The organism is Leptolyngbya sp. CCY15150 (genome assembly GCF_016888135.1).
GTDB lineage: Bacteria > Cyanobacteriota > Cyanobacteriia > RECH01 > RECH01 > RECH01.
In genome coordinates this window covers 230,686-288,356 of sequence record NZ_JACSWB010000207.1, presented here as the reverse complement: position 1 = coordinate 288,356, position 57,671 = coordinate 230,686, and the positions used below count along the sequence as shown (strand labels likewise).

General features: G+C 55.4%; 53 protein-coding genes, 1 tRNA gene and 1 riboswitch (2 of these 55 only partly in view). Of the genes, 29 read left to right on the top strand and 25 right to left on the bottom strand.

Annotated elements, in window-relative coordinates:
• The 4 genes from cobW to JUJ53_RS15275 all read left to right on the top strand — a co-directional run.
• A protein-coding gene (gene cobW / locus JUJ53_RS15290; RefSeq protein ID WP_204152874.1) for a cobalamin biosynthesis protein CobW crosses the window boundary here: on the top strand, positions 1-776 show its 3' portion. The gene continues 295 nt to the left of window position 1, outside the view; only the last 776 of its 1,071 coding nucleotides appear in the window; the start codon falls outside the window, past its left edge; the stop codon is at positions 774-776.
• 62 nt (positions 777-838) lie between these two features.
• A complete protein-coding gene (locus JUJ53_RS15285) occupies positions 839-2,008 on the top strand; it encodes an anhydro-N-acetylmuramic acid kinase (RefSeq protein WP_204152873.1) in 1,170 nt (389 codons plus the stop codon).
• A gap of 135 nt (positions 2,009-2,143) precedes the next feature.
• The gene (locus JUJ53_RS15280; protein WP_204152872.1) at positions 2,144-2,596 is read left to right on the top strand and encodes a hypothetical protein; all 453 of its coding nucleotides are present in this window, start codon (positions 2,144-2,146) and stop codon (positions 2,594-2,596) included.
• The gene (locus tag JUJ53_RS15275; RefSeq protein ID WP_204152871.1) at positions 2,589-3,209 is read left to right on the top strand and encodes a precorrin-8X methylmutase; all 621 of its coding nucleotides are present in this window, start codon (positions 2,589-2,591) and stop codon (positions 3,207-3,209) included. Before JUJ53_RS15280 ends, JUJ53_RS15275 begins: the two co-directional genes overlap by 8 nt.
• Here the strand turns inward: JUJ53_RS15275 and cbiD are convergent.
• The 9 genes from cbiD to JUJ53_RS15230 form a co-directional block, all read right to left on the bottom strand.
• Positions 3,206-4,306 (bottom strand): cobalt-precorrin-5B (C(1))-methyltransferase CbiD, encoded by a 1,101-nt coding sequence (gene cbiD / locus JUJ53_RS15270; protein ID WP_204152870.1) that lies wholly within the window; start codon positions 4,304-4,306, stop codon positions 3,206-3,208. The genes JUJ53_RS15275 and cbiD overlap by 4 nt on opposite strands.
• A 168-nt stretch (positions 4,307-4,474) precedes the next feature.
• On the bottom strand, positions 4,475-5,122 hold the full coding sequence (locus JUJ53_RS15265) for a retron system putative HNH endonuclease (RefSeq protein WP_204152869.1): 648 nt from the start codon (positions 5,120-5,122) through the stop codon (positions 4,475-4,477).
• A gap of 2 nt (positions 5,123-5,124) precedes the next feature.
• The gene (locus JUJ53_RS15260; protein WP_204152868.1) at positions 5,125-6,426 is read right to left on the bottom strand and encodes an AAA family ATPase; all 1,302 of its coding nucleotides are present in this window, start codon (positions 6,424-6,426) and stop codon (positions 5,125-5,127) included.
• Between the two features lie 148 nt (positions 6,427-6,574).
• On the bottom strand, positions 6,575-7,321 hold the full coding sequence (locus JUJ53_RS15255; RefSeq protein ID WP_204152867.1) for a cobalt-precorrin-6A reductase: 747 nt from the start codon (positions 7,319-7,321) through the stop codon (positions 6,575-6,577).
• Positions 7,318-8,106 carry a precorrin-4 C(11)-methyltransferase gene (gene cobM, locus JUJ53_RS15250; protein ID WP_204152866.1) on the bottom strand — a complete coding sequence of 263 codons (789 nt, stop codon included), beginning with the start codon at positions 8,104-8,106 and terminating at the stop codon, positions 7,318-7,320. The genes JUJ53_RS15255 and cobM overlap by 4 nt, the downstream gene beginning before the upstream one ends.
• Positions 8,107-8,149: 43 nt before the next feature.
• Positions 8,150-9,961, bottom strand: a complete 1,812-nt coding sequence (cobJ, locus tag JUJ53_RS15245; RefSeq protein WP_204152865.1) for a precorrin-3B C(17)-methyltransferase — start codon at positions 9,959-9,961, stop codon at positions 8,150-8,152.
• On the bottom strand, positions 9,951-10,718 hold the full coding sequence (locus JUJ53_RS15240) for a precorrin-2 C(20)-methyltransferase (RefSeq protein WP_239125084.1): 768 nt from the start codon (positions 10,716-10,718) through the stop codon (positions 9,951-9,953). Before JUJ53_RS15240 ends, cobJ begins: the two co-directional genes overlap by 11 nt.
• Positions 10,719-10,788: 70 nt before the next feature.
• Positions 10,789-12,078 carry a precorrin-6y C5,15-methyltransferase (decarboxylating) subunit CbiE gene (gene cbiE / locus JUJ53_RS15235; protein WP_239125083.1) on the bottom strand — a complete coding sequence of 430 codons (1,290 nt, stop codon included), beginning with the start codon at positions 12,076-12,078 and terminating at the stop codon, positions 10,789-10,791.
• Positions 12,063-13,073 carry a sirohydrochlorin chelatase gene (locus JUJ53_RS15230; protein ID WP_204152864.1) on the bottom strand — a complete coding sequence of 337 codons (1,011 nt, stop codon included), beginning with the start codon at positions 13,071-13,073 and terminating at the stop codon, positions 12,063-12,065. The genes cbiE and JUJ53_RS15230 overlap by 16 nt, the downstream gene beginning before the upstream one ends.
• A 37-nt stretch (positions 13,074-13,110) precedes the next feature.
• Positions 13,111-13,291, bottom strand: a riboswitch (cobalamin riboswitch).
• 160 nt (positions 13,292-13,451) lie between these two features.
• Here JUJ53_RS15230 and JUJ53_RS15225 point away from each other — a divergent pair.
• Positions 13,452-13,661: a chlorophyll a/b-binding protein gene (locus JUJ53_RS15225; RefSeq protein ID WP_204152863.1), complete on the top strand. Its 210-nt coding sequence runs from the start codon at positions 13,452-13,454 to the stop codon at positions 13,659-13,661.
• 463 nt (positions 13,662-14,124) lie between these two features.
• The gene (locus tag JUJ53_RS15220) at positions 14,125-15,660 is read left to right on the top strand and encodes a hypothetical protein (protein WP_204152862.1); all 1,536 of its coding nucleotides are present in this window, start codon (positions 14,125-14,127) and stop codon (positions 15,658-15,660) included.
• Here JUJ53_RS15220 and JUJ53_RS15215 read toward each other — a convergent pair.
• The 7 genes from JUJ53_RS15215 to nrdJ form a co-directional block, all read right to left on the bottom strand.
• On the bottom strand, positions 15,657-16,748 hold the full coding sequence (locus tag JUJ53_RS15215) for a DUF389 domain-containing protein (RefSeq protein ID WP_239125082.1): 1,092 nt from the start codon (positions 16,746-16,748) through the stop codon (positions 15,657-15,659). The two genes, JUJ53_RS15220 and JUJ53_RS15215, sit on opposite strands and share 4 nt — an antisense overlap.
• Before the next feature lie 210 nt (positions 16,749-16,958).
• On the bottom strand, positions 16,959-17,642 hold the full coding sequence (locus JUJ53_RS15210; protein ID WP_204152861.1) for a Crp/Fnr family transcriptional regulator: 684 nt from the start codon (positions 17,640-17,642) through the stop codon (positions 16,959-16,961).
• A 299-nt stretch (positions 17,643-17,941) separates the two neighbouring features.
• Entirely contained in the window at positions 17,942-18,817 is an 876-nt protein-coding gene (locus JUJ53_RS15205) for an inositol monophosphatase family protein (protein ID WP_204152860.1), read from the bottom strand.
• Positions 18,818-19,159: 342 nt separating this feature from the next.
• A complete protein-coding gene (locus tag JUJ53_RS15200) occupies positions 19,160-19,513 on the bottom strand; it encodes a DUF1257 domain-containing protein (RefSeq protein WP_204152859.1) in 354 nt (117 codons plus the stop codon).
• A gap of 159 nt (positions 19,514-19,672) precedes the next feature.
• Positions 19,673-21,181: an AAA family ATPase gene (locus JUJ53_RS15195; protein WP_204152858.1), complete on the bottom strand. Its 1,509-nt coding sequence runs from the start codon at positions 21,179-21,181 to the stop codon at positions 19,673-19,675.
• A 169-nt stretch (positions 21,182-21,350) separates the two neighbouring features.
• On the bottom strand, positions 21,351-21,701 hold the full coding sequence (locus JUJ53_RS15190; protein WP_204152857.1) for a hypothetical protein: 351 nt from the start codon (positions 21,699-21,701) through the stop codon (positions 21,351-21,353).
• A 295-nt stretch (positions 21,702-21,996) separates the two neighbouring features.
• Complete coding sequence (gene nrdJ, locus JUJ53_RS15185) at positions 21,997-25,428, bottom strand: ribonucleoside-triphosphate reductase, adenosylcobalamin-dependent (RefSeq protein ID WP_204152856.1); 3,432 nt, start codon at positions 25,426-25,428, stop codon at positions 21,997-21,999.
• 717 nt (positions 25,429-26,145) lie between these two features.
• Between nrdJ and JUJ53_RS15180 the strand changes: the two genes are divergently transcribed.
• Together JUJ53_RS15180 and JUJ53_RS15175 are read left to right on the top strand one after the other, a co-directional pair.
• Positions 26,146-27,084 (top strand): pentapeptide repeat-containing protein, encoded by a 939-nt coding sequence (locus JUJ53_RS15180; protein ID WP_204152855.1) that lies wholly within the window; start codon positions 26,146-26,148, stop codon positions 27,082-27,084.
• 119 nt (positions 27,085-27,203) lie between these two features.
• On the top strand, positions 27,204-27,893 hold the full coding sequence (locus JUJ53_RS15175) for an N-acetylmannosamine-6-phosphate 2-epimerase (protein WP_204152854.1): 690 nt from the start codon (positions 27,204-27,206) through the stop codon (positions 27,891-27,893).
• A gap of 34 nt (positions 27,894-27,927) precedes the next feature.
• On the opposite strand, the gene JUJ53_RS15170 is transcribed toward JUJ53_RS15175, so the two are convergent.
• Positions 27,928-28,365 (bottom strand): BON domain-containing protein, encoded by a 438-nt coding sequence (locus JUJ53_RS15170; RefSeq protein ID WP_239125081.1) that lies wholly within the window; start codon positions 28,363-28,365, stop codon positions 27,928-27,930.
• A 97-nt stretch (positions 28,366-28,462) separates the two neighbouring features.
• On the bottom strand, positions 28,463-29,404 hold the full coding sequence (gene rbsK, locus JUJ53_RS15165) for a ribokinase (protein ID WP_343327962.1): 942 nt from the start codon (positions 29,402-29,404) through the stop codon (positions 28,463-28,465).
• 69 nt (positions 29,405-29,473) lie between these two features.
• Here rbsK and JUJ53_RS15160 point away from each other — a divergent pair.
• The 5 genes from JUJ53_RS15160 to JUJ53_RS15140 all read left to right on the top strand — a co-directional run bounded on the left by JUJ53_RS15160 (position 29,474) and on the right by JUJ53_RS15140 (position 36,419).
• Positions 29,474-29,545 (top strand) — tRNA-Cys (locus JUJ53_RS15160).
• Positions 29,546-30,022: 477 nt separating this feature from the next.
• A complete protein-coding gene (argC, locus tag JUJ53_RS15155) occupies positions 30,023-31,081 on the top strand; it encodes an N-acetyl-gamma-glutamyl-phosphate reductase (protein ID WP_204152853.1) in 1,059 nt (352 codons plus the stop codon).
• Between the two features lie 381 nt (positions 31,082-31,462).
• The gene (locus JUJ53_RS15150) at positions 31,463-33,862 is read left to right on the top strand and encodes a GAF domain-containing hybrid sensor histidine kinase/response regulator (RefSeq protein WP_204152852.1); all 2,400 of its coding nucleotides are present in this window, start codon (positions 31,463-31,465) and stop codon (positions 33,860-33,862) included.
• A gap of 387 nt (positions 33,863-34,249) precedes the next feature.
• Positions 34,250-35,977: a lipase family protein gene (locus JUJ53_RS15145; protein WP_204152851.1), complete on the top strand. Its 1,728-nt coding sequence runs from the start codon at positions 34,250-34,252 to the stop codon at positions 35,975-35,977.
• 73 nt (positions 35,978-36,050) lie between these two features.
• Positions 36,051-36,419: a YccF domain-containing protein gene (locus JUJ53_RS15140; protein WP_204152850.1), complete on the top strand. Its 369-nt coding sequence runs from the start codon at positions 36,051-36,053 to the stop codon at positions 36,417-36,419.
• Positions 36,420-36,436: 17 nt separating this feature from the next.
• On the opposite strand, the gene JUJ53_RS15135 is transcribed toward JUJ53_RS15140, so the two are convergent.
• Positions 36,437-37,186: a PspA/IM30 family protein gene (locus tag JUJ53_RS15135; protein ID WP_204152849.1), complete on the bottom strand. Its 750-nt coding sequence runs from the start codon at positions 37,184-37,186 to the stop codon at positions 36,437-36,439.
• A 153-nt stretch (positions 37,187-37,339) separates the two neighbouring features.
• Positions 37,340-38,581 carry an SPOR domain-containing protein gene (locus JUJ53_RS15130; RefSeq protein WP_204152848.1) on the bottom strand — a complete coding sequence of 414 codons (1,242 nt, stop codon included), beginning with the start codon at positions 38,579-38,581 and terminating at the stop codon, positions 37,340-37,342.
• A gap of 236 nt (positions 38,582-38,817) precedes the next feature.
• On the opposite strand from JUJ53_RS15130, the gene JUJ53_RS15125 reads away from it, so the two are divergent.
• The 9 genes from JUJ53_RS15125 (at position 38,818) to JUJ53_RS15090 (ending at position 47,098) form a co-directional block, all read left to right on the top strand.
• Positions 38,818-39,387 carry a DUF721 domain-containing protein gene (locus tag JUJ53_RS15125; RefSeq protein WP_204152847.1) on the top strand — a complete coding sequence of 190 codons (570 nt, stop codon included), beginning with the start codon at positions 38,818-38,820 and terminating at the stop codon, positions 39,385-39,387.
• Between the two features lie 695 nt (positions 39,388-40,082).
• Complete coding sequence (locus tag JUJ53_RS15120) at positions 40,083-40,385, top strand: hypothetical protein (RefSeq protein ID WP_204152846.1); 303 nt, start codon at positions 40,083-40,085, stop codon at positions 40,383-40,385.
• A 217-nt stretch (positions 40,386-40,602) separates the two neighbouring features.
• Positions 40,603-40,692, top strand: a complete 90-nt coding sequence (gene petN / locus JUJ53_RS15115) for a cytochrome b6-f complex subunit PetN (protein ID WP_204152845.1) — start codon at positions 40,603-40,605, stop codon at positions 40,690-40,692.
• Positions 40,693-40,700: 8 nt separating this feature from the next.
• Complete coding sequence (locus tag JUJ53_RS15110; RefSeq protein WP_204152844.1) at positions 40,701-40,844, top strand: hypothetical protein; 144 nt, start codon at positions 40,701-40,703, stop codon at positions 40,842-40,844.
• A 347-nt stretch (positions 40,845-41,191) separates the two neighbouring features.
• Positions 41,192-41,323: a hypothetical protein gene (locus tag JUJ53_RS25140; protein ID WP_275415773.1), complete on the top strand. Its 132-nt coding sequence runs from the start codon at positions 41,192-41,194 to the stop codon at positions 41,321-41,323.
• Complete coding sequence (locus JUJ53_RS15105; RefSeq protein ID WP_204152991.1) at positions 41,317-42,444, top strand: glycosyltransferase family 4 protein; 1,128 nt, start codon at positions 41,317-41,319, stop codon at positions 42,442-42,444. Before JUJ53_RS25140 ends, JUJ53_RS15105 begins: the two co-directional genes overlap by 7 nt.
• 18 nt (positions 42,445-42,462) lie before the next feature.
• Positions 42,463-43,905: an undecaprenyl-phosphate galactose phosphotransferase WbaP gene (gene wbaP / locus JUJ53_RS15100; RefSeq protein WP_204152843.1), complete on the top strand. Its 1,443-nt coding sequence runs from the start codon at positions 42,463-42,465 to the stop codon at positions 43,903-43,905.
• A gap of 112 nt (positions 43,906-44,017) precedes the next feature.
• On the top strand, positions 44,018-45,310 hold the full coding sequence (locus tag JUJ53_RS15095; RefSeq protein WP_204152842.1) for an O-antigen ligase family protein: 1,293 nt from the start codon (positions 44,018-44,020) through the stop codon (positions 45,308-45,310).
• A gap of 3 nt (positions 45,311-45,313) precedes the next feature.
• Positions 45,314-47,098 carry an FAD-dependent oxidoreductase gene (locus tag JUJ53_RS15090; protein WP_204152841.1) on the top strand — a complete coding sequence of 595 codons (1,785 nt, stop codon included), beginning with the start codon at positions 45,314-45,316 and terminating at the stop codon, positions 47,096-47,098.
• Here the strand turns inward: JUJ53_RS15090 and JUJ53_RS15085 are convergent.
• Complete coding sequence (locus tag JUJ53_RS15085; protein WP_204152840.1) at positions 47,067-47,840, bottom strand: ZIP family metal transporter; 774 nt, start codon at positions 47,838-47,840, stop codon at positions 47,067-47,069. The two genes, JUJ53_RS15090 and JUJ53_RS15085, sit on opposite strands and share 32 nt — an antisense overlap.
• Positions 47,828-47,998: a hypothetical protein gene (locus tag JUJ53_RS15080; protein ID WP_204152839.1), complete on the bottom strand. Its 171-nt coding sequence runs from the start codon at positions 47,996-47,998 to the stop codon at positions 47,828-47,830. The genes JUJ53_RS15085 and JUJ53_RS15080 overlap by 13 nt, the downstream gene beginning before the upstream one ends.
• A 35-nt stretch (positions 47,999-48,033) precedes the next feature.
• On the opposite strand from JUJ53_RS15080, the gene JUJ53_RS15075 reads away from it, so the two are divergent.
• From JUJ53_RS15075 to accD, 5 genes are all read left to right on the top strand, one after another.
• Positions 48,034-48,813: a peptidylprolyl isomerase gene (locus tag JUJ53_RS15075; RefSeq protein ID WP_204152838.1), complete on the top strand. Its 780-nt coding sequence runs from the start codon at positions 48,034-48,036 to the stop codon at positions 48,811-48,813.
• A 123-nt stretch (positions 48,814-48,936) separates the two neighbouring features.
• Positions 48,937-51,507 carry a type I secretion system permease/ATPase gene (locus JUJ53_RS15070; RefSeq protein ID WP_204152837.1) on the top strand — a complete coding sequence of 857 codons (2,571 nt, stop codon included), beginning with the start codon at positions 48,937-48,939 and terminating at the stop codon, positions 51,505-51,507.
• Between the two features lie 220 nt (positions 51,508-51,727).
• On the top strand, positions 51,728-52,573 hold the full coding sequence (locus tag JUJ53_RS15065) for an A24 family peptidase (protein ID WP_204152990.1): 846 nt from the start codon (positions 51,728-51,730) through the stop codon (positions 52,571-52,573).
• Positions 52,574-52,716: 143 nt separating this feature from the next.
• Positions 52,717-52,950: a hypothetical protein gene (locus JUJ53_RS15060; protein ID WP_204152836.1), complete on the top strand. Its 234-nt coding sequence runs from the start codon at positions 52,717-52,719 to the stop codon at positions 52,948-52,950.
• A gap of 119 nt (positions 52,951-53,069) precedes the next feature.
• Positions 53,070-53,993, top strand: coding sequence for an acetyl-CoA carboxylase, carboxyltransferase subunit beta (gene accD / locus JUJ53_RS15055; RefSeq protein WP_204152835.1), 924 nt, complete (start codon positions 53,070-53,072; stop codon positions 53,991-53,993).
• Positions 53,994-54,284: 291 nt separating this feature from the next.
• Here accD and JUJ53_RS15050 read toward each other — a convergent pair whose 3' ends face one another.
• Complete coding sequence (locus tag JUJ53_RS15050; RefSeq protein ID WP_204152834.1) at positions 54,285-55,376, bottom strand: peptidylprolyl isomerase; 1,092 nt, start codon at positions 55,374-55,376, stop codon at positions 54,285-54,287.
• Positions 55,377-55,698: 322 nt separating this feature from the next.
• On the opposite strand from JUJ53_RS15050, the gene efp reads away from it, so the two are divergent.
• Both efp and accB read left to right on the top strand, forming a co-directional pair.
• Positions 55,699-56,259, top strand: a complete 561-nt coding sequence (gene efp / locus JUJ53_RS15045; RefSeq protein WP_204152833.1) for an elongation factor P — start codon at positions 55,699-55,701, stop codon at positions 56,257-56,259.
• 56 nt (positions 56,260-56,315) lie between these two features.
• Positions 56,316-56,822 (top strand): acetyl-CoA carboxylase biotin carboxyl carrier protein, encoded by a 507-nt coding sequence (gene accB, locus JUJ53_RS15040; protein WP_239125080.1) that lies wholly within the window; start codon positions 56,316-56,318, stop codon positions 56,820-56,822.
• Positions 56,823-56,878: 56 nt separating this feature from the next.
• On the opposite strand, the gene JUJ53_RS15035 is transcribed toward accB, so the two are convergent.
• Positions 56,879-57,160: a PepSY domain-containing protein gene (locus tag JUJ53_RS15035; protein ID WP_204152832.1), complete on the bottom strand. Its 282-nt coding sequence runs from the start codon at positions 57,158-57,160 to the stop codon at positions 56,879-56,881.
• A gap of 50 nt (positions 57,161-57,210) precedes the next feature.
• Positions 57,211-57,671, bottom strand: the 3' portion of a protein-coding gene (locus JUJ53_RS15030; protein WP_239125079.1) for a rhodanese-related sulfurtransferase. 415 nt of this gene lie beyond the right edge of the window; the window shows 461 of its 876 coding nt (coding positions 416-876); the start codon falls outside the window, past its right edge; it ends in the stop codon at positions 57,211-57,213.

Below are 57,671 nucleotides of genomic sequence, written 5' to 3'. Positions count from 1 at the left end.
TGATTGAAACTTCAGGATTGGCACTGCCCAAACCTTTGGTGCAGGCGTTCCGCTGGCCCGAAATTCGCACCGGTGCCACGGTAGACGGCGTGATTACCGTGGTGGACTGTGAGGCGATGTCCCGTGGACAGGTGGTGGGCGATCTGGATGCCCTGAACGCTCAGCGCCAGGCGGATGATAGCCTCGACCATGAAACCCCGATTGAAGAATTATTTGAAGATCAGTTAGCCTGCGCCGATTTGGTCTTGCTCACCAAGGGCGATCGCATTTCCCAGGGCGATCGCCAGCGGGTGGAAGCTTGGCTGCGGCAGGAGCTGCGGCCGGGCGTGAAGCTGGTGCCGTGCCACCAGGGAGCGGTGGCAGCGGAGGTGCTGCTGGGCTTCAATGCGGCGGTGGAAGACGACCTAGGTCAACGCCCCAGCCACCATGATCACGACCATGATCACAGCCATGATGACCATGACGACGATATCCAAGCGGTGCCGCTGATCGGTGGCGAATGCGATCCAGAACGCTTGGTGGAGGAGCTGCGGCAACTGGTGCAACAGCAGGAGATCTATCGCATTAAGGGCTTTGTTGCGGTGCCCCATAAGGCGATGCGCTTGGTGTTGCAGGGGGTGGGCGATCGCTTTGATCACTTCTATGATCGTCCCTGGAAACCTAGTGACCTGCGACAAACCCAACTGGTGGTCATTGGTCGGCAACTGGATGCAGCAGGTTTACAGCGTCAGTTTGCAGCGATCGCGCCGAGATTACAGGTCATCAATCCTGGTTAACCTAATCTCGGTCTACCCAATCCCGCATAAGATAGAACGGATGCGTTTCATCGGACAATACCATGCGGGTTATTGGGCTAATCAGCGGCACATCAGTGGATGGAATTGATGCAGCATGGGTCACCCTAACGGGCACGACCTTTGATTTATCCGTGGAGGTCGTCGGCAGTGCTACCTACGCCTATCCCGACGAACTGCGATCGCAGATTCTGCGGGTCTGTCATGGTGAGCCCATATCGTTGCCGGATCTGGCAGCTCTGGATGATGCTATTGCCCATCAGTTTGCCCAAGCGGCGATCGCCCTGCAAGCCGCCCATGGCCCCGTTGATCTGATCGGCTCCCATGGACAAACGGTCTTCCACCGTCCCCCCGGTCAAGGCGCAGACCTAGGCTACACCGTCCAACTGGGTCGGGGAGAGGCGATCGCCCACCAAACCCATTGCACCACAGTGAGTAATTTCCGAGCCGCCGACATGGCCGCAGGCGGTCAGGGTGCGCCCCTCGTGCCTCCCATCGATGCTTGCTTGCTCAGCCATCCCAAATATCATCGCTGCGTGCAAAATCTCGGCGGCATCGGCAACGTCGCCTACCTCCCGCCCCGGCCTCTGCAGCAAACCGACCATCCCGAAACCCTCGCCGCCTATCGTCAGCAGGTGCGCGGTTGGGATACAGGCCCCGGTAACGTGTTGATCGATTTGGCCGTCTATCACCTGTCCAACGGTCAGCAAACCTATGATCAGGACGGAGCATGGGCTGCCAGCGGCACGGTACAAGACGCCTTGGTCGAACAATGGCTCCAGCAGGACTTTTTCCACGCTCCACCGCCCAAATCCACCGGTCGAGAGTTATTTGGCCAGGCCTATTTAGAGCAATGCCTAGCCGATGCCGCCGCCTACCACCTCTCCCCAGCCGATCTCCTAGCCACCCTCACTGATCTAACCGCCGCCTCTATTGCCCACAGCTATCAAACCTTCTTGCCCTGCCTGCCAGATCAGGTCGTCCTCTGTGGTGGCGGCAGCCGCAATCGCTATCTACATCAGCGCATTCAGGCCCATCTGCCCACCTGCGAGGTCATGACCAGCGACGACATTGGGATGCCCGCCGATGCCAAAGAAGCGATCGCCTTTGCCATCTTGGCCTATTGGCGTACCCAGGGAATTCCCGGCAATCTCCCGGATGCAACCGGGGCCAGTCACGCTGTATTGTTGGGAGATCTCCACCATGCACTCTAACGCCAGCCGCTACCCCCTTGCCTTCAGTCCATCCATCCCCACAGAATTGAACCAGGAGACGGGCGGTAACCCGTGCCCGTTACCAGGGGTGGATCGAGATGCCATGTTGTGGGAGGAGCTAGGGAGAACATCACCGTGAGTCATACCTTTTTGATGGAAGCTGGACGCTGGCGGCTGCAGGGCAGTTGGCTAGAACGCGACGGTATGCCCATTCCTGTGAAGGGAAAAATTTTAGTGGCCTGGAGCAAAGACGACTGGTACACCATGGTGACCAAGCTAGAATTTCCTGGCTCAGAGCGCGAAGGCGTATCCTATCAATATCGCGGTCGGCTGAACCTTGGCGATCGCCAATATACCTTTGTGCTGCAGCATAGCCTGCTCGGCAAGGTGGAAGGCGAGGGCTGGGTGGCTCCTGAATCCATTGTTCAACGGTATTGGGTGTTGGGCGATCGCCAACGCCGCACGGGCTTTGAAACGCTCTACCAGCTCAGCGACGATGAATACTATATGTCTAGTGGCGTCATGGCGGGGCATTACCTCACCAGCGCCATGGAAGCACGGCTGGCTCGGGTCAAGCACAATGAGTAGGAACGTCTCCAGCCTCCATCCCATCACCGCCCAAAGTTTTGCCATTATTGATCAAGAAATCGGTTCTCACCCTTGGAATGCGGCAGAATACGCCATTGTCCGCCGGGCCATCCATTCCACAGCAGATTTTGACCTGAGCGCGCTTTTCCACTTCAGCTCCGGAGCGATCGCCGCCGGCATCCAAGCCATCCACACCCATGTCCCGATTGTGGTTGATGTGCGCATGGTGGCCATGGGCGTCGCTAGCACCGTAGCGCAGACCAAATCGCCCCTCTACTGTGCCCTAGATTTTGACGGCGACGGCAGCACCCGCACCGCCGCCGGCATGGCTACCGTTGCCCGCCACTATCCCCACAGTATCTTTGTGGTGGGCAACGCCCCCACGGCCCTGCTGACCCTCGTGGACTTGATCCAAGCCGGAGACATCGCTCCAGCGCTGATCATCGGTGTCCCGGTAGGATTCGTGGCCGTGGAGGACGCCAAACATGCTCTATCTCAGGTTTCCGTCCCCCAGATTCAGGTGCGAGGACGCAAAGGCGGGTCGCCCGTCGCCGCCGCCATTGTCAACGCTTTAATCCAACTGGCGATCGCCCCTGAGGAAGCCGCCCCCTAAGGCTCCACGTTGGCCCACCGTGCCAACAGATCGCTAGCCGTCGGATCCTGGGCCAACACCACTCCACCCCGGTCAAACACCAGCGTGCCAATCGTCAGGGCGCGATCGCTATATTTCAGCGCGTAGGCGATCGCCCGTTCACTGACCCTCGTGGCCATCTTTTGGAAGACCTGCTCCCCGATTCCCTGCTCCGCCAGATAGCGCTGGGCCGCATCCGCCGTCTTTGCTGCTAGCACCCTGCGGATCTGAGCCAGGCGATCGCCCTCCCCTGGCACCTGAGCCAACATTGCCGCTAGGATTTCCAGGCGTCCATCCGCCACATGGCTCGACGTATTGAAAATACCGCCCGCCAGCTTCACCAACTTGCCGTGGTAGCCCAAAAGCAACACAGACGACACCTCCAGCGCCCCCGCCTCCACCAGCATCGCCCCTAGCCAATTCCCCGTTTGCACTTGTACTGCTTCCGGAATGCCTAGGCGCTGCGCCACCTGCCGCCCATTGTTGCCAATACAAAACACTAGGTGGGGCTGGGTTGCCGCCGTCTGCCCCAGGGTCTCGCGAAACGCCTCCAGATGATCCGCCACCGAAAGCGGCTGGGCAATGCCGCTCGTCCCCAGCAGGGCCAAACCGTCCAAGATACCAAAGGCTGCATTTGAGGTGCGCTGGGCCAGTTGCGCCCCCTCCGGCATAATGATCCGTACCGTTAGGGAGCGATCGCTGGGAATCCAGGGCAGCAGGTTCGCCTCAAACAACTGTCGGGCATAGCGATAGATGGCCGCCTCCCCCTCCGCCGTCCGTCCCAGCCCCTCCCCAGCTTCGAGAATCAAGGGTTGAGCCTGGCGATCGCCCCACTGCACCCAAGCCCAAATCGGCGTATGGCGCGTCAGGTCTAGGTTATCCCCCGGATCACTACGGCAAATCGCCAAGGCTGTCCGATCATCCACCTGAGCCACCTGCTCAATGGGAATCATGGCCGATCCTGGCAACAGATGCAGCTCGATCTGGGAGGGCGATCGCTCATAGCCATTCAAATGCAGCACTGCCGCCTTCGCTGCCGCCACGGCAAACACCGGCAAGGTATATCCTGTTTTAGCCATCATGCCCCTTGAAGAAATGGTTTTTAAATATCTAAAGGTAAGTCATTTATTGTCTTGACTGATCACACCAAGAGATCATTGTTAGTATTGTGCTAAAGGTGAGACTTCTGTTCTTCATCATCTCTAGATCTCGAAGCAGAGGCAAAAATACTTCCAGAGCGGCTACCGTTAATTTTTTCTGTTCGACAAAGTTCTAATCTTTCTGTCTAGATAATAAATAATGACTTGACAAAACTCTGGAAGATCAGAACTACTGCCATCCCCACGCCATTTTTTCAATTCTTTTTCCAGCTTGGCTGAAGAGAGATTAGCGCTCAAAACCTCTTTTAGAAAGACATCTAAGACAGCCTTCCTATTTTTAATTAGGATCCCCTCATTCAGATTCAGCACCTCTATGATTTCTCGATAAAAATCTGGATCCTCGGATGCTATCGTTCCATCTCCTAGAAACTTCAACATACTCTCAACATTGTGATCTGGATTGGCAGGGTTATAGGTTAAATCCCGATCACCTTTTCTTGTATCACAATGTTGCTTGTTTGGCTCTTGGCCTTCACACCCTAAACAAGCTCCGAGAAGATTACTATAATCAAGCTGCCGCTGCGGAAAACGAGACTGACATTGCCAATGCTCGATTTTCATACCTTCAACGTTCGGACGAATTCTCTGCATACAGTAACAGCAAAGTCCTCGTTGCTCCTTCACCAAGCTGATTCTCAGCTCATCTTTCTCTGAATAATTACCATAGTCGGAATTTGTACTACAGCGATGCTTGGTCAACGACTTAGGTTCAGCTCCTTTACTAATATTTCTCATCGCTAGTCTTCTAAAAAGGCTATTAAACTTTGGGCGCGAGTAATTTCCGGATCCAGACCGATCTGTTGCTTTAGGGCATCGATCGCTTCACGGGCTTGATCAAAGTTTTCATGATCAATGAATTGAAAAAGCTTATGTAGCATCTGCGTGACATCTTTATTACGTTCTGAAGCTCCCATTAATTCATCTAATACCCTATTAGCATCGAGCCCCAATGCATTGGTTGGCGTTCTAGCACCTTGAGGTTGAAGAGACCGAATACATTCAGGCTCCACCTCCCCAATAACCATAGGTGAATGGGTTGTACAAACAAACTGCATGGCAGGAAACGTTGTTCTTAAATCATGCACAACCTGACGTTGCCATTTGGGATGAAGATGCACATCAATCTCGTCAATCAAAATGAGCCCCGTGGTTTCTTGCAAAATTTGAGGTGGATCTTTTGCATTCAAATCAACTGAGTTAGGCAAGAAGTTAGCGTTTTGGGTGACAACCTTGATGGCAATATCTGCAAGCAGAGCAACCATCATTTTTTGCCCTGCACTGAGATTGCTAAAGGGAATTGGATAGTGATCAATGGAGACTACAATTTCAGAGCGATCGCCATCAAACCAAAGATCATCTGCACCAGGAATACAGCGGAGAATGGCAAACTTCACAACTTGAAATCCAAGCCGCATGTTGCCTTGGCGTTGGAGAGCAGCTAGGGCCTCCTTTTGAAACCACGTTTGGAGATCAGCAATACGAATGCGCTCTTCAAAGCAGTCGTAAAAAGCATGCCAACGGCGGGCAATATCCTTGCCAGAAGTCGCCTTTGGATCAGTTTGGTTAGAAGGGAGCCAAGCTCGACCAGCTCCATAATAGGCTAATACTGGAAACCAAAGCTTTTCGCCTGCTTGATCACGCCGATAGAGATCGCTGATCATGTCTAGAGCTAGTTTAGCCTCAACATTTGAAGTGCGCGAGCCATGTTCTTTAATTTGTCGCAACCATTGGATCTCTTGGTTGCCAATCCAACCTAATGCTTTAATCTCGACGGGTTTACGCTCAATGAATTGGGCAATACCCTTAGCTTCAATACTATCTAGATGAATTTCACTGGTGCGAATATTGCGTTTACTATTGGCAAGAGTAGTGTCGGGAGAATTTACCAACCACACCCCGGCAGCAATAGCCAGCGCATCAAGCAGTGTAGTTTTACCCGTTCCATTATCACCCACCAGCAAGGTAAATTGAGGATGCAAATCGAGGGTATAGTCTGAGAACTTTTTGAAGTTGCGAATCTCTAAACGATCCAGTCTCATCGATTAGCCTCTTGTATCAACTTGATTACCTCAAAACCATCATGACGTTACGCTCAATCCGTATCAATATTTTTATGTCCAAGAGTTACCATGATTCAATAGTAATAGATTGACTGCTACTTTACAGTAACCCAGGTTGAAAGCCTTTTTAGCTGCCTCCTACATGCTGCTGACACCAAGGAGGGATATCTGCAACAACCGAGGTTTGCTGAGGATAGGCGATCGCGGGCCGGTCAATCACAATCAGCCGCACGCCTAGATCCTGCGCTACCTGCTGCTTCACGTCCAGTCCTCCTGCCTGCCCAGCAGATTTGGTGATCACTGTATCAATGGACAGCGATCGCCAAAGATCCCGCTCTTGATCTGCCGTCACCGGCAGGGACATGGGAATCAAGCGATCGCTAGGGAATCCTACCTGAATGGCTTGGTGCATAGATACCTCAACGGGTAAGATCCTGGCCCAAAATATGCCGCGATGGAGCCAGGGAACAAATCTCGCCAAGGCTTTAACACCCACGGTTAACAGAACTCGTCGTCCAGTTAGGTAATCCTCCTGTAAAACGGCATCCCAGGTAGGTAAGCAAATCGTGCTAGGGGCGATCGCTGGAGAAGGACGCTCTAAGCGCAGATAGGGTAACCCGGTGGCGATCGCCTGCTGGGAGATATCAACGGCAAAGGGATGGGATGCATCGACGATGCAGCGAATACTGTGGGTTTGGATCAGGTGGGCGATCGCGTCTGGGGACAAAGCGCCCACGTGAACGGCACCCGATCGTCCTTCATAGAGTTGGCGGGCGCGATCGCTGACTACGGTGACCAGCCAGGGTAAGCCTGCCGCATCAAGGGATATGGCAACGGCGCGGCTTTCGCTGGTGCCACCAATCAGCCAAATCATACCTGGCTCTTGGGGCGGAAAATATGGGCATGGTCGCCGCTATAGAGACGCGATCGGGCGGCAGCGGAACCGGCCAGAGCAGGACTGATCACGTAGAGGACGGTACGGGTGAGGTTGGCTGTGCGGGTCAGATCGGTCATTTGGTCGAGCTGTCCCACGATCACCTGTTCATCGGGCCAACCGAGGCGATAGCAGAGGGCCATGGGAGTATCCGCTGGGTAATGGTCGAGCAATTGCGCTTGGGCTTTGGCGCAGTGGTGCGCACTGAGGTATAGGCAAAGGGAGGCTTGATGGGCCGCTAGCTGAGATAAGTCTTCGCGGCTGGGCACATCGGTTTTCCCCTGGGTGCGAGTTAAGATAATGGTTTGAACTAAGTTGGGAACCGTAAGTTCTGTTTTTAGATGAGCCGCCGCCGCTTGGAAGGCGCTCACCCCAGGAACAATCTCAAACTCTAGATGTTCTGCTAGTAAATACACCATCAGTTCGTGCAGGGCACCGTATAGGCATGGATCGCCATCTTGCAGGCGCACCACTTTCTTACCGGCCCTTGCTCGTTCCACCAGTTGCGATCGCCAGGTTTCCAAAACAAGGGAGCGCGTATCAATCACCTCCACATCTGGGCGACAATGCTCTAACATCTGCTCTGGCACGAGGGAGCCGGTGTAGAAGACCACGTCTGCTTGGGTCAGAAGCCGTTGCCCCCGCACGGTGATCAGGTCTGGTGCGCCGGGGCCGGCACCGACGATGGAGATAGGATAGGGGCGATCGCTCTGGGATAAAGTCATAGGAAATAGATTACAGATAAGCTAGGATCAATTGAGAGTGAAGTTAGGTGTCGGACGATCGTACCCCATAGCCTCGGGGGGTCACGAGGCGATCGCCGTGGCGCTGGGTGCTTTGGTTGCCAATGAGCACTACGGTCAGCATATCAATCTGATCGACATCCATGTCCTCCAAGGTGGTGAGATGAATCGTTTCGCCATCGCGATAGAGGGAACGGGCGATCGCCACTGGGGTGTCCTTAGGTCGCGCTTGACGAAAAATATCCACGGCGGTTTGGATGCCCTGCAAGCGGGTGCGCGATCGCGGATTGTAGAGCGCCACGACGAAATCAGCCTGGGCAGCGGCGGTCAACCGCTGTTCAATCACCGGCCAGGGGGTGAGCAGGTCGGAGAGGGAAATGGCGCAAAAGTCATGCATCAGGGGCGCACCCACCCGCGCCGCCAGGGCCTGCAGGGCCGTGATGCCAGGGCAGACCTCCACGGCTGGCGTTTGCCCATTCCAGCCCTGGGCTACCAAACATTCCAGCACCAGCCCTGCCATGCCGTAAATGCCACAGTCGCCGGAGGACACCACTGCCACGGTTAACCCTCGCCGGGCCAGGGCGATCGCTGCTTCTGCTCTCTGTACTTCCTGGGTAATGGGACGGGCATCAATCACCTGGGTTGGGCGCAGCAGGGGACGGATCAAGTCAATATAGAGCTGGTAGCCAACGATGGCGTCGCAGTCGGCCAGGGCCGCTTGGGCAGCGGGGGTGATTTGGCTAAGGGCACCGGGGCCCGTACCAATCAGATAAAGCTTGCCAGGACGGGGAGTATACTCCTGAGCGGCCCGGGCGATCGCCACGGTGCAGGCTCCTGATGGATCACGGAAGACCTGTTTTTCCACGATTAACGTTACCCCCACGGCGATCGCCGCTGCCTCTGCCACCGAGGGCGTGCCCACCGCGTCGGCCACTACAGTTGAGGGATTGGGCACCGGCTGGGTGGCTAGCTGATCTGCCGGGAAGAATTGCATCGCCCAGTCCCATTGCCGAGCCAGCTCCAGCAGCCCCTGTTCATCCTGTTTGAGATCTAGGGACGCTACCCCAGCGATCGCCTCCCAGGCTAGCCCTTGGGCCTGCAAAACCTGACGAATGGAGGATTCTAGCAGCGCCGCCGAGACTCCCCGCTCACAGCCGACACCCACCCAGAGGGTGCGGGGATGCCAGCATACCTGGGGCGATCGCGGTGGCGGTTGGCGATCGGAAATCCACAGATGGGCAGCGGCGGTCTCGCTGGGGACAAACTGGAAGGGATGTCCCTCTGGCAAGGCCGTTTGCCACAGATCCCAGCCACAGGTTTGGGTGACGGCTACAGGATCTTGGTGGGCGATCGCTGCCGCCACGGCCAGCCAATCTCCCTGGCCCCGCCGCCAGCCGTAGGGCAATCCCAGGGTATCCACTGCTGGCAAGTCTAGGGCTGCCGATGCCGAGGTAATCACCGGCGACACGCCCAACAAGGCGGCAATGCGACGGGTCAAATCGTCCGCTCCTCCTAGATGACCGCCACAGAGGCTGAGCACCAGGGAACCGGTTTCATCCACCACCACAATGCCAGGATCCTGGCTTTTATGGGTCAAGAAAGGCGCAATTAGGCGTACCACAGCCCCCACGGCGAGGACAAACACCAGTTGATCCTGCTGTTCCCAGAGGGTAGCCACTAGGTCAGACAAGGGCCCCTCATAGGTCTGGGCAAAGGGCGAGGCGTCGGGACGCGGCTTCGTCCATAGCACGCTGTCGGTTAAACCATCCAGCAGGCGTTGGGCTAAGCGATCGCCCGCTGGCGTGGGCGCAATCACAGCAATTGAGTTAGAAACCATAGGGAGTACGACGCAGGATCAAAATAGAAAAGTAGGGCGGTTGGTAATGCTCTAGATCGTGAAGCGTGGGAAACAGAGTCTGCTGCTGCCCGCCTACCCATTCCACCAAGCTGGCCCGATCCAGCCACTGGCGCTCGGCCAGGATCGCCCATACTTTAGGAAACACTGAGGACACTTTCATCAATACCACTACCTCTGCCCAGTCCAAAGCCTGGATCAGGTCATCCACGTGATACAGGGCAGGCAAGATGGCAATGGTTTCATCAGCGATCGCCAAGGGCATGTGCAGAGCGGCGGCGGCCGCTAGGGGCGAGCAGATGCCAGGAATGGGCTGGATGGGCACCTCCGGAGCGAGCTGGTGGACGTACTTAGCCATGTAGGTGAACGTACTGTAGAAACTAATGTCTCCTTCCGCAATAAACGCTACATCTTGCCCCGTTTGCAAGACCTCAACTAGCTGCACCGCTGCCGCCTGCCAAGCCTGTTCCAAGGTGTGGGCATCCAGCACAAAGGGCAGGGATAAGGGAAGGAGGAGCTGATCCGCCGAGAGGAAGTCCTTGACAATGCCGTAGGCCATGCCCGGCTTGCCGTTGTGTCCCTGGGGCATGGCCACCACAGGCACCGATTGCAGCACCCGCAGGCCCTTCAGGGTCAGCCAATCGGCATCACCCGGGCCAACGCCAATGCCCCAGAGGGTTCCCCACGGGAGCGGATCAGAGGTGGAGGCGATCGCCTGATTATCGTCCATTTGGCTCATATCGGTTGATTATGTCGGTTCACTCAGGAAAGCCCTAGAATGATGCGTTCCGGCTACGCCTAACGGCACTCTACTGGGATGGTTTATCACTATAGACAAGGGTCACGGGATTCAACGGTAGCCAACGGGTGGCATCGGGGGCAGGGGGACGGGTTTTCAGGGTGGTCGAGCGGGCAATATTCACCTGGGTAAGCTGCACAGGCCACTGCCATTGGCTGAGGGTATGTTGAGCGATCGCACAGGCTTCGAGGGTGGCAAAGCTGGCCACTAAGCGTCCCCCTGGCTGCAGGCGATCGCCACAGACGGTCAAGATCTCGGGCAACTGGGCCCCGCCGCCACCGATAAAGATGCGATCGGGACATGGCAGGTCGTGCAATGCTGCCGGCGCACTGCCGCCCACCACCGTTACATTAGCCACACCGAAGCGATCGCAATTGGCTTGAATCAACGCCACGCCTGCAGCCGTCTTTTCAATGGCCAGCACACGAGCATCGGGCAGCAGTCGCGCCAGTTCGATGGACACGGAGCCAGTACCCGCCCCCACATCCCAGATGGTCAACCCCGGTCGGATCTGCAACAGAGCGATCGCCAACACCCGCACTTCCTGCTTGGTCAGCAGCCCCGGCTGATCCTCAAACGTGTAGAAGTCGCCATCGGCAATCCCCAGCAGCGGCGTGGTGGCCAGATCGGGACTCTTGGCCTGTCGCTCTAGCACCACCACATTGGGCATGGGAAACTCGCGCTGCATGGCTTCATCGAGGGAGCAGGTGGCGATCGCTTCATCAGGTGCCCCCAGACGACTACAGACATGCAGACGGTAGGACACGGGCAACCGCAAATCCGCAATCAACTGAGCGATCGCAGCGGGGGTATGATCACCATCGGTGAGCAGGGCGATGGGGGTTTTGCTTTGCCGCAGGGCTCGATCGAGATGATCGGCACTACGACCATGGACACTGACCACCGTTGCCGACTGCCAGGGAATGCCTAGGCGATTAAAGGCCAACTGCACCGAACTCACGTGGGGCAAAAACACCACCTGCTGGCGATCGAGGTACTCCATCAACAGCCGACCCATGCCGAAGTAGAGCGGATCGCCACTAGCCAGCAACACCAGCGATCGCTCCTGAAGTTGCTGACGCAATACCTCGACCCAATCCTGCACCGCGCCGGTGAGGGGAATCTGTTCTGCTGGGCAGTGGGCTACCAGGCTGAGATAGCTGGGATGGCCGACGATGCAGGTAGCGGTCATTAGGTGCGATCGCGCCATATCCGACAGACCAGCTACGCCATCTAGCCCCATGCCAATTACATAGAGTTGATGTAGACTCGACTCCTGCACCGCTAGGGCACCTGCCAAACGCGATCGTGGTAGTCGGCTTCTTGGGCGTAGGGATCGGGAGCGTCATGACCGTGAGCGTGTCCGTGTCCATGACCGTGTCCATGACCGTGGGCATGACCGTGATCATGGCCGTGGGCGTGATCATGCCCGTGATCGTGACTATGACCATGGCTCGGCAGATCATCCTGTCCTAGACCCACCAACTGCTGACTCACCGCCCGCCGGAATTTGCAGGTCTCGCAGTTCATCATCACCTGACCTGTCTGGGCTTCTTGGGCCCGATCGCGCACCAGGTCAAACAAGATCGGATCTAAGCCAATTTCGGCAAGGGATTGAATCTGTACATCAGGGCGATGGCGTTGCTGACGCTCGGCGGTGTCTTGAATGCGCTTCACCAACACGCCGGTGAATAAAAAGTGGGGCAGCACTACCACCCGTTTAGGATTCCATGTCCAAACGCGGTCAAAGCCTGGATCTAAGCGCGGGTGGGTGATGCCGCTAAAGCAAACTTCTAGCCCCTTAAACCCACTCCCTTCCCACAGCAAGCGTGCCAGTTTATAGACATCGCCATTGGCATCGGGGTCAGACGCGCCCCGTCCCACAAACAGCAGCACCGATTCTTCTCGGGGAATATCGCTCTGCTGATCGGCGGCAGCTAGGCGATCGCGCCATAGGTCAATCAGCAGCGGCGAGACGCCAAAATGCCGACCGTAGTGAATCTTGATGCCGGGATGGCGCTGGCGGGCAATGTCTAGCTCGTTGGTGACGTCGTATTTATTATGACGAGCAGCAAACAGCAGCACCGGCAGCGCCGTCATTTCTCGATAGCCCTTTTCAACACAGAGATCCACACCAGCCTGAATGGAGGGATCGGTTAATTCCAAGAAACAAGGAATCACCGGGCGGGACAGATCGCTGGCTTGAAAGGCGTTAGCAAAATCTAAAAACGTTTGGCGACCGTCGGCATCGCGGGTGCCGTGGCCCACCAAAAGTAACGGTTGTTGATCGGTCATGATGCTCCTTATCCCCGTGCGACGCAGGGAGGTTGTTAACTAAGCCATGACCCGAACCTGGCATTCTGGCTTAGGTGCAATGTTACCCAACCCTGGACTAGCCCATGGGCCTATCCAACTCTCGTCAGGGGGCGATCGCTGCCTTTACAGTTGCGGCACAGCGCTGGACTTACACCAGCTTTCCCAGTTCAGGTCTAGACTCATTACTCTATCACCCTCCGCCCGGAAACCTATGCCCCCCACCCGCTTAATCCGGGGACAATCCTAGGGATGAGCGATCGCCGTCGGAGAATTATTAACAGAATGTTTGCAAAATTTCATAAAACGTTACATAATAAGTTCATAGATGAAAAACCCGAGCATTAAAGGCAAAGATTCATGAGAACTGGCAATATTGTGGACGACCAAGGCAAGCTCAACAACTTCGCGGTTGAGCCTCAGATGTATGTGGATGAAGTATCACGCACCGGCTTCACTCCCTATGCTGAACTCCTCAATGGTCGGCTAGCAATGATTGGCTTTGTATCCATGCTCTTATTTGAAGCCTTCGCAGGACAAGGGTTGGTGACCTGGTTTACCGGCCTGTAGTTGCCCGCTTCTCCATCTCGCTAGACTTCTGGTTCGTGGGGTATGACGAACTAGATTCCTTCAGAAAACAAGACGACAATACGAGTGACTAGGGAGCTACGGCTCCCTTTTTTTTGTGACCTAAATCCGCTGTAGACCCCAGCGATCGCTGCTCACTGCTTCTCCACCAAGACCCCGGATTCAGATCCCTAGTCCTTGAATAGAAAAGAGGCGATCGCCAGTGGATTGTTGTCCCTCGGGTAGGCTAGTCTATCGGGATGAGTTGTGATCTCTGGGTCTGGTTGGCTGACAAACCTTGAAGACCTACCCCAAGCCCCTCTCCCGAGGTGGTGGATGAGGGGAAACGATGGGGCAGCCCATCAGCCTCTAGGATGGGATCGCGGAACCCTAGGACGTTCTAAGCAGTCCACCTCTGAGCGGCCTACCGTTACCGATGCGTCGAAATCATTTACAGAAGACACCTATGCGTTGGCTTTTGACTCCTCTAGCTTTTAGCCGCCAAGTCCGGCGCAGTCTCCTGCTTTCCCTAGCAGCGATCGCTTTGATCACCAGCAGTTTTATCGGCCTGTTCCAGCAGCCCAGCGTGGCCCAAACGAGTGCCTACTGTCAGCTATCCGACAGCGATGTAGCCCAAAAAGAACAGCTACGCCAGCTCGCCCTCCAAGGCGATCGCACGGCCCAGGATCAATACAAAACCCTGATGGGACAACATGCCCAACAGCTCCGAGACTGCCGCAGTCGTACCTGGCCCCAAGAACAGTCGCTATGGGTGCGGCTCTATCCCTGTGACGCTCAGCCGGGAGCGATGGATCTCCTGATGGATGAGGTGGTGAACAAGGGATACAACCGCGTCTATGTGGAAGCTCTATACAACGGTCAGATCTTGCTGCCGTTGGCGAGCAATACCACCGCTTGGCCGTCGGTGATTCGAACGCCAGGCTACGAAACGACGGATCTGCTGGCCGAGGCGATCGCTAAGGGGCGGGAACGAGGGCTCACGGTCTATGCCTGGGTGTTCACGATGAATTTTGGCTATACCTATGGGCAACGCAGCGATCGCCAATCGGCGTTGGCCTATAACGGTCGTGGACAAACCAGCCTCACGGCTCGCTCCCAGGCGGGGCTCAATTCCGAGGGAGGCAGTGGGGAAGAAGTCTTCATCGATCCCTACAATATGACGGCCAAGCAAGATTTCTACGCAGCCGTGGATGCGATCGCCCAGCGCCGCCCCGACGGCATTCTGTTTGACTATATCCGCTACCCTCGGGGCTCCGGCGCAGATTCTGTCGCTGATGAGGTGCAAGATTTATGGATCTATGGCTCAGCCTCGCAGCAAACCCTACTGCAGCGGGCATCGAACCAACGCGGGCAGGATCTGATCCGCCGATTTCTGGCCCAAGGCTATCTCACCAATGGCGATATCGACGCTGTCAAAAGCCTCCATCCCCAGGAAACAGAGCCCCTTTGGCAAGGGCGGGTTCCCTCGGCTAGCATCGCCACTACCCCCAGCGATCGCTTACGACCCATGCTGCAGCAAGAGCTGTGGTACCTGAGCGTTGCCCATGCCATGCAGGGCGTGATTGATTTTCTGGCCGTGGGCACCCTGGCCAGCGATCGCTACAACCTTCCCGGTGGAGCCGTTTTCTTTCCAGATGGTAACCAAACCGTTGGGCGCAGTGGCTACGATTCTCGTCTACAGCCCTGGAATCGTTTCCCAGCCAGCCTAGAATGGCATCCCATGTCCTACGCCACCTGCGGTAACAGCACCTGCATTGCCAACCAAGTTCTCCGGGTCGTCAGCCAAGCGCCAGCGGGCACTCAAGTCAAGCCAGTGCTAGCGGGGCTCTGGGGTAGTTCCATCAGCAATCGCCCGTCCCTAGAATCACAGATGCAGGCCATTCGCCAAGCCGCCCCCCGAGTGAATGCCATTAGCCACTTTGCCTACTCCTGGCAAGAGCCCAACCGCGATCGCGATCGCAAATTTTGCCAACTGCGCTAGCGGGCCGGGCGCGTAGGCTGCGGACGATTATGGTTGGCCGGCAACGGAAAGGCCCGCTGAGCAATTTGACCAAACTGCTGGATGGGGCGTCGTCGCACTTCCTGAACCTGATTAATTTCAAAGATCAGCCGGAAGGGTTGATCCATTTCCCGCTCCACAAAGTCTTCCAGCAGCTTTACCTGATTGGGGGTTAACGGTTCCGAGGCAATGACCACTAAGCGCACCTCCGGCGGCGAACTCAACCAGTTGGCATCCAGCGACAGCAACTGGGTGCGCTGAAAGGTAATGGTGCGATCGAGCAATGCCCGCTGCAGACTGTATTCTAGGTTGACTTGCTGCACGAGGCGGGCCAAGGTAATGCCTAGGGGCAACAGCAACACCCCCGTTAGCGCCATCGCCAGCCCCAGCCCCCGCCGCGCCCGCGCTAGGGGAATATAGCCGGCGATCAGAAAGGCCACCATGCAGGACAGGGTAATCCCTAATAAATTGGTCAGATACAGCAGCGATGCCCCCCAACTCAGTTGCCAGTTGCCCTGGGCTATCCCCAAACCAATCACACAAACTGGCGGCATCAAGGCCACGGCGATCGCCGTTCCAGCTAGGGCATTAGACACCTTCGGCTGTACTTTAGCAAAGCCGCTGATGCCTCCCGCTGCTACCGCAACGCCAAGATCGAGCAAGGTGGGTCGCGATCGCGCCAGCACCTCACTGTTATATTCCGGCAGGTTCACCATAAATCCTAGGATGGCCGCTAGGCTAACGCCGATGGCCGTACCCACCGCCACCGCCACCATTCCCCGACGAAACAGATCGAGGTCTCCTTCTAGGGCCGCAAAGGCTATGCCGCGAATCGGCAGCATCAACGGCGCAATGATCATCGCGCCAATAATCACCGCCGCACTGTTGGATAGCAACCCAAAGGTGGCGATCGCACAGGAACCTACGCTCAGCACTATAAAATTGAGGTCAAGCCGTGATTCGTCTAGCAAACTGGCCTGAAAGTGACGCAGTTCTTGAGGCTTAATGCGCCGCCCCCAAAGATATTTCCGCCAAAACCGTTGAACCTTGACATACCAGGACTGTGCCAAAACCTGACCTCCAGCGCCGCACTGCTATACGGGATTCAGCCTAGCATAGAGACCTGTGACCCTCAGCAGCCTAACGGTGACTCGACAAAACCTGAGCCCAGCGTGAGTTCGATGGGTTACCTCTCAAGATATAAGGCTGGCCCATGTCCACCATCCTGAGCTTTGGGGGGATGGTGAGGTTTTGGAGAGGGAGATGGCAGGGTGGCGAGGCTAGATTTTGCTCGCTAGATGGGTGAGCTGCTTGATGTTGTTCAAGTGAATCACTTGGTTAGCGTCATCAATGGTCAACCAAGACTTATCGGTGAGTTTTTCCATGATCTTGGTGGTTTCATCGACGTTGATATCCGAGACATCCGCCAAATCCTGTAGCGGGATGTTGAAGATATCGGTGCCATCATCCGACGGTACCCCGTAGTTTTCACCTAAATACACCAGCGTGTGGGCCAGCTTGATGGCGGATGGCTGGTGGCGCAGTTGGAAGCGCACATTGGTTTGCCGCAGACGGCTGACCATCAGTTGCAGCATCCGGTGATGAAGCTGAGGATCTTTGAACAACGTTTGGATGAATCGCTGGGCAGAAACGCTCAGCAATTTGACCGGTGAGAGCGCAACCACATCGGTGGAACGAGGAGACTCATCTAAAATCGCCATCTCCCCAAAAAAGTCGCCCTGTCCCAAGATTGCTAGGGTGACGACCTCTTCTCCCGCGTGGCGGCGAACCTTCACCCACCCGGATTCAACAAAGTACACCGCGTTACCCCAAGCATCCTCCATCAAAACGGCACGTCCCGATGGATAGTCGTGCTCAACCGCAATGGATAATAACCATTCCAGGGTTTCTGGGCTGGCCGCGTTGAAAAGTGGGAAAAGCTCACTGAAAGCTTCAGTCTGCATGGAAGGTGCCCAAACCTCAAAAACTCACTACTTCGCCAGAAATGCTTTGAACCGTCTCAGCAGGTGGCAAGACCACCCCTGCGACACTGACGATGATCCTAAGCTATCACCGTTTGTCTAAACTATATTACCCGCAAAGTCTCCTAAATCTCCAATCTCTCTGGCACGAAACTCGATAAAACTTGCGGATGATCCGGCACAACTGCGTGACCCATGGTGGGATGCTGCTTGGCCTGGCTGCACCGAGAGGTGTATGCATAGGATCCATAATGATGGTGTGTAAGGGCGATCGCCCCGTCCTATCGAGCGATTGACCAGCTTTCCTCAGACTGGGACAGAACAGCCTGACGAATGGGCGATCGCAGGGCCTCAATATAATGAGGCCAGCCCACCAAAATGGTTTGATGATGGGCTAAGGTCTCGGGATCAAGGCAATCGGCAGTAAATCCAATGGGTTGACCGTCCAGATCACAGCAGGTTAACCCAGCGGCTTGCGCTAGGGCTAGGGGCCCCACGGTGTCCCATAGCTTAACGCGGCGGTTGAGGTAGAGATAGAGCCCTGCCCGTCCACTGACCACTTCCATCACCTTGAGACCAAAGCTGCCTAGGGTGCGAAACTGCGCCGCTGGCACCGCCCGCTGAATGGCATCACCAAACTGACGGCGATCTTTGTCGCCAATCAACATGGGGCAATTAGACTCCGATAGCGGTGGCTCAATGGGAGTAATGGCTTCAGGCAGGCGATCGCCCCCTGCTTGAAACACGCCCCAGCCCAGCCCACCGTAGTAAAGACGATCGAGGGTCGGCGCATAGATCCAGCCGGCTGTCGGTTGGCTACCCTCTAGCAACCCCACCATGACGGAGTAATAGAGTCGCCCATGGATAAAATCATCGGTGCCGTCAATGGGATCAATGCACCAAAGGCGACGGTGACTCCCGTGAAACACCTGCCGCGATGCACTATTCTCTTCCGTCACCAAGCCATCCTGGGGAAACATTGCCCGAAAGGCTTCCGACAATCGTTGGTCGAGCAGGCGATCGACACTGGTCACATAGTCATCTTTGCCTTTTTCAAAGACCTGAAACTGTTCGGCTGCTAATTGTTTGGCCTGTTGACCACAATCTCTGACCAACCAGCGGATCGTTTGCGCTTGGTCAACCGAGAGATAGTGCATGGCGGAAAAAGATGGACGTTAGGGCAAGCATACAAAAGCAATCCAACAATGGGGTCGAGCAGGAGGGTAGACCTTTCCAGTTCTACCTTTGACGAGGTCATCAGGGCGGGGCGTTGAAACAGCCGCCTATCTTAGACGGAGCAATTACCAACGCGATTGCTCTCAACCTTGGGCGATCGCACCTTAGCACGGGATTATGCCAATCCTCAACTCCTCGTTGACGCAAGTTGTCCTGACCGATTGCCCTTGCTGGAGAAAACAGCTTTATTCTCTGCCGCTGCCGCAAAAAACGGACTGATCCGTGGTGGATCAGCCCGCTCATTTGGGAACGCTCAGAGAAGATTACTTTTGAACGACCAGCTTAACGTTAGCGTTTTGCAATCCAGGACGCTTGACTTCAGCCAAGGTCTTGTTCACAGCGTACTTTTGGTTAATGGAGTTGATCAACTCGGTTTGGTTGTGCTTCTTAGCTACACCCCAAAGATCAGCAATCAGGTCGAAGGAACCATCAGCGTTGCGAGACCAGCCTAGATCGTATTCACCTTCGAGGGTAGCTACGATGTCAGCCCGCACACGTTGGCCATTGTAGCCACGAACATCAGCATTATTTTTGACGCCGATGCCGAGATCCCGTAGGGAAGACTTGAGGATTTCAGCGTCACTGATCTTGGTACGCAGGGTGCTAAAGTGAGACATATCGGATTTCCTCCTGTAGAGAAATTGAGAGAAACAACGTCAAAGTAGATCGTGCCGTAGAGGTGTGAATTCTGCCGAGGTAAACCATACGGCGGGTTTCCTTAGCTGCTAGCCCGGAGGCTAACCTTTCTTCCTGTTGGGAGCAGGAAAGAAAGCTTGTTATGACTCCATTTGCATATACTCTGCAAAGGATGAGGCGGCAGGGCGGGCGCGTTGCCTTGCCCAGTCGCGCAGGGCGGTCACCTGCTCACTCATGGTCTTCGAGAGGGGCAGAGTGGCCTTCACCGCTGCGATAATATCGAGCTGGTTGAAGTCACGCCCCTTGGCAAAGGCATCGTACATGGCTGCAATCAGCGCTTGTTCGATCTCTGCCCCCGAGAACCCGTCACAAACTTTGGCAAGCTGGCCCAGATCGAAGTGAGTAATGTCGGGCCGTCGCTTGGATAAATGAATTCTGAAAATTTCTTGGCGTTCTTCCGTCGTTGGTAGATCAACGAAGAAGATTTCGTCGAACCGTCCCTTGCGGAGGAACTCACCGGGCAATCGCTCCACTCGGTTTGCAGTTGCCATCACAAACACGGGCGACTGCTTTTCCTGCATCCAGGTGAGGAACGAACCAAAGATGCGGCTAGAGGTACCACCATCCGAATCAGCAGATCCTGCGCCCCCAGCAAACGCTTTGTCAATTTCATCGATAAACAGAATTGCAGGAGAGATGGACTCGGCAGTTTTCAGGGCATTGCGGAGGTTGGCTTCCGATTTACCCACGGTTGAGCCATCATAGACCCGCCCCATGTCCAACCGTAGTAGGGGCAGTCCCCACAGGCGAGAGGTGGTCTTAGCAATCAAGGATTTACCACAGCCGGGTACGCCCAAAATCAGCATTCCTTTCGGCTGAGGCAAGCCATATTCCCGGGCTCGCTCGGTGAAGGCATTGGATCGTTGCTTGAGCCAGCGCTTCAGCTCCTCTAAACCGCCGACTGCATCTAGGGTTTCATCCTCTTCGATAAACTCTAGAATGCCGTTGCGCCGAATGAGCTGCTTCTTCTCAGAGAGAACAATGTCAACTTCTGCTTCGGTTAGGCGTCCAGTGGTGACCTGTGCCTTGCGGTAGACCCGATCGGCTTCATCACGGGTTAGCCCTAGAGCTGCTTTCAAGAGCTTCTCCCGAACTTCGGTGGTAATGCGCCGCGATCGCACTTGGTCGAGATGCTGGGATAGCACCTGATTGAGCTCCGTCATGCTGGGCAGAGGATAGTCGAGCACGACCACTTCTTTTTCTAGCTCGACGGGCACCTGCTGCACCGGCGACATCAAAACAATAGTTTTTTGGGATTCTTTGAAGCTAGCGATCGCATCTCGGAGCCAGCGGGTGACGGCAGGCGAATCGACAAACGGGTGGAGATCCTTAAGAACGTAGATTCCTGGTTCTTTCTGGCGAATGACCCATTCAACAGCAGCTTCAGGAGATACGGTATTGTGCTGCGTGGTGCTGCGGGGTTGACCGTATTCCACGATGCCGTGGGTGACCGTCCAAATAAACACACGCCGCTGTGGCTTGGTCTGGGCAATCGTCGCGATCGCCTGCTCTGCACGCTCCTCTTCGGAGGTTACCAGGTAGATTAGCGGGTACTGAGCTTGAACGAGAATGCGGAGCTCTTCTTTCATAACAATTCAGACCTAACTAGCAACAGGGCAAATGCTGACCAGACCTGCAATTTGGGTCAAAGTCAAACCCACCTGCAATCGCCTTGCAACTTGCTTCACCCATCTAGGTAAAGACTCGCGCATCGATGTCGGAACAGACAGCGGCTGCGAACAGGGCACTAATCACCACCTAACAAGGAACTAGCTCTTCCTCACCCGGTTGACTCCGATTGGATGAGCGACTCGGATCAATGGATCCCACAGATAGCTCATCGTCGAGGATGCTAGGCTGCTGACCCAGAGGAGCCAGTTCGCCGTCTCGCAACACAAGAGATGTAGAGCAGTCTGGACATGCATAAATCTGATGCACCTGCCCATGGAGGGCTTCTACCGCTTCCACCACATCGGGATGGGCTAGGTAAAATTCAAGGGCTCGCTCAGCGATCGCAGACATCGGTTCAGAACTGACCGCCGCCGTGATCTTGAGCTGACGATGGAGTTCGGGAGGGAGATATAACGTAACCTTGTGCTTGTCTTGCATACAACAATCAGTGATTAATACCCGGGTATGCCAAAAGAATACGTGCCCTAACCCAAGGCTGTCAAGACAGTATGCCAGCATGACGGCACTTTTGTTACTTTTGTTTACATAAGGGGCGATCGCTTTCCTGTCGTTTGCGAGGGAGCGATCGCCCTAATCCTTTGCCCATCAGGCTCTTTACCCTTTCTGTCTGCATTCAGTCAGGTCGGCCACTGGGTCAAACTAAAAGAGGTGCCCTAGGACACCTCTCAAGAGAGTTGAGGTTTACAGACCCCAACCTAGTCGGGCTTAGGCTTTAGCCGGGTTTCTGCTCCGGCATCATGCACTTATCCGAATCGCAGCCCGCCGGCCCTGCTTCCATGAGTTCACCCGCATCATAGCGACAGAGCGCCGCATAGAAATCATCGGTTTGCTGCCGTTGGAGGACTTGCTGCCGCAGCTCTTCATAGGTGGCTTTATCCACCGGCTCGAAGGGCAAGCGCGGGAAGGTCTGTAGGTCATCAAACCGCGCCAGCAGAGCAGCAGAAATATAGCCCTGGTCATCCCGAATTGCCTCATAGATGCGAGTGGCTAGGGGCTCAATCTCCGGCTCCCGCAGTTCGATGGTGGCGCTGGTGTTGTGGGTTGTGTAATGCTGCTGCACCTGCATGTAGAAATCAAACTGGGCTAGGGCCGAGAATTTGGAGATATCTACTTGGTCGGCCCCAGGGATATTAGCCCAAGGCACTTCCACCGGCAGTTCTACCAACCATTCCGTACAGCGGGGATCAAACGGATCGTTCAGCAAGTTGCCGGTTTCATCCTTGTCTGACTGGGACGGAATCAGAGAATAGCCATAGTCGCGACAGGCCAGGGCTACGGGGTCATCCTTGCGGAAGGTGATCCGCCGAATGAACCGCTGGGCCTTGGGCGGATGCCAGCCAGGCGAAGCTCCGGTCAACAGCGACTTCGTCCCCGCTGGCTGCACGGTCGTACAGCGGTTGGGACGCTTGATGCCGTGGCGATCGCAATAGTCCCAAACCACCTGATGGACGATGTCTTTCCATCGTGAGAGATAGGCCTGCTCTTGAGCCTTGAACTCCAGACCGCGTACGGTATCCGGACGTCCCTCTGTCCACCAGTGCAACCACTCGACGCCAAAGGCATTGACGAAGAAGTCAAACAATCCCGTGAAGCTCACTCCCACAATTGGGTCTTCGAGGCGTGACTGCCGGTAGCGTGGTTCCACAAACTGATGGTTCAGCAAGGTTGCCACCGCCAGCGCCCCCGCTGTAAAGGCTGCTTCTTGCTCTTGGAGGTTGTTGGGATCCAGTTGATTTAAGTGGATCTCAGCCAAGTTGCAATGGAACTGCTGCCCGATAATCTCCCCACAAGGATTCAGACCATAGCGCCCCTTCCCTTGTGCGCGGCGTTCAGCCTCTCCAGCCCACTGAATAGCCCCTTCGCCAGAGTAATATTGCTTACGCACCGCTGCTGTACATTCGTCTAGGCTCGGCTTGTGGTGAAAGACCCGCGTATGGTTGGCCATGCGCAACACATCCCGCTCTGGATCAATGCGCCAATTCCCGTTTTCATCTTGCTGCCATAGATTTTCTTTCGCGCTGGCCGCAACTTCGTCACCTTCAGCAAACTGACGCATCCCAGCGCTGTTGTGCGTGAGATAGCCGTCACAGTAAAAACAATGGGCTTCCTCAACCTCAATGTCATAGGTTTGGATGGAGGTATAGCTGCCGATGCCTTCCACCGTGACGGGAATATCCAGATTGACATCCGCCTCAGCGATATAGCGCTCGTAATTGGAATCCACCTGTCGAGAGCCTTGAAAGCCCATGCCACGCATTTCGCTGTAAGTATAGATCTCACGCATGAGGGAGGCTGGCACTGTGAAGCCATACATTTTTAGCCCCTGACGTAGTTCACCCTTGACAGAGTGGGGCGCTATCAGGCTGTTGTACTGACCCTTAAAGGCGGGAAGAGTGACGTTGTATTTCACCTGCCAGTTTTCTTTTTGGGGACGGATCAAACGCACTCGTCCAGCAATACCCAGACTGGACAGAACCGCTGCCGCTTGACGGGCAAAGGCAGGATAAACCGTCGTGACCAGGTGGGGAGGCCGATTATTCACAGCTCCATCACTGTCCATCAAACCCGCCAAGTATGCAGCGCGAATGTCAATAGAACCTTGCAAGATGAAGGTTGGGATAGTGAGAGGCTGGGTGGGTTGCTTGATATGGCGGTGGAAGTATTCTGCTAGGCGAATGGAAGAACAAACTGATTTAGCGGTGTTCTCACCGTTCACAATGCCGTGGGTGGCGGTGAGTCCAAACTGAGCCAAAGCTCTATCTAGTTTGGCTTGCAAGCGTTGGGTAAGTACCCCATCGTTGGCATTCATGGCCCATTCCACCCGACCATAGGGCTTGTTATGCTTGTTGCGGCCCAGAGCCACATAGCCATCGCCGTGTGTGTAGCCAATCAGCCATGCCACATCAGCCGTCAAGGACGGAATAGCGACATGCTTGGCTGTACGGCTTTGCTCTGGTCGATCAGCAGTGAAGTCGGCCGGGAGAGTGGTTACGGTACCAGGCAGAACCTGGGTGCTGTGCATCAAGCGATCCCCTGCTTCCAGCTGATCGACCTGCTTCCACTGTATCTCTCCTTTAACATCGGCAAGGACAGCCACCCGGTGATTCAACGTTGCTCTGGGCAGGGGGCCGTTGGTCTCGATTTCGTAAACATCCTGTACACCCTGGTCAAACTTATTCGTGACCCGCCGGAAACCTAGGGGTGTCTGCACAAAATCCCCAACCTTGACATCCTTGATGGCCACAAGTCCGTGATCTGTATGAACCAAGGCATCTTCGGGCAGACAGCGGCGGATATTACCTGCCACCACGCAGGCCGCGGCTTCATCGATCAGCAAACAGCATTCCACCGAGGTCAACTGCCGGCCGATCGCTTTATTAAGAATGGTCGCACAGCGGGCGTAGAGCTTCGGTAGGCGGATGGGGTTGGCCATGCCTCCAAACCCCTTGAGGCGTTCTCCAGCCGGGCGGACATCGCTGAGGTCAATGGTCACCTGCACGGCAGCGTTGAAGCGTTCGTCGCTGGCCAGCTCCAGCACCGTTTGGTAGGACTTGACCCAACCCTGACGGCTATCGCCCACTTGGATCACCACGCGATCGCCCTCGATGGTGACGCGGGTTTCCTCTTGGCGATCGCTCACCGGCGTTGCACCGATTTCGCCCTGCATGTCAACGGTGAGCAGGTTACGAATGGCTGGCAGCTTGCCGATATAGTGTGGCTCCAGCACAGCTCCGGTGCCGCAGCCCATCATGGCCAAGTCCATCATCAGCCCAAAGGCACGCCAGTCGTCCACGTTGGTGCTGGTGCAGTTGTAGGCTCCTGAGAAATTTTCGGGCTTCTTAATCCAGTCGGTGCCACCCACCCACAGCCAGCGGCCGGAGGGGAGGGCCTTCAGCTCAGTTTGCATCCGCTCAATCAGAGCAGCTTCCTCGTCGGTCAGATTTCCTAATTCCTTTAGCCCATTCAGGGTGCGATCGCACACCTGTTTCCAGGTTTCGCGTAAATTGGCTCCGTCTTCTCCACGGCGGCTATAGGTGCGATAAAACACCGAGTTGGCGGCGGGGGCGTAGTCTGGAAATTGACTGGCCTGGCGGGTTTGATCGAGGTTGTCCTGCCGTTGGGGTGATATGCGGGATTGGATCATAGGTGTCGCGGTCGTGTCCGTTGATTCTCATTTCATATGGTAGTGCTGCTCAGGCGTCTAGGTGCCTGATTGCTCGATCGCCTTGTTATCGATTGTGTCCCCAAACGCCTCTCCCAGAGAGGGCTAGGGAGGGCGTAAAATTTTTCAGGAGATCTATCCAGGCAGCGCACTACATCGGCTTTTCACCGAAACCCATGATTGTACCATCCTTTTATACCCCCGAAATCCTGATTTCAGGTTTGGGGAATGGGATGAAGAGGGAAAGCGATCGCTAGCAACCCAGGCAAGAGCAATTCTTGACTTTTTCTATGGGATGGCTTGAAAAGCTGAGATCACGCTTTACACTGGAGTCACTAAAATGAACGTATGTTGAGACAGGCCAAGATCTCTTGCAGCAAGGAAATAGATGAGAGATACTGCCTTCAATCCACATCAATCTATGGACAGCCAGACCAGACTCCAAGGATTTACGACGTCCTCTTCTTGGAGCCACGTCAGAAGCGATCGCCCTTGTTGTGAGCGAGACGAATGGATGAGCGATCGCTAAAGCAGGTGGAGCGATCGCCCTTGGTAGTCGGTGGCATGGGTAACCGGCAGTTCTATCGGCTCGACAGCACCGACCTGCGACAGTTACGTTAGGGTATCAATGGCGTTGATCTTGCCAACAGGTCAGCTTTTCTCCGATGCAGAGATAGGATTTTGGGAACCTTATCGTCTATGAACGACCTAGAAAAATGCTACAAGGTTCTGGGGCTGCGCCCAGGCGCAACGGCAGAGGATGTACGGCAAGCCTATAAAAAGCTGGCCTTTTTGTGGCACCCCGATCGCGCTCCCAAGGATGAACCGGAGCGAGTGGCTGAGGCCCAGGAAAAGCTGAAGGAATTGAACTACGCTCGTGATCGGCTGCGATCGCACCATGCCCACAATTGGCATCGGTCAAGAAAGACTACCGAACGGCCCGCCGCCAGCTCTGCACCCAATCCCTCCTATTCTCCGCCGCCTAAGCCCTCCTATTCACCGCCCCCCTACCAGCCACCACCGCGCCCTACCTATCAGCCCAGTCCCGCTGCCCAGTCCGATGCCGCATCCTCTCAGTCGGCATCCTATTCGTCCTACCAAACGCCGCGCTACGCCCAACCCTCCTCCCGCCCTTACTACCATCCACCCCAGTCCTACTACCCACCGCCCCCTAGCTACTACGCGGCCTATCGTCCTTACTCGCAAACGCCGACCCATGCCTACTACCAACCGCCGACCCCACCCTCACCCCGCCCCAATGGCAGTGGCGTTGGGCAGAGCTTAAAGGGGGCAAACCTCAGCGGTCGGGATTTGCAAGAAAAAGATCTGTCTGGTCAAAATTTAAGTGGCGCAAACTTGAGTGGTGCCAACCTCAGCGACACCTTTCTCCACAAAATTGATCTATCTGGAGCGAATTTGCAGGGCGCGAAGCTGTTTCGGGCCAATTTACTTCAGGCCAACCTGCGCAATGCCAATCTGCGGGACACCAATCTGATTGGTGCAGACTTGAGCGGTGCAGACCTAAGTGGCGCAGACCTGACGGGGGCCAAGGTCGGTTTTGGCGACCAGATTATGGTCAAAACCGTCGGCGCAAATCTCAGCGGCACGATCATGCCCAATGGCTCGGTGTATCACTAAGTCTTAAGGTGGTGATCTGCGGGTATGCGCTATCCCAGACCTGGAGAAAGTCGGAAGCGATCGCCCTCGGCCTACCCCATGGCATAATCAGGGGCGTACTTTGGCAAAGGCAGCGTCTCATGGTTCAGGCTTCCGATTGGCAAACTATCCTACAGGGTGGCTTAGTGGTCTCCTGCCAAGCACCGGCCACCTCTCCCCTTCACCAGCCGTCGGTGATTGCCGCCATGGCGGAAGCCGCTGTTTTACAAGGGGCCGTGGGGGTGCGGATTGATAGCCCCGCCCATATCGAAGCCGTCCGCCCGCGCATCTCCGCGCCAATGATTGGCCTTTGGAAGCAGCAGATTCCCAACTGCGACGTTTATATTACGCCGCAGATTGTTCACGCCAACGCGATCGCCCAGGCAGGAGCCGACATCATTGCCATTGACGCCACCACGCGGCCACGCCCTGAAGGGGAGACGGTGGCTGCTCTGATTGATCACATTCACCATCAATTGCACAGGCCAGTGATGGCCGATGTGGATACCCTAGAGGCAGCGATCGCCGCCGTAGCTGCTGGAGCTGATTGCGTTGGTACCACCCTCTACGGCTATACCGCCGCAACTCAACACCTAAAGCCCCCCGGCTTTGAGTTGCTCAAGGATTTGGTTCAGCATCTCTCCGTACCCATCATCTGTGAAGGCGGCATTGCCTCCCCCCAGATGGCTCGCCAGTCTCTAGAGTTGGGGGCGACCTGTGTGGTGGTGGGCACGGCGATCACCGGCATTGATCTTTTAGTGCAGGCCTATTGCAAGACGCTGCTTTCCTAACCTAGCGGGCGATCGCGATTCAAAGGAACTGGACTTAGCCTACCGTTACCTGGCTGGTGTCCACGGCCGTAGCCCCGCTTACCCCCCGAGCGACCGTCACCATGCGGTTGAGGATGGTCTGGCTGGGCACCGTTCCCTTCAGAACCACCGTGCTGCTGGTTTGGGCCACAAACAGCGTCTCTACATCATCTAGTTGCGCATCCTGGTCAAACGACTGGGCGACGCGCTTCGCCAGACCACTGTCGTCATACTCACCATTGAGCCCGACGCGCTCTGGGGGAATGGCATCGGGCGACTTATCTGCCTTGGCAGATCCGGTGCTACTGGCCTTGGCCGCATTGGCTTGGCTACCCAACGACTTGCCTGATGATATGGACGATGCCGCACTAGAAGCAGCGCTAGAGGCAGCGCTACTAGCACCTGATTGGGCTGTTTTTGCTCCAGTCCCCAAAATTCGACTTAAAAATCCCATTGTTTCTAATCCTCTTAAATTTTTTAAGGGTGAAATCAAACCAGTTCTACAGCAATGGCCGTATCTTGCAGTACATTTTCTGCCTTGGTGAAGATCCTTAAGCAAGACTTTGGATTGTGGGCGGTGGATCGGCCAGAAATGCTTCCACGGTCGATCGGGTGGGCATGGAGGGCTGGGCCCCAGGCTGGGCAACCGATAGGGCGGCGATCGCCGTTGCCCAACGCAGTGCCTCAGGTAAGGGTAGTCCCTGCACCATGGCCGTCGCCAGACCGCCGTTAAAGGCATCCCCCGCCGCCACCGTATCCACCACGGGTACCGAGAAGGCCGGCTGCACCCAGACCTGATCGGTCGTCACCGCGATCGCCCCCTGACGTCCCAATTTCACAATGGCGATCGCCACCCCCCGCTCCACCAACACCTCACCGGCCCGCTGCGCTGAAGCGCGATCGCCCACCGGAAACCCCACCAGTTGCTCTGCTTCCACCTGATTGGGCGTGATGCAATGGAGCAGGGGCAAGAGATCGGCCGGCAGCGCTTGGGCGGGAGCTGGATCGAGCATCACCCGTACGCCCAGATCGCGGGCCATCTGGGCTGCTGATACCACGGCCGGTAGAGGAACTTCGAGCTGCAACAGCAGCACACCTGCCTGGGGTAGATAGGTCGCCAAGCGCTGTAGATCGGTCGTATCAACCCGGCCATTCGCGCCCGGCACAATCACAATCTGATTTTCGCCCCGACCATCCACCGCGATCGCCGCCACGCCTGACGAACTGTCACGATCCACCGCCACCCCCTGACAACCCACCCCGGCCTGCTGAAGGTTTGCCAGCAGCGATCGCCCCATATCATCCTGGCCGACCCGTCCTATCAAGTCTGTTGGTACACCCAACCGCGCCGCCGCCACAGCTTGGTTGGCTCCCTTGCCCCCTGGCACGGTGGTGAAGTCTCTGCCCACCAAAGTTTCTCCCGGTTGAGGAAAGCGATCGCAGCGGGTCACCAGATCCATATTGAGACTGCCAAATACCACCACAGATTTCACCCTATCTCTCCCTCCAGGAATCGCTGCTCTGGGCCCAAGTTTGTTATACTAATCTACGCTAAGCAATCTGGCGGCATAGCCAAGTGGTAAGGCAGAGGTCTGCAAAACCTCCATCCCCCGGTTCGAATCCGGGTGCCGCCTTTTAATCATGATCCATCGAGATGCAAGGAGTCTTGCGGTACTCTGATTCAGAGCCGCAGATGTTAACAGCGCATTCTTTTGAACGGCCTAGGTTCCATCGGCCGTCAGCCAAAGGAACAGTTACCATAAAAGGCGATCGCGAACAGATGGATGATGCCACCCGAAGAGCTAGGGGCAGGGCTAGGGTTTGACGCTCTATCTCTATATAAGGGCTCTCTATATAAGGGCTGTATAGAAGAAATAGTCTGTTTTCTCTGTTCCTCCTTTGCAGGCTTTGGGGTGTTTTCCATTTCACCCGCATTCATGAAACCATCATCATGTCATTACAGGGTTCATTCCAGACATCATGACAACGACGCGCGCCGGACTTGGAAAAGGGCGATCGCTCTCGGTCACAAAACGGGGTTAGCGGTGTAAAGTCAGGTGTATACAAAAGCACTTCAGCGGTTTTTTAGAACATCGAAAGGTTAAGACATTATGGGTGACGCGGAACGGATATCAGTGGGGATTGTGGGTGCCTCGGGCTATGGCGGTGTGCAGTTGGTACGGCTTCTATTCGACCATCCCAAGCTTGATCTGGTGTACTTAGGCGGCGATAGTACAGCCGGAAAGCCCTTTTCTGACCTCTACCCCCACTTGGGGCACGCCATCACCCAGTCTATTGAGGCGATCGATCTCGATCAAATTGCCGATCGCTGCCAGGTGGTGTTCCTATCTCTCCCCAATGGCATTGCCTGTGATTTAGCGCCCCGCCTATTGGAGCGGGGCTGTCGGGTGCTAGATCTATCCGCAGATTACCGATTTTTTGACCTGGATACCTATCAAACTTGGTATGGCAAAGAAAGGAGCGATCGCTCTGTGGCGGAAACGGCGGTGTATGGATTGCCCGAGCTGTACCGTAGCCAAATTGCCCAAGCTCGCCTCGTCGGCTGTCCCGGCTGTTATCCCACCGCTAGCCTGCTGGCCCTATCGCCGTTGCTGAAGCAAGGTTTGGTATCCCCCGAAACGGCCATTATTGACGCTAAATCGGGAACCTCCGGCGGTGGCCGCCAGGCTAAAACCAATATGTTGCTAGCCGAAGCCGACAATAGTTTGGGTGCCTACGGCGTGGCCCGCCATCGCCATACCCCCGAAATTGAGCAGATTTGTAGCGATCTGGCGGGTCATGAGGTGATGGTGCAGTTTACGCCCCACTTGATTCCCATGGCGCGGGGTATTTTGGCCACCGTCTATGCCACCATGCGCGATCCGGGGCTGGTGCGGGAGGATTTATCCACGATTTACCAAGCTTTTTACCGCTCTTCTCCCTGGGTGAAGATCTTGCCCAGCGGCGTCTATCCCCAAACCAAGTGGGCCTGTGGCACCAACCTGTGCTACATCGGCATTGAAGTCGATCAACGCACTGGACGGGTGATTGTCATGTCGGCTATTGATAATTTGCTGAAAGGTCAGGCCGGCCAAGCTTTACAATGTCTAAATATTATGATGGGGTGGGACGAAACCCTAGGACTACCGAAGCTTTGCTTTTATCCTTAGGGGCGACGGCCTAGCCTCCAGCAACCTTGGAGATCCTGTCCAGCGGTTGAGACTAAAGTGATCCCGCTACCATAATGTCAGGGGGAATAGGCCACCTAGGAGAGCCCTACAGGTGCGATCGCCCTTAGACTAGGACATCACCCCCTCCTGCAGGACAATTGCAGAGGATGACAGCTCCGTTCACGGTAGATGAATGGGGGCTGACAGGATGATTGAAAGATAGCTTATGCTCTCAAGGGTTCTTGATGGCCCAGTTGGGCACCGGTAGACTTGCGTTCGGTCATACGGTGAGGACACTTAGGGGTTGGATGGTCACCCATCCAGCAGATGCTACTGCCTGCGTTGAAGACCCAAAATGTTGCTCGAACGAGCCGACTCGCAATGGTTAGTCACTCTGATTTTATGGATCACGCGCCGATCGTATCGCTGGACTTGTTCGAGCAGTGTCAGCTGTTGCTGCAGAAAATGGCGAAACAGCTTGATCAGGCGACGGTGGTGAGCGATCGCCATTGTTCAACAGCTCAGCGTCAGGCCGTGCCAGATATCGATCAGTTTGTGATTCTCGTCTCGCCAGCCTTCAGCGCCATGGTGCTTGGCCAACAGGATGGCACCCGTGACGTGGATCAGCCTCCCAGGCTGAAGACAGCTTTTAGCTTCGAGCCCGAGGCGATCGCCGCATTTCTCAAGCGCTTAGCTATAGATGCACCCCTGGATGACCGTAAGGCGATCGCTGCCTCTCAGCTCTTAACCCTGATTGACACAATCCAGCCCAACGCTGCGACCGTCCAAAGTCACTTCACCACCCAGCTCCTTGCCTTGATGAGTCAGGGTGTTTCAGTTCCCAATGTATCCCTGTGCGATCTGCGCCATCACAGCCTCGGGGCGGATGATCCCAGTTCGGTAGAGGTATCGGCTCTCTATCCCACCGTTTGCCAACCGGTGGAAGTGGCGTTGCGGCAGCAGGTGGAACAGGAGCGCTTGCTCAACCAGGTGATCTCCCAAATCCGCCAAAGTCTAGAGCTGCCCGTCATTTTGGAAACAGCCGTGGCGCAGGTGCGGCAGTTTTTGGCCGTGGATCGCCTGATTATTTATCAGTTTGAATCCCTCAATCAGCCGACTCGTCCAGCCCATCTAGAGCAGGCTTCCCAAGACGCTAACTCCGCTGCCACAACGACTCGCTACACGTCTTTTGGTAGCTATGTTACCTATGAAGCGCGCTCCCAGGATGATATCCCTTCCCTGCATCATTTAACCAACGACTATTGTTCTGCCCAAATTCCCTACCTGCGCGATCGCTACCAGCAGGGTATTCCCCTATCGGTGGACGATATTGAACAAACCTATGATCAAGAACCGGAGATGCTGGCCTTCTTGCAGGAAGCCCAGGTCAAATCTAAACTAGCTGCTCCGATTGTGGTTCATGATCAATTTTGGGGCCTGTTGGTGGCCCATCAATGCCAATATCAGCGCCGTTGGCAAACGAGTGAAGTGACGTTTCTGCAGCAAATTGCCGAACATTTAGCGATCGCCATTGGCCAGGCTCAGCTCTACGCTCAACTGCAGCAACAAAAAGACCTGCTAGAGCAAGGGGTGATTGAACGCACCCGCGACCTCCGTGATGCCATGCTGGCTGCCCAAACCGCCAACCAAGCTAAAAGCGAGTTTTTGTCGGCCATGAGCCACGAACTGCGCACCCCGCTGACCAGCATTATCGGCATGTCCACCACCCTACAGCGCTGGCTAGCTGATGAACTCACGCCCCGGCAGTGCAAGCATTTGCAAACGATTCATGACAGTGGCCAGCATTTGCTGGAGTTGATCAACGATATTTTGGATCTATCGCAACTGGAAGCCGGTCACCTGGTGCTCAAATGCGGGCCCTGTTCTTTGTCCAACATTGCCCAGCAGAGTATGCGGATTGTGGAAGAACAGGCCAGGCTCAAACAAATTGATCTCACCCTAGATCTACGCCTCAACCCATCCACTGAGACGATTACCGCCGATCCGTTGCGGCTGCAGCAAGTGCTTTTAAACCTGCTGAGCAATGCCGTCAAATTCACCTCCGAGGGCGGGCAGATTATTCTCTCGGTCTTTCGAGACGAGCGCATCGCCACCTTTCAGGTGAAAGACACGGGCATTGGCATCGCAGAGGATCAACAGCCGCTGCTGTTCCAAAAATTTCAGCAATTAGACACCTCCTACAACCGGCACTATAGCGGCACGGGGTTGGGTTTAGCCCTGACGAAAAATCTAGTGGAGCTCCATGGCGGCAGCATCACCGTGGAATCCACCCTCGGTGTGGGCTCAATTTTTACCGTGCGGCTGCCGGTGCGACGATCGACCAACCTGCGGCTGGCGACCCCTTCTATTCCAGCCTCCCCGAAGGCGCTGCGGGCTCGCCATAATTTAGGGCCGATGGTGCTGATTGAAAACCATGAAGAGAGTGCCAACCTCGTCTGCGACATGCTGACAGCGGCCGGCTATCAGGTGGTCTGGATTGTGGAAGGATCGCGGGCGGTGGAGCAAATTGAAATTCTGCGCCCCAATGCGGTGATTCTTAATGTTGATGTGCCGGATACCAACGGCTATGACCTAATTCGCCAACTGCGGCAAAATCCTAGCACCAAACGGCTGAAACTCGTAGCTATGGGGCAACTCAGCGAAGCGGAAGGCATTCAGACCTGTGTGGCGCTCGGGGCGGATGACTACTTACCGAAACCGCTGCATCCCAATCAGGTGCTGCAAAAAATTACGGCGCTCATGGCCATCAAAACCGCTTGATCTCAAGCTTGCCCCATGAGCTAGCCATCTCGACTAGTGGCTATTCCCTTGCTAGCCGTCTGATGACGGTAGAGCGATCGCTGTCCTCTTCTGAAAACCCACAGCGTACAGTAGGTGGGATAAGCTTGCGTCGATGTGTTAACGACAACGCCTATCCAATCCTGGCCTACCCAAGTCTTGACGCAGTGAACAGTCCATGGCCATGATCCTAGGACAACCCCTTGGCTATCCCATAGCCCGTCTGTACCCTGATATCAGGGACGTGGTATAACGGCTCAATGGGAGGTTAGGTGATGTCCGTCAGAGATAGGCCGTATCCTAAGCATCATCTCGCACCTCGGTTCAGGGTTATTGCTGTTTCATGCTGCATCTATCTCAGCACGGGTTATGAAAAATCGCTTCCTTCCGGTTTTGTTTACGGCGGCCCTTTGCCTCACGGCTACGGGGGCGATCGCTTCCCCAACCTCCTCAGCCAATCCTGAGCCGGTGCTGCTGGCCCAAGACTCCTCTCCTTCTCAGGCACCTGCCGCCCCCTTGCCGTTGAGCCCCCATTGGTTGATTGCCATCAGCAGCGCGCTCCTAGCGATCGTTGCCATTGGGGTTGCCAGTCAGTATTACGAACAGCAGCGCTGGAAACGGGTTGAGTTTATTCGCAGCATCATTAAAGAATTTGAGAACAAGCCATCCATTGGCTACGTCCTTTCTATTATCGACTTTGAGGAATTCCGGGAACTGCCGCTAAAGCTGCCAGGACGTTCAGACCACATTTTTTTCGAACCCAAAGACATTCGCCTGCGCCGGGCCTTGGTGTCTCACAACGAAACCATTCTGCGCAAGCACGAGGTAGAAAGCCTTAAAGACATTGATAGCGATCGCTACAAGCAGGAGCTTAAGGAATACCTGATTGAGCTCACCCTGCGCAGTTGGTTTGATGACTTCTTAAATGGGTTCTGCAACTTCGAGTACTACATCAAATCCAAGTTAATTTCTGCCGAAGAATTACGTCCCTACATTATTTACTGGATTCGCGTGATTGGCGATCGCGAATATCGCCGGGAAGGGGCATCGGGGTTCTATGAACAGTTATTTACCTACATTCATAAGTCCGGCTATACCGACGTTCAAAAACTTTTTGAGCGGTATGGCTATCGAATTTTGCCCACCCCCTACCGCCCTACAGACTTCAGCGACGAGTTTGCGACATCCGACGCCAAACGCGCCCTCACCCTCGGCAAGGCTGCCTACCTGGTCTACTCGGATGAACGCTATATCCGCGAGGTGTTGACCCAGTGGGGAGCCAACCTTGGCGTAGATTTTCACTACATTGACGACCCAGGTAGCGAGACCCAAGGCATTATCTTCCGCATCAATGGCACCATTGTTCTAAGCTTTCGCGGCACCCAAAAACTGCGGGACTGGCAAACCAATATCAAAATCAAACTGCGGAAGTTTGCCGGTAAGAGCAAAATGGAAACTATGGATACCGAAATCGTTAGCCTCCTGAAAAGCGACATTGTTTTTCAGGAGAATGCTAAGGTTCACCGAGGGTTTCAACATGCCTGGGACAGCGTTGCTCCCCAAGTGGTCAACATCATTTTGCGCTGGCGACGGGTAGAACCTAACGCCACCCTTTGGGTGACAGGGCACAGTCTGGGAGGGGCACTGGCGACCCTGGCAGCAGCGGCTCTACAAGATACGGGGATCACAGTCAACGGCCTCTATACCTTTGGGCAACCTAGGGTAGGCGATTGGGCCTTCCAGCGCCAGTTTGACAAGGTCTTGGGCGATCGCACCTTCCGGTATGTAAACAATAATGATATTGTGCCATCGGTGCCGCCGCCCATCTTGCCATGGACGTTTCCTCGTGTTTATCGCCACACTGGCCATAAGTATTACTTTGACGTGAAGGGCAACTTGACGAAGAACCCTGATTTTGTAACGCGTCTGGTTGATGGAGTTTTAGGCTACGCGATCGGCACCCTAGAACAGGGGTTTGAAGGCATTAACGATCACCGCATGGAAATGTATGTAGCTCATTTGCAAAAAGCTAGAGAAGCCGAGAAAGTTGTGCAAGAACTCCAAAAAGAAGAGGAAGCCGACCAAGCTTCCGCTTAGAGGTTTAGACCGTTGCTGATCGCAGGCCGCTCGCGGCTGTTTACGCCCATCATGCCCTAAGGAGAACAACATCATGAGCTTACTTGGCAATATAATTTGGTTGATTTTTGGCGGCTTGATTGCTGCGATTGGCTACATTGTGGGCGGGCTTGTTATCTGCCTGACCATCATTGGCATTCCCTTTGGCCTGCAGGTGATCAAAATAGGATTTGCCTCCCTCACACCCTTCGGCAAAGAGGTGGTGGTGTCAGACAAGGCCAACAGTCCCTTACGCATCATCTTCGACATTATTTGGCTGGTGCTCTTCGGCTGGGAAATTGCCATCGCCCATCTCGTCTCCGCCCTGATCCTGGCGATTACGATCATTGGTCTACCTTTCGCCAAGCAGCACTTCAAGCTTGTGATTGTGGCGCTGCTGCCCTTCGGCCGTGATTTGCGCTAATTCATCCTCAGCCTGGCTCAGGAATTATCAACCTTCGATCGCAGCTCTTCTAGCTCGTGGTCAATCTCTGGCGTGTGGGCCGCAGGACTGGCGGGCAAACTCTGGGGCGATCGCCCGCTTAACTCTGCTTTCATCGCTGCCAGATCATCATCGACACTACTACCCTCCAAGGCAGAGAACCGACTTTCTAGATCATCCTTCCCTAGCTCCGCTACGGCTTCCGATCGAGCTTCTAGCTCATGCACCCGTTCTTCCATGCGCTCAAAGGCCTGCATGGCTCCAGTGGTGCCCACCCGACCCAGCATGTCATTGAGCTGTTGCGATGCCTTAGCCGATCGCGCTCGGGCAATGTACATATCCTTCTTGGTTTTTGCATCCGAAATCTTGCGCTCTAGACTCATCATGTTCTGGCGCAGATTATCAACGACGGCTTGCTGCTGAGGAAGCTGACGACCGAGGCTATCAGCCGTTTCCTGATAGGTCTTGCGGCGGCTGAGGGCTTCGCGAGCTAGGTTTTCATCCCCTTTTTGCAGCGCTAACTGGGCCCGCTGGTACCACTCATCCGCCGTAGACTGGGCCTGACTATGCTGCCGTTCCGTGCGTTTCTGAGTCGCGATCGCTTGGGCCACGCCCTGGCGCATCTCGATCAGATCATTTTGCATGTCGTTTACGGCTTGCTCTAGAATCTTTTCAGGGTCTTCGGCTTGACTCACTAAGGAATTGAGGTTAGCTCGAATCACCCGGCCGACTCGTTGAAAAAATCCCATACCCGTCTCCACTAACGAAACCCAGCACCATGACTGATAAGGCAGTCCATTTCATGGTATCGCACGAGCTTAGCTCTCGTCCGTTGAACCACGAGCTATCCGGTGTTGAACCACGAGCTATCCGGTTTTGCAGTTAGGGGCCTCAGGTTGTGCCTAGGGTTGATAAATCTCAGCCGAAATCCCTTGGTTAGATAGCTCATCGAGCAAGGCTTCAGCGCGCTCTGGGTCGCTAAAGGCCCCAAACTGCACCTGGGCTCCTGCCTCTGGGAAGTTGCGCACATAGGCATCTCCCACGGCTTGGCGAGCATCCTCCAAACTGCGATCGCCGCTGTAGTCTGTCACCACATAGTAATAGTTAGACGGTGCTGTTGAAGGTGCTGCTGCAGTCTCGGCAGGGGCTGGTGCAGGGGCTGGCGTATAGGCTGGCTCGGGAGCCGGGGGCTGAACGGGTGCAGCCGGTGTCACTGCCACCGGCTCTGGATCAGGAACGTAGACGACATCCGAGGAATCTGATTCAACGGAAGGACTGGGTTCAACGACCTCTGGCGTTAAGGCAGGTTGCAACTGGGTTGTAAGAGCTGTGGAGGTGGTGGTTGGAGCTGCCGTTGGAGCTGCCGTTGGAGCATTAGCGCTTGGAGCAGGGGCCGCCGCATTTGCTGAGGGTGGCGATGGCTGGGAAGGTTGTCCTGTGCGTGGCAGGGTGCTGAGGGTATCTAACCCCAAGTCCACAAATTCCTCCTCCGCTAGGTTGGGATTGGGGATTCCACCCTGGGTCGATGGCGATACAACACCTTCCGCCGTGGTGCGATCGCCCCACTGTCCTAGACTGGGCAACCCCACCAGCGAGGGATTGAGAATGACGTAGCCGAGAGTGGCGCTAGAGAGTAAGAGTAAGAGCATTGACCCAATTCCCAGCGGAGTCAACAAGCTAGCCATCAGGCCAGGCTCGTCTTCGTCCGGTTCATAGGTCGGCTGAGCCGGCGGTGCTTCGTCTGCCAAGCTACGCAGCAGCTCTTCAGACGACTCCATGTAATCATCGGGAACGGGAGTGTCTAGATGGTGGTTGCCAGGCGTTGCTAAAGCAGCCGGGGTAGGATCGATCGCCTGCTCCGGCGCTGCAGTCTGCCGTGACTGTACCCCAGCTAGGGCTGCTGTTCCGGCTGCTAACGCTGGCAATGGGGTGCGCTCTTGCGGTTCATGCATAGGACGCTGGACACGGCGCGGCGATCGCCCGGATTTAAGCGATCGCTGCCGTCGATAGCGCGCTAATTCTTGATCTAACTCGGTATCTAAACCCAGCAGGGCAGCTTGTAATAGAGGGTGTAAAACAGCATCCTGAGAATCTGATCCGCCGTCAGAATCCCGATTGAGGTTAGAAAGCAAGGAATTCGGCATGACTAAAATCTCCCAAAGCGTCGAAGGCGTCTGATCTGCGCGGGTATCCGATCTGCGCGATAGGCATCACATTCCCAGCCAAGAACCAACGCTAGTTCCGATACAGTTCTCCACACATAATAAGGATATATCTCCTCAATGGGCTGGAATCGGTAGCTTCATTTGGGGATCATAAACGCAAGTTGAGAATTTGACCAACTTTCCCATGCCAGAGTCTACCTGCGGATGAGCGAACCATGACGTTTCAATCCTTACAACACCTGATTCACGCCGTTGAAACGAAGCCTCAATGGCGATCGCGCCGTAGTTTTCAAGCCTTGCTCAACTGCTGGCCCGAGGTGGTGGGCGCAGCCGTTGCGGCCCAGACTCGTCCTGTTGCTATCCAGCGCCAAGTGTTAATCGTTGCCACATCTAACTCGGCTTGGGCCCAAAACCTTTCCTTTGAACGCCTACGCCTCTTAGACAAGCTCAATCATCACCTCGCTGACTACCTACAAGCCGATACGCTGCAAGATATTCGCTTCTCTACTACTCAATGGTCATCCCCCTCGTCTATCACCATCGAACAAATGGAGGATCTATCCACCTGGCGGCTCCATCCCAGCCGTTTGCCAGAACCTGTTAACAAGCCCCCCACCCGCCCGCGCTGCCAAACGTCTGACGAGGCATTTCAGCGCTGGTCGTCTCTTATCCAGCAGCGATCGCGTCATCTACCGCTCTGCCCCACCTGTCAATGCCCCACCCCTCCAGGCGAATTACAGCGTTGGTCGGTATGCTCTCTCTGTGCAGCCAAGGGCTGGGCATGAGTTCAGGGGAACTATCCACGGGATGGCTCTAGGCTGGCGTTGAGCTTCACGCTGCTCAATCCACCTACGCCAGAAGATTTGTCCGTCAACCAGTTTTCAACCAGTTGTTGACTCGTACCAGTTAGGATGCGTTAGACGTAGCTGTAACGCGTTAAAGCCTTATGAGACGGTGCGTTACGGCATATCTGACTACCCTACAACGGAGATGCCACCGTTTGAACTGAGCGGTGGCGGCCCATCTCCTATCGTTTCACTAGATCAGGGTGATTGGGAGTACGCCAGTCGAATTGACGCTGTTATACAGCACCTTAGGATCACAAAAACTGGATGTCTTCAGTAGCAAAAATAGTTTGATTTACCCATAACAGTTACAAATCAAAATATTTTAGGATTTGCCCACTTTCATCACATTAAACTTGCAATTTGTGATTGGATCGCTCGGTTTTGGACGTGATCCCCAGTGCTTTTTGTAAAAAAGCAGGCTTGATTTCTAGGAAATCGAAAATTTATATCTAATGCCTAACATTTGTGTCTTCCTCGTAATGGAAACCTAAAGACAATCTAAATATCATTTTTTCTTTGGGATCGCTGAATTCAAGAGCTATAAGGCACTTGACCTGTTCGTAATTCGAAAAACCTGGGAATGCTAAAGACAACAATAGAAAGTACAGTTTTGTGCCGATGACATTCCTCTCATGAGAAACCAAAATTCTGTTTCTGCTTGTCGCCATTGTCAGCACTATGTAACCGAAGGACGACGAGGTGGGCAGTGCCAGCAGCTTGGCTCCCCCGTCAAGGGAAGCTGGCGAGCTTGTTCCTTGGCCTTGCCGCCCTTTGCGCCAACCTGGGAAAGCATGGGCGTGCTTCCGGGAGGAATTGCCATGTGGTCAGAACCCGTGTTTACTCTGGAAACTGAAGAATTGCCAGACTGTGAAATCATTGCCCACAGCGAGTTGACGCTTGCCTGTATGACAGAGGTAGAGGCGGAAGTGGCCTAGGGCTAGATTGACCGACTGGGCAGTGGTTGCTGCCGTAGGTCTAGAGCCTTCGACGTGGCAGACCTAGCCCACGGTTATGGACGTTGCCCTGGGAGCCAATGGCTGGTTGTTGCGAGAATGGCTAGCCTCTTTCCTAAGAGCTTCGTTGCGAGACAACTTTGGATTATGATGAGGTGAGGATACATACCTGTGACACTTTCACCTTCACATCATAACCATGGATATTTTGACATTAGGCTGGGTTTCGCTCTTAGTGGTCTTCACGTTTTCCATCTCCATGGTGGTCTGGGCCCGGAACGGATTCTAGAAAGACCTATGAATGCTGAAGCAATTGCCCTAAGTTCGTTAGCCGTTGTTGCTCTAGCGCTGCTAGTGACGTTTACCGGCGGCGTTGCTTACTTGACCGCTGTAGAATGGCGCGATCGCCGCCGGCGGGAAAAAGAACAGCGCGATCGATAGCGATCGCCAACGATCAGTCGCTAAAGATTACTAGAGGCGATTAACCCTAGAGGCGATCAATCCTAGAGGCAGTTAACTGATCAAGACTTTGGAGAGCTGTAGGTTCTGCGCCGTACCTAAGACGTCGGCATCGATATGTCTAGCCTCAGTGATAGACAGCGCTTCTAGGCGTGAGCTGTTTTCCAAGCATTTCCTTGCGTGACCACCTTGGCATGGTTTTATAGCAAGATTGCCCTCCTTGGTGAGGGCTTTTTCATGGGTGCCGAACTTTTTACCGCCCTCGTCGTCGTGGGAGAAGACGTTGAGTTCAACGCCAACCTCAAGCAGAATCAGGGAGCACGACCACCATGCATAGGCTGCTTAAAGCGGCGATCGCCTCCGTGACGCCAGACCACCCCTCGTTCCATAAGCTCAGCATCGATGTTTCTCGGCAGCTTCAACGATCCCTGGGAGCGATCGCTCTCTCGTGTTCATGGTAAAGCTGGCGATCGTCCATGAATGGCTAGTGACGCGTGCGGGCTCGGAGCAAGTTGTGGAACAGATTCTGGCCCATTACCCTGACGCTGACCTCTTCAGCCTGGTTGAATTCCTCCCAGACCATCTCAAAGCTTTTATTCAGCACAAATCCGTTTCGACCTCGTTTCTCCAGCATCTCCCCTTTGCCAAGAAGCACTTTCGCCAATACTTACCGCTGATGCCCCTAGCGGTAGAGCAGTTTGATTTGGATCGCTACGATGTGGTGGTGTCCAGTAGCCATGCTGTAGCTAAAGGAGCCTTAACCCGTGCCGATCAACTGCACATCAGCTATGTCCACACCCCCATTCGCTATGCTTGGGATTTACATCACCACTATCTCAAGGGCCCTGGTCTGAGTCGCGGTGTGAAAGCGATCGCCGTCCGGGCAACCCTCCACTATCTGCGCCTTTGGGATGTTGCCACCGCCAACCGCGTTGATCATTTCGTCGCTAACTCCCGGTACATCGCCCGCCGCATTTGGAAAACCTATCGCCGGCCCGCCACCGTGATCTATCCTCCCGTGGCCGTCGATCGCTTCCGTCCGTCCCGCCAGCGCGATGACTTCTATCTAACCGTGTCTCGCTTCGTGCCCTACAAGCGCGTTGATCTGATCGTGGCCGCCTTTGCCCAGTTAGGTTTACCCTTGGTGGTGATTGGCGATGGCAGCGATCGCGCCAAACTTCAGCCCCTGTTCACCCCCAATATCACCTGGCTGGGTCAACAGCCGGATGCCGTGGTGGCCGACTACATGCAGCGCTGCAAAGCCTTTGTATTTGCCGCCGAAGAAGACTTTGGCATCACCCCCGTCGAAGCCCAAGCCGCTGGAGCCCCGGTGATTGCCTATGGCAAAGGCGGCGTCACCGAAACCGTAATTCCGGGGAAGACCGGGCAACTCTTTCCGGAGCAAACCATCGAGAGCCTGATCGAAGCGATAACCCAGTTTGAAACGAGCCAGCAGAGCTTTGATCCAGACATGCTGCATGAACATGCTGCACACTATAGCCCAGAACGCTTTCGCAGAGAGTTCTCTACCTTTGTTGATCAAAAGTGGGCGCAATTTCAGCAAAGGGATGGCATAGAGTAATAGCGAGGGGGAAACCGAATGCAGTTGGATCAAACTATACGACCGGCGTTATCAGCACTAAGAGTCTCCACGCGCTCTTGGCCTACCTTGGCGATCGCTCTCAGCGCCGACTTGATTGCCTTAACCATAGCTTGCGTTTCTAGCGTCTACATACGCCTCGCCTTGAATGGGCAGTACCATCCATCGCTCTATTGGCAGCTTTGGCCCGTGCTGGGGCTCTTTATCTTGGCCTATGCGATTGTGGGGCTCTATCCGGGCGTGGCTCTGAGCCCGGTGGATGAACTGCGGTGGATTAGCGTTACGACAACGCTCATGTACTTGGTGCTAGGCTCAGCAACCTTCCTGCGCCGCGAAGGCGAAGTTTATTCGCGGGGCATCTTTCTCATGGCCTGGGTGCTGTCTATCTTGCTTGTGCTGCTCGGCCGTATTTTGACTCGCCATACCTTTGCCCATCGATCCTGGTGGGGCTATCCCGTAATGATTTTGGGGGCTGGGAAAACTGGAGACCTGCTGATTCGCACCCTGCTGCGACGGCCGGGCATTGGCTTGAAGCCGGTGCTGGTCTTAGACGATGACCCAGACAAGCATGGCTCGCTCCACGGGGTTCCGGTGGTGGGTGGTTTAGAACTTGCACCAGGATTAGCCCGAGCCCGACGGATTCCCTACGCGATCGTCGCTATGCCAGGTGTGCCCAGAGGGCGTCTTCTGCGCCTATTAGAACGTTATGGCCAAACCTTCGCCCATCTGCTCATCATTCCCGACCTGTTTGGCTTTTCTAGCCTGTGGGTGGAAGCTAGGGACATGGGCGGCGTCTTAGGGCTAGAGGTGCGCCAACAGTTACTTCTGCCCGGCCCCCGCTTTACCAAGCTCATGGTCGATCTAATGGCTACCATCCTAGGGGGATTGCTGTTGATTCCCTTTATTGCCATCATTGCCCTGTTGATTCGTCTTGACTCTCCCGGCCCGATCTTTTACGGTCACACACGTCTGGGACGCGGTGGTCGTCCGTTCAAAGCCTGGAAATTTCGATCGATGGTGCAACATGCCGATCGCGCCCTACAAGACTATCTTGATCACCACCCAGAATTGCGAGAATCCTGGGAGCAAGACCATAAACTCAAGCGCGATCCCAGGGTGACGCGGGTGGGGCGGTTTTTGCGACGTACGAGCTTAGATGAGTTGCCCCAGCTCTGGAACATTTTGCGCGGCGAAATGAGTCTAGTGGGGCCACGTCCTATTGTGGATGAAGAAATTCCCCGCTATGGAGACACCTTTGAGCTATATACCAAAGTCAGTCCGGGGCTCACGGGACTGTGGCAGGTTTCTGGGCGCAACAATATTACCTATGATGAACGGGTCAATTTAGATGCCTACTACGTGCGCAACTGGTCAGTATGGCTAGATTTTTACATTTTGATGCGCACCGTTTGGGTGGTGGCGTTTGGGGAAGGAGCCTATTAGCGCCGCTAGGGTAGCCTTCAGGCTAAGAGATAGAACCTGACGGTATCATTTGTGACATTCAGACAACCTGCCAGACTTTGATGATAAGACCCTATATGTTAGGTGTTTTGCCTTGGGAATCGTAACGAAGACTTGGATTGTTTTAGATACTGTGAAGTGGAGTCAACGCATTTTTCGCCTCAGTCTACTCAGCCTGCCCTACATCAGCTATGTCTGTTTTCCAGGGTTGCTGTTTGTCATGGGTGCTGTGGCACAGCGCTTTCGGCGCTTGGCGGTTGATCGGTGGATTGGATGTGGGCTCATGGGCGTCAGCGGGCTGATGGTGTTGAGCGCTTGGTTTGCCTACAATCGCGGCGAAGCCCTGCTACACCTGTGGAATTTCCTACCGTTTTTCCTGCTATTTTCCCTGCTGCCCTTTGTGCTCAATCGCACTGAGCAGTTGGAGAAATTGGCCCTAGATATCGTCTTGGTCTCTATTCCCATCAACCTCTATGCGCTGGTGCAATATATTGCCAAGCTGCGGATTCTTCCCCGAGATATCCGTCGTTTTCCTCTGGTGCTGTGGCTGCGCCAAACGCCTCACCGCGAACGGGCTCTATCAGTTTTTGATCATCCCAATACGCTAGCTAGTTTTCTGGTTCTGGTGCTTGCCCTAGGTTTGGGATTGATTATCAAGCGGTCTTTGGATGCCCAGCGATCGCTCCCTGAGGCAGGCCCCGCTTATTGGATTGCCAACCGCTGGCTCTATGTCGCCACCTACGCTAACCTGGTGGGCATTTTTTGTTCCGGCTCCCGCAATGGTGTTCTGATTGCCGTTGCGCAAATTATTACGGCTAGCATCCTCATCAAGGTCAACTACAAAATGTTTTGGGTGGGGCTTGTCGGTCTAGGAGCCATCATCGTCAGCATTCTCGGCATGGGGCTGGGAGGGCGATCGCTCTCCCTCAATATCTTCACCCAAGATCCTCGCCTTGGTATTTGGAAAATTGGCTGGACACTGATGCAGGAACGCCCATGGCTGGGCTGGGGTCTGGGTAACTTTAAGTTTCTCTATCCAGAACGCAATGATATGGGATTGCCGATGGTCACCCATCCCCATAACTTTTGGCTGCTGATGGGGTGTGAGGTGGGGGTTTTAGCCATGGTAATTATGACACTGACCATCGGCTATATCTGCTTCAAAGCGGTCTGGCTGCTGCTTGACCAGGGCTTTAGCCAATCCCACAACGCTATTTTGCTAGGCTACTTGATGGCTTTTGGTGGTTGCACTCTGTTTTCATTGTTTGATATCACCTTCTACGATTCCCGCATCAACATCATGAACTGGTTTGTGTTGGCGGGCATTTACACGTTTACCCAGTTGTCCTCGGCTCAAGGGCGATCGCGCCTAGGATTGGAGAGCTAAGTCATGGAACAGTGGCAGACGCAGGTGTTGGTGGTGGGCGGCGGCACCGGCGGAACGGCGGCGGCTCTTCAAGCGGCCAGGCGTGGGGTGCAAACGATCGTTGCCACCGATGGCCCATGGCTGGGGGGAATGCTGACCAGTGCTGGGGTATCGGCTCCCGACGGGAATGAACTGCTGCCTTGGCAAACGGGATTATGGGGCGCGTTTCTGCGGGAGCTGCGCCAGCGGCAGGCGGGCGGTCTAGACCATAGCTGGGTTAGCTTCTTCACCTACGAACCTCGGGTGGGAGCCAGCATTTTTGCCGACTGGGCGCGATCGCTGCCCTGCTTAACCTGGAAACAGCTCGGCCCACCGCGATCGGTCAACAAACGGGGCGATCGCCTTTGCTCAGTCACCTTCGACCAGGTCTGTATCCAGGCCCAGATCATCCTTGACGGTACGGAACTGGGGGATCTGCTCTCCCTTGGTGATGTGCCCCACCGCTGGGGCTGGGACTGGCAGCCCGACTGGCAAGAGCCGAGTGCGCCTCCTGGGCCCAACGCCCTCACCCAGCGCTATCCGGTTCAATCTCCCACTTGGGTGGTGGTGATGCAGGACTTGGGTGAAGGGGCGATCGCTCCCGAGATTCCCCCCAGTCCCTTAGCGTCGGACAACGCATTCAAAACGGCTTGGCAGGACATGGATCTGCGCCACTGGCTGAACTATGGGCGGCTACCGGGGCATCGCTTCATGATCAACTGGCCCAACGATGGCAATGACTATGGCCATGATTTACAGCGACTGGTTGGATCCGAGGGCGATCGCCAAGCCTATGGTCAAGAAGCCCTATGGCATAGCCAAAATCTAGCCCGCTATGTGCAGCAGGTGGGCGGTCGGCGTTATGGTCTCGCCAGCGATACCTTTCCTGTACAGCTCGGCGTCCTCGGCGGGGGAGCCTATGCCCTCCATCCCTACTACCGCGAAAGCCGTCGCCTGCAAGGATTGGTCACGGTGACCGAGGGCGATATTTTGCCCCAGGCTGATCATGGGGCGGCACTGTTGCCGGTGAATGCCGCTGGCGACATTACCGCGATCGCCCTGGGGAACTACGTCAACGATCATCACTACCCCGGCATGACTCTGCCCCTTGCGCCCAAAGCTATGCGCTGGGGCGGACGCTGGACGGGGACGCCCTTCGCCTTGCCCTATGGCTGCCTGATCCCCGCTGAGATCGACGGCCTCTTGGTCTGCGACAAAGCTATCTCGGTGTCCCACATGGCCACCGGGGCAACGCGTTTGCAGCCGGTGGTTTTGGCCTTGGGGCAGGCGGCGGGCATGGCCGCAGCGCTTTGTGTAGAACAGGGCATTCAGCCTCGGGATTTGGCGGTGCGATCGCTGCAGGATGCCCTACTCACCGATCCGCTTGCGCCGGCGGCGGTTGTGCCTTTGATCCACTGTTGCCCTAGTGATCCTGCCTGGCTAGATCAGCAGCGAGCGGTGTTGGATCGGGGCGATCGCCTACCTCCCCAAGGGAGTCCATCTGCCAGCGTCCCTCCCACCAGTCCCAGCTACACCGGCACTTTCCAGCGCTTGGGGGATCAGGACTATCGCTTCTTGGGGGATGATGGTGTTGAGGGCATGACTAGCCTTAATCTTGTCACCCTGGATCCCTATGTGGATCACCAGATGCAAACCTACCAAAGCGGCGATCGCCTGCAGATTCAAGGACGGATTAACCCTGCGGGCAACTGGCTATTGGCCGACGCGATCGCCCCCCTTAACCCAACGCCACATCCAAAAACATCATGACCACAAAGCCAATCATGGCTCCCACTGTTCCCTCTTGATCCCAGCCCTTGTTGCTGACCTCGGGGATAATTTCATCCACAATCACAAACAGCATGGCTCCTGCCGCAAAGGCCATCCCCCATGGCAGTAAGGGCTGGGACACCGACACCACCGCCGCGCCGAAAAGACCGCCGATGGGCTCCAATAAGCCTGTCATCGTGGACACACCAATGGCATAGGATCGGGCATAGCCCAACTCCCGCAGGGCCAGGGCAACAACCAGACCTTCAGGAATATTTTGCAGCCCAATGCCCAAGGCCAAGGCCGTCGCCGTGGTGGTATCCTCGGCCCCAAACGCAACGCCTACAGCCAAACCCTCCGGTAGGTTATGCAGGGCGATCGCAATCACAAAGAGCCAAATCTGCTTCAGGTGCTGCTTTTGAGGCCCTTCCCTGCCTTTGAAGAAATGCTCATGGGGAAAGTAATTGTGGGCAAACCAGAGGAAGCCACCCCCCAGCAACATGCCTGTCACCATGATCAAGGCCGCATGGGTTTGGGGAAATCCCAGGGCGATCGCTGCATCCTTACCCGGCACTAGCAGCGAAAAGGAGGTTGCTGCCAGCATAATGCCGCCACCGATGCCTAAAAGTACCGCCTGCAGTCGCTGGGTCAAATTCACGGCAAACAGCACGGGTAAAGCTCCCAGCGCCGTCCCCAACCCTGCCAGCAAACTGGCCAGAAATCCCTGCATCACATGATCCATCCACACACCTCCTCTGGGCTACTGGTTTCAATCTCTATATCATAGTCATAACGACTTCGTTTTAGCCAGTCTTCCTGGCTGATTGAGGATGGGGAGGGGCGATCGCCTTCCTTAATGTGCTGTAATCCATCTGACTGAAATGGAAAGGATTTGGGCATAATAGGGGGTGCTGATCGTTATACTTCTAGGATTTATGGCATTTGAACCGTTTCTAACGATCGACGATGAGCCGATTACCATCACCCAGGCTGTTCGGTATCTCCAGGCTGGACGCAAGTTTGACGGATTTATCGGTGAGATCCTGCGCCAGTTTGTTCTAGAACGTCAGTTGAAGGAACGGGCCGAGGATCTCAAGATCAATGCCGCTACCATTGAGCAGACCATTATTGACTTTCGCCTAGAGCGCCAGTTGAGTGACTCCCAGGCGTTTCAAGACTGGCTAACCAGCAATGGCCTTAATTATGAAGCGTTCCACGCCCAAGTGTCCCAGAGCTTCCGAATGCGCAAGTTGCGGGAGCTGGTCACCGAGCCGAAGCTGCAGGAATATTTTATTGAGCGCAAGATTTTCCTAGACCGGGTGGTTTTGTCCCGTATTATTGTGGACGACAAAGACGTCGCGGATGAGCTGAAGACCCAGATTTTGGAGGAGACAGCCACCTTTGAGCACTTGGCACGGGAGTATTCTCTCACCGACGACAAGATTGTCAACGGTATGGTGGGCCCGGTCAGTCGCGGCACCATGCCGGATCTGCTGCGGGCAGCGATCGATACTGCCAAGGTGGGCGATATTGTCGGGCCCATAGGGCTAGAGGAGCGCTGGGGGCTCTTCCGCATCGAAGAATTTTTATACGCAACCCTCAGTGATCCGCAGCTTCAAGCAAGTCTACAAGATGAGTTGTTTGAACAGTGGCTGGTGGAAAAAATGCAGGTGCTGCCCATTAAGCTCCAGCTCGATGACGCTAGCGAGACCTAGCCCTAGGGTTTGATTGCCAGCCACCAGCAAGCTATTCTGGTATCCCATTCTGATAGTTATGCTTAGGAGCGATCGCTCCTTGAGTTGCCCCTCCTTGCCCTAGTTCCCCTCCGAGACCCTCGCATGACGACGAACGATGTGTTGAATCTTGACTGGGCTAAGCCACCTCTCTGTTGGCTGAGTCCGGATGAGCAAATTTCAATCAAGCAGCAGGCCGAGGTGCAGACCTTTAGCCTCGGAGAAGTCATTTGGGCAACGGAGAGCTTAGGAAAGCAATACTTAGTACTCTCGGGCAATGTGCGCTTGGTTCCCAATGACGGCAAGTCGGTGCTGCTGAAAGCGGGGGACTGGTTTGGCGAGCTACCAGAACTGTCGGATCAATGGAAGGCGCGGGCGGCTAGTAAAACCGTTTCGGTGCTCACCTGGGACAGTCGGCTCTGGAAAGACCTCACCCAAGCCTCGTCCCCCAATGGCACCATGCCAACAGGCACGGTAGACCGAGCGACAGAACTGCAGCAATTTTGGCGATCGCTGCGATCGCAATATCAGCCCAATGTATCCGGCAAGCCCCAACCGGTGGCGGGCTATCCCTTCGTGCAGGCTCTGAATACCGCTGCGGCCAGTTTGACGATGGCAGCCCAGTATCTACAGGTGCCCACTCGCCTAGAGTGGGTGCAGCGCCAGCTCCGTGGTCAACGTCCTAAGGATGTGGTGACGGCGGCGGAGAAGCTGGGGCTGCATCTGCGGCGGGTGCTCCTAGCCCAGTGGTCAGATTTACATACTCTCACCCTGCCGGCCCTGATGCTCTGGAATGACACCGAGTGGGTGATGGTGTATGAGGTACGGGGCGATCGCTTGGTCATCGGCCATCCCCTATCGCCCAACCAAAGCTGCGAAAGCCTGCCCCGCGCCATGGTGGAAGAGGCCTGGGACGGGATTCTCTGGCAGGTGGAGCTGATCCAAAAGCAGGATCGCTTTAACCTCACCTGGTTTTTGCCAGCGGTGATGCGCTACCGCAAGCTCTTGGGCGAAGTTCTGCTAGCTTCCTTTACGCTGCAGCTCCTGGGCCTAGGCACACCGATTATCACCCAGGTGATTATCGACAAGGTGATGGTGCAGGAAAGCATCCCAACGTTGGATGTGATGGCGATCGCTCTCCTGAGTATTGGGGTCTTCGAGTCCCTGCTGGGGGGGCTGCGTATGTTCATCTTCACCCACACCACCAACCGACTGGACTTGAGCCTGTCGGCCCAGCTTTTCCGTCATTTGCTACGCCTCCCCCTGGCCTACTTTGAAGCCCGCCGGGTGGGGGATACCGTGGCGCGGGTGCAGGAGCTGGAGGAAATCCGGCAGTTTCTCACCAGCACGGCGCTCACCGTCATCCTCGACAGCATCTTCTCCGTGGTCTACCTGGTGGTGATGTTCTACTACAGCGTCATCCTCACCGGCGTAGCCCTAGCGGTGATTCCCCTGTTTATCATTCTCACCCTGGTGGCCACCCCCATCCTGCGAAACTGGCTCAACGAAACCTTCAACCGTAGTGCCGACAGCCAGTCGTTCTTGGTAGAAACGATTACCGGGATCCATTCCATCAAAGCTCATGCTGCCGAGAAAACCTCCCGCGATCGCTGGGAAGGGCTCTACGCTCGCTTCATCCGCACCGGCTTCAAGGCCACCACCACAGCCAATATCAGCAACCACATTGGCGACTTCTTCACCAGCCTATCCTCCCTGCTGATCCTCTGGTTTGGGGCCAAGCTGGTGATTGATCAGCAGTTCACCATTGGGCAATTGGTAGCCTTCCAGATGCTATCGGGACGGGTCACTGCTCCCCTGCTGCGCCTTGTCCAGCTTTGGCAAAACCTGCAGCAGGTGCTGCTGGCGGTGGATCGCATCGGCGATATTCTCAATGTGCCTCCCGAGGCAGAGCCTGGTACGGGGCTTATGCTGCCGCCCTTAAAAGGTGAAGTGGCTTTCGAGCAAGTGTTTTTCCGCTACCAGAGCGATCAAGAACCAATTTTGCGTGGGGTGTCCTTCAACGTGGAGCCAGGCATGTTTGTGGGCTTAGTCGGGCGCAGTGGCTCGGGCAAGAGCACCCTGTCTAAGCTGATTCAGCGGCTCTATCTCCCCGAAGGCGGGCGGATTTCCATTGATGGCTTTGATGTGAAGAGCGCAGATTTGGCTTCTCTGCGATCGCAAATTGCCGTGGTGCTGCAGGAAGACTTCCTGTTCAACGGCACCGTGGTGGAAAACATCATGCTGGGCAACCCCGATGTATCTGCCGAGGAGGTGGTGGAAGCGGCTCGCATGGCCGTGGCCCATGACTTCATTTCTGACCTGCCCTACGGCTATGAAACCAACGTGGGAGAACGGGGAACCTCTCTCTCCGGCGGACAGCGGCAGCGCATTACCCTAGCGCGCCTGTTCATCTCCAAGGCACCGATTTTGATTTTGGATGAAGCCACCAGCAACCTGGATGCCGAAACCGAACAGCAGGTGCTGGAAAACCTAAAGCGGGTGTCAGAAAATCGTACCGTCTTCCTGATCGCCCACCGCTTTGCGCCGCTCAAACGGGCGGACTTGATTCTGGCGATGGAGAAAGGGGTGGTGGTAGAACGGGGCACCCACGATTCTCTGATCCAGCAAAAGGGGCTCTACTGGTCGCTCTATCAACGTCAGCAGGCGTCTGTCTAAGTCGGTGGCTAAGTTGGTGGCTAAGTTGGTGGACTCTAGAAACTTGCCGGGTTTCAACGTCGCGCAACTCTCTTCTCATCAGGATTGGAGTATGGATCAATGTTGGAAAGCTTGCCAATCGCTACCTCCTCCCACTGAGATGGATGTTTAGAATGAGCGTGGATGTTACGGGTAGAACGTTTAGGAATCTAGCGTAGGAAAGGGTTGGCCCATGCTGCTGATGGAATGGATGGCAATGGTGGTGGGATATGGGTTAGCTCTAGCCCTAGGCTGCTGCATTGGCAGCTTTTTGAACGTGGTGATTTACCGCATCCCGGCTGGGCTATCCCTGCTGTTTCCCCCGTCCCGCTGTCCCCACTGCCTGAACCGCCTCAAGGCCTACGACAATGTGCCGGTGCTCGGCTGGCTGTGGCTGCGGGGTAAATGCCGCTACTGCAAGAGTGCGATCGCCCTTCGCTATCCCCTTGTGGAAGCTGGAACCGGCCTGCTATTTCTCCTCACCTTCATCGTGTATGGCGTCTCCTGGCAAACCCTCGGCTACTGGGCTTTCATTAGTTGGCTAATCTCCCTATCGTTAATCGACTGGGACACCATGACCCTGCCCAATCCGCTCACCCAGTCTGGTCTGGTGGTGGGTCTTGTGTTCCAAGCTAGCCTAGGCTGGATGCTCACCCAAAGCTGGAGCGGCGTGGCCCTGTACCTGATGGGTGGCATTGGCGCGGCGGTGTTGGGCATCTGGCTCTTTGATACGATCACCATTCTTGGATCAGCAGCCTTCGGGCGGGCGGCCATGGGTGGTGGCGATGCCAAGCTGGCCGCTATGATGGGAGCTTTCCTGGGCTGGAAGCTGCTGCTGCTTGCCAGTTTTCTCGCCTGTGCCATTGGAGCCTTCGCCGGTGGGGGAGCGATCGCCCTGGGATTATTAAACCGAGACCAGCCGATGCCCTTCGGCCCCTTTTTAGCGATCGGGGCCGTGCTGGCGCTGTTTGTGGGTCAAAGCCTGATTCAGGGCTATGTTCACCTGTTCTTCCCGTCCCTCATCCTGCCAGGGCTCGACACCTTTTAGACCTGCCTGCCGTCTGAGGAACCATGCTACTTAGATGACTTTAAATACCCACGGCTTGATGTAATCTTCATCCATCATTGATAATGATGAAGCCATCATGCAGGTTCCTCTGCGTGCTTTGATAAGATTATCCCTAACTCGCTGTGACCTGGATCACCCTAAAAACCACCGGGACTCGCTGGGAAGCCGACCTGATGCATCAAATCCTGACCGCCCACCAAATTCCATCCCGGGTCTTAAACCAGGGCATTGCTCCCCACTTTGGCTGCAGCACCCCGGCTGTCTTGCAGGTGCGCGCCCAAGATCAATGGACGGCTCTCCTGCTCCTCAGCCCTGTGGAAGAGGAGGAGGGGGCAGATGGGTGGGAGTTCTCCTAACCGGCTGTCCGCCAGATCATGTCATTGTTATAAAATCAACCGTTTTCAAGCAACCGTTTTCAAGCTTCTATCTAATCCTGTTGGATTAAACCCTTTACTGAGTCATAAGTGGAATTTCCATGTCTTTATTCGATTGGTTTGCAAATCGGCGGAAATCAGAACCTATTAGCAAGGATCGCCAAGAACGCGAGATTGCCGATGGGCTATGGAACAAGTGTGAAGCCTGCGGTGTTCTCACCTACACCAAAGATTTACGAGCCAATTGCATGGTCTGTCCAGAATGTGGACACCACATTCGCATTTTCAGCGACGATCGCATTCAGCAGCTCATTGATCCCGGCACCTGGACACCCCTCGATGAAGACCTCCGCCCCGGTGATCCCCTAGAATTCCGCGATCGCAAGGCCTATCGCGATCGCGTTCGAGAAACCCAGGAAAAAACCGGCCTGCTTGATGCGGTGCAAACCGGTATTGGTCAGCTCGACAGCCTGCCCATTGTCCTTGGCGTTATGGACTTTCGCTTCATGGGCGGCAGTATGGGGTCTGTGGTGGGCGAAAAACTCACCCGATTGATTGAACGCGGCACCCGCGAACGCTTGCCCGTAGTGATTATCTGCACCTCCGGCGGGGCGCGTATGCAGGAGGGAATGCTCAGCCTCATGCAAATGGCGAAAATTTCCGGTGCCCTAGAATTTCACCGCGAGGCGGGGCTGCTTTATGTGCCCGTGCTCACCCATCCCACCACCGGCGGCGTCACGGCGAGCTTTGCCATGCTGGGGGACATTATTTTGGCGGAACCCAAGGCGCTGATTGGCTTTGCCGGACGGCGAGTCGTAGAACAAACCCTGCGGGAGAAACTGCCGGAGGACTTCCAAACGGCGGAATATTTGCTCACCCACGGCTTCGTCGATGCGATCGTACCGCGTCCGCAGTTGAAACAAACCTTGGCGCAGCTGATTCTATTGCACCAGCCCTATGTGCATACGCCCCACTTCGTGCGGGTGCCCGAAACCCTGAAGCTAGAGTCGATTCGCCCAGACTAGAGGCAGGAGGGTAGCGATCGCCCCTCGCCTTTTTTCTCTGATGGGAAAGCCGGTGGTCAAATCCTCATGCTCTCGTCGGATGGTCTGATCGGTCATGGTGGGGCTTCCTGAAGATGCGCCCCCATGGCAGAGGTCTTAGCGATGGCGTAATGCAGCAAAGTCTTGCAAGATGGCGCGTTACGGCTACGCCTAGCAGTACCCGACGTCAGGACTGGTACCCGAGCGATCGCCCCCCACCCTTACTTTGGCGGTATGGGAGCGAGGGGGCGAACCGAGGGGTGGAGCTAGCTCTTAGGCTTGGGGCGGGATGAAGTTGTCTAAGCCATCCACCACGCGAATGGACTCAATGGAGTCGCCGGGCTTCAACTTGCCCAGCACTTCCTTGTTATCGACGACATAGCCAAAGACGGCGTAGCGGCCATCGAGCAGGTTGAGCCCCGCTGGCGTCAATTCTGGCTCAAACAGGAAGAAGAAGAACTGAGATGATGCACCGTTGGGCTCATCCCCCGGACGGGCCATGGCTACCGTGCCGTAGGACGAGAAAGGCAACACCGGCTGATCTAAAAAGCGTCCAGCATCTTCTAGGGTGACACCGTAAACCGGCTCAGAATCTCCTTCCACCATCACCTCTAGGGGAATGGCGCGGTAGGCACCGGTGGTGGGATCCATGAAACCTTCGTCTGGGCCTGGTGGATCACCCACCTGCACCACGTAGAAATCTTCGGCGCGGGTGAAGGGCAAGCCGTCGTAGAAGCCACGCTGCACCAAATCGACGAAGTTACCCGCCGTCACCGGCGCGTTGTAGCCATCTGCCACCATGGTGAGACTGCCTTGGGTGGTGGTGACCTCTAACGTAGCCCGACCCTTGAGCTGCGCTAGGTGGCTATACTCGGCGGGCACTTCAAAGGGAAAGGCCTGCACCATATCTTCTTCCAGCAGACCAACTTTGTCGAGAATGGCGGTGCGTCCATCCCAGATGGCTGATTTATCTTTGGTATCGATCGCCTCCCGCAAGCGACCAATATCATCTTTGATGCCAGCTACTAAGGCTTGGGCTTCGGCTTGTTTATCGCTGCGCACGCTGGGCAGGAGCTTGTCATCGGCCCGATCCAAAATTCGCTCTGCCCGAATTAAGTTCGTGTTCACCGAGCTGAGGCGGCGGCGGCCCCGGAGTGCTTCTGAAATATCCTCGATGCTAGATTGCAGGGTGCGCACCGGCTCATTGTCAATGGGCAAGGCGTAGCGCAACAGGGCGCGACCATCGGTGATGGCATTACCGGGCGGCAGGGCCTGGGCCGCACTTGGTAGCCCTAGGGTTGTGCAGAGGATCACCGCAGCAAGGGCGATCGCACTGACCGTCCGGCGCAGCAGCCCGTGGTTCATACAATGCCAAACCTGGCTTCGAACCAGTGATGTAAACGGATTCAACATGAATCTATACCCAAGTATTGCTCATACTGACGCACAGCCCAGAAGCCATACGCCTCATTTAGAGGATCCTGGTACGACATAGTTTGCAGAGTCTCGCAGGTATCCGTCCTATGTCTAATCTTGCCATAGGCTGAGCCCCCTCGCAGGTCAAGACTTGTGAGTTCCTGGAACCAAGATTGGAGTGAAAATCCGTTATCCTGCTCACAAATCCGTGAATGAGACTGCCTCAGAGCGGTAAAATAGATTGCCGATTGTTCTCCTTGAAGCAGTACCCATGATTTCCAGCAATGACTTTCGTACAGGTGTCAGCATTGAATTAGATGGATCGGTGTGGAAGGTAGTTGAATTTCTCCATGTGAAGCCTGGTAAAGGATCAGCCTTTGTGCGCACTAAGCTGAAGAACGCCCAAACCGGTAGCGTCATTGAAAAAACCTTCCGAGCTGGGGAAACCGTGCCTCAGGCCACTATCGAAAAGAGCGTGATGCAGCACACCTACAAAGAGGGTGAGCAGTTTGTCTTCATGGACATGGAAACCTATGAAGAAAGCCGGCTGAATGCTGACCAAATTGGCGATCGCGTCAAGTACCTGAAAGAAGGGATGGAAGCCAGCGTGGTTCGCTGGAATGATCAAATCATTGAAGTTGAGCTTCCCAACTCGATCGTGCTGGAGGTCACAGAAACCGATCCGGGTGTGAAGGGCGACACCGCCACAGGAGGCACCAAGCCTGCGATCGTTGAAACCGGCGCACAGGTGATGGTTCCCCTCTTCATTTCGATTGGAGAACGCATCAAAATTGATACCCGTAACGATAGCTATCTTGGTCGAGAAACCTAGGCGATCGCCCCTGGCTCTCCTCCCCAAGACTCTCATCTGCATCCAGACTTATCAAATTGAGTACTTGTCTAGTGGAATTTAGCTTCAATGATCTCTGTGAACTCCTAAAAGTTGTCCATCAAACTGATGTTGCAGAGTTAACGTTAAAAAGCGACGAATTTGAGCTCAACATTCGCAAGGGCGGGTTGGCCGGTGGAGCCGGTGCCACCGTTGCGGAGATGGCCATGCCGGCTACCCATCCCCAGGCAACTGCCTTCATGGCTGATGGATCCAACCGACCAGCTCCCGCCCCAACGCCGCCCCCTGCTGTGGTGGATCCTAAGTGGGTGGATATTACAGCGCCGATGGTGGGCACGTTTTATCGATCGCCCGCGCCGGGTGAGCCAGCCTTTGTGAATGTGGGCGATCGCGTTTCGGCGGGGCAGACGGTGTGTATTGTGGAAGCCATGAAGCTGATGAATGACATCGAAGCGGAAGTGGCGGGCGAGATTGTGGAAATTCTCGTCGAAAATGGCGAATCCATTGAATATGGACAGCCGTTGATGCGAGTCAACCCGTCCTAGATCGCTGCCAAGCGATCGCCCCGGCCGATACTCCTCAGCCTAGCCGCCCCACAGGTCTAGGCACGCGATCGCTTGCTCGTTTGCAGCCACATCAGCACGCCGCTCACTAGGAGCGTCAGGAGCCCTAACCCATTTAAAAAGGGATAGACCAGCGTCAAATCCACGGCTCCAAACTTACCGCGATGCACCTCTAGCAGCCATAGGAGACCACTGGTGTTGCCGGTGCTCATGGCAATTTGAAAGCCCATACCCGTCAGCAATGTGAGCAGTAGGGGCAGGGCCATGACTGGCGCAAACCATCGATGCAGTTGCCGTACTCGTAGTCGGTTCACCCTCATGGTGCTCTCCTTCTAGCTTGTTCATAACATGTGAGATCACCCTTGATGGGTCACGATTCAGCCAGGGTCTGCTGCTGCCGAGCTCGATAGCTGGTCTTCTGTTCCTCCGTTAAGCGATCGCTGCACTGAGGACAGCAAACGCCTGGCTCATAGAGCGGTGACCCTTGATCTTCCAAGGTGACAGGATGCCCACAGGCAGGACACATGTCGCAGGAGCCGATCGCCAAGCCGTGGGTCACCGCGACTCGCTGATCAAACACGAAACATTCTCCCTGCCAAAGGCTCTGGTCGGCGGGAACCGTTTCTAGGTACTTCAAAATACCACCCTGCAGGTGATAAACCTGCTCAAACCCTTGGGAGAGCAGGTAGGACGAGGCCTTCTCACAGCGAATGCCCCCGGTGCAAAACATAGCAATTTTGGGATGTTGCTGGGGGTTTAGGGTGCGTTGGGCATAGTCGGGAAAGTCTCGAAATGAACGAGTCTGGGGATTGTGTGCGCCTTGGAATGAAC

Bases quoted from the DNA above. Each gene is read 5' to 3' on its own strand.
- JUJ53_RS15285 (WP_204152873.1), top strand. From the start codon at position 839: ATGCGGGTTATTGGGCTAATCAGCGGCACATCAGTGGATGGAATTGAT.
- JUJ53_RS15275 (WP_204152871.1), top strand. From the start codon at position 2,589: ATGAGTAGGAACGTCTCCAGCCTCCATCCCATCACCGCCCAAAGTTTT.
- cbiD (WP_204152870.1), bottom strand. From the start codon at position 4,306: ATGGCTAAAACAGGATATACCTTGCCGGTGTTTGCCGTGGCGGCAGCG.
- JUJ53_RS15265 (WP_204152869.1), bottom strand. From the start codon at position 5,122: ATGAGAAATATTAGTAAAGGAGCTGAACCTAAGTCGTTGACCAAGCAT.
- JUJ53_RS15260 (WP_204152868.1), bottom strand. From the start codon at position 6,426: ATGAGACTGGATCGTTTAGAGATTCGCAACTTCAAAAAGTTCTCAGAC.
- JUJ53_RS15255 (WP_204152867.1), bottom strand. From the start codon at position 7,321: ATGATTTGGCTGATTGGTGGCACCAGCGAAAGCCGCGCCGTTGCCATA.
- cobM (WP_204152866.1), bottom strand. From the start codon at position 8,106: ATGACTTTATCCCAGAGCGATCGCCCCTATCCTATCTCCATCGTCGGT.
- cobJ (WP_204152865.1), bottom strand. From the start codon at position 9,961: ATGGTTTCTAACTCAATTGCTGTGATTGCGCCCACGCCAGCGGGCGAT.
- JUJ53_RS15240 (WP_239125084.1), bottom strand. From the start codon at position 10,718: ATGAGCCAAATGGACGATAATCAGGCGATCGCCTCCACCTCTGATCCG.
- JUJ53_RS15230 (WP_204152864.1), bottom strand. From the start codon at position 13,073: ATGACCGATCAACAACCGTTACTTTTGGTGGGCCACGGCACCCGCGAT.
- JUJ53_RS15225 (WP_204152863.1), top strand. From the start codon at position 13,452: ATGAGAACTGGCAATATTGTGGACGACCAAGGCAAGCTCAACAACTTC.
- JUJ53_RS15220 (WP_204152862.1), top strand. From the start codon at position 14,125: ATGCGTTGGCTTTTGACTCCTCTAGCTTTTAGCCGCCAAGTCCGGCGC.
- JUJ53_RS15210 (WP_204152861.1), bottom strand. From the start codon at position 17,642: ATGCAGACTGAAGCTTTCAGTGAGCTTTTCCCACTTTTCAACGCGGCC.
- JUJ53_RS15205 (WP_204152860.1), bottom strand. From the start codon at position 18,817: ATGCACTATCTCTCGGTTGACCAAGCGCAAACGATCCGCTGGTTGGTC.
- JUJ53_RS15200 (WP_204152859.1), bottom strand. From the start codon at position 19,513: ATGTCTCACTTTAGCACCCTGCGTACCAAGATCAGTGACGCTGAAATC.
- JUJ53_RS15195 (WP_204152858.1), bottom strand. From the start codon at position 21,181: ATGAAAGAAGAGCTCCGCATTCTCGTTCAAGCTCAGTACCCGCTAATC.
- JUJ53_RS15190 (WP_204152857.1), bottom strand. From the start codon at position 21,701: ATGCAAGACAAGCACAAGGTTACGTTATATCTCCCTCCCGAACTCCAT.
- nrdJ (WP_204152856.1), bottom strand. From the start codon at position 25,428: ATGATCCAATCCCGCATATCACCCCAACGGCAGGACAACCTCGATCAA.
- JUJ53_RS15180 (WP_204152855.1), top strand. From the start codon at position 26,146: ATGAACGACCTAGAAAAATGCTACAAGGTTCTGGGGCTGCGCCCAGGC.
- JUJ53_RS15175 (WP_204152854.1), top strand. From the start codon at position 27,204: ATGGTTCAGGCTTCCGATTGGCAAACTATCCTACAGGGTGGCTTAGTG.
- JUJ53_RS15170 (WP_239125081.1), bottom strand. From the start codon at position 28,365: ATGGGATTTTTAAGTCGAATTTTGGGGACTGGAGCAAAAACAGCCCAA.
- argC (WP_204152853.1), top strand. From the start codon at position 30,023: ATGGGTGACGCGGAACGGATATCAGTGGGGATTGTGGGTGCCTCGGGC.
- JUJ53_RS15150 (WP_204152852.1), top strand. From the start codon at position 31,463: ATGGTTAGTCACTCTGATTTTATGGATCACGCGCCGATCGTATCGCTG.
- JUJ53_RS15145 (WP_204152851.1), top strand. From the start codon at position 34,250: ATGAAAAATCGCTTCCTTCCGGTTTTGTTTACGGCGGCCCTTTGCCTC.
- JUJ53_RS15140 (WP_204152850.1), top strand. From the start codon at position 36,051: ATGAGCTTACTTGGCAATATAATTTGGTTGATTTTTGGCGGCTTGATT.
- JUJ53_RS15135 (WP_204152849.1), bottom strand. From the start codon at position 37,186: ATGGGATTTTTTCAACGAGTCGGCCGGGTGATTCGAGCTAACCTCAAT.
- JUJ53_RS15130 (WP_204152848.1), bottom strand. From the start codon at position 38,581: ATGCCGAATTCCTTGCTTTCTAACCTCAATCGGGATTCTGACGGCGGA.
- JUJ53_RS15125 (WP_204152847.1), top strand. From the start codon at position 38,818: ATGACGTTTCAATCCTTACAACACCTGATTCACGCCGTTGAAACGAAG.
- JUJ53_RS15120 (WP_204152846.1), top strand. From the start codon at position 40,083: ATGAGAAACCAAAATTCTGTTTCTGCTTGTCGCCATTGTCAGCACTAT.
- petN (WP_204152845.1), top strand. From the start codon at position 40,603: ATGGATATTTTGACATTAGGCTGGGTTTCGCTCTTAGTGGTCTTCACG.
- JUJ53_RS15110 (WP_204152844.1), top strand. From the start codon at position 40,701: ATGAATGCTGAAGCAATTGCCCTAAGTTCGTTAGCCGTTGTTGCTCTA.
- JUJ53_RS25140 (WP_275415773.1), top strand. From the start codon at position 41,192: ATGCATAGGCTGCTTAAAGCGGCGATCGCCTCCGTGACGCCAGACCAC.
- JUJ53_RS15105 (WP_204152991.1), top strand. From the start codon at position 41,317: ATGGTAAAGCTGGCGATCGTCCATGAATGGCTAGTGACGCGTGCGGGC.
- wbaP (WP_204152843.1), top strand. From the start codon at position 42,463: ATGCAGTTGGATCAAACTATACGACCGGCGTTATCAGCACTAAGAGTC.
- JUJ53_RS15090 (WP_204152841.1), top strand. From the start codon at position 45,314: ATGGAACAGTGGCAGACGCAGGTGTTGGTGGTGGGCGGCGGCACCGGC.
- JUJ53_RS15085 (WP_204152840.1), bottom strand. From the start codon at position 47,840: ATGGATCATGTGATGCAGGGATTTCTGGCCAGTTTGCTGGCAGGGTTG.
- JUJ53_RS15080 (WP_204152839.1), bottom strand. From the start codon at position 47,998: ATGCCCAAATCCTTTCCATTTCAGTCAGATGGATTACAGCACATTAAG.
- JUJ53_RS15075 (WP_204152838.1), top strand. From the start codon at position 48,034: ATGGCATTTGAACCGTTTCTAACGATCGACGATGAGCCGATTACCATC.
- JUJ53_RS15070 (WP_204152837.1), top strand. From the start codon at position 48,937: ATGACGACGAACGATGTGTTGAATCTTGACTGGGCTAAGCCACCTCTC.
- JUJ53_RS15065 (WP_204152990.1), top strand. From the start codon at position 51,728: ATGGAATGGATGGCAATGGTGGTGGGATATGGGTTAGCTCTAGCCCTA.
- accD (WP_204152835.1), top strand. From the start codon at position 53,070: ATGTCTTTATTCGATTGGTTTGCAAATCGGCGGAAATCAGAACCTATT.
- JUJ53_RS15050 (WP_204152834.1), bottom strand. From the start codon at position 55,376: ATGAACCACGGGCTGCTGCGCCGGACGGTCAGTGCGATCGCCCTTGCT.
- efp (WP_204152833.1), top strand. From the start codon at position 55,699: ATGATTTCCAGCAATGACTTTCGTACAGGTGTCAGCATTGAATTAGAT.
- JUJ53_RS15035 (WP_204152832.1), bottom strand. From the start codon at position 57,160: ATGAGGGTGAACCGACTACGAGTACGGCAACTGCATCGATGGTTTGCG.